This window comes from Rhizobium sp. 01T444 (genome assembly GCF_056398305.1).
Window position 1 is genome coordinate 1 of sequence record NZ_JBFTPD010000008.1, and the last position, 57,671, is coordinate 57,671.

At 60.2% G+C, this 57,671-nt stretch carries 52 protein-coding genes and 1 riboswitch (1 of these 53 running past the window's edge); of the genes, 23 read left to right on the forward strand and 29 right to left on the reverse strand.

The window, feature by feature from the left end:
• Positions 1-30 precede the first annotated feature (30 nt).
• Positions 31-1,260 carry an ABC transporter substrate-binding protein gene (locus AC1DTN_RS13635; RefSeq protein ID WP_477921412.1) on the reverse strand — a complete coding sequence of 410 codons (1,230 nt, stop codon included), beginning with the start codon at positions 1,258-1,260 and terminating at the stop codon, positions 31-33.
• Positions 1,261-1,315: 55 nt separating this feature from the next.
• Positions 1,316-2,269 carry a sugar phosphate isomerase/epimerase family protein gene (locus tag AC1DTN_RS13640; protein WP_442207587.1) on the reverse strand — a complete coding sequence of 318 codons (954 nt, stop codon included), beginning with the start codon at positions 2,267-2,269 and terminating at the stop codon, positions 1,316-1,318.
• A gap of 233 nt (positions 2,270-2,502) precedes the next feature.
• Here AC1DTN_RS13640 and AC1DTN_RS13645 point away from each other — a divergent pair, with 233 nt between their 5' ends.
• Positions 2,503-3,582 (forward strand): LacI family DNA-binding transcriptional regulator, encoded by a 1,080-nt coding sequence (locus AC1DTN_RS13645; protein WP_477921413.1) that lies wholly within the window; start codon positions 2,503-2,505, stop codon positions 3,580-3,582.
• Positions 3,583-3,842: 260 nt separating this feature from the next.
• Here the strand turns inward: AC1DTN_RS13645 and AC1DTN_RS13650 are convergent, their stop codons facing one another.
• The 6 genes from AC1DTN_RS13650 to AC1DTN_RS13675 are packed head-to-tail and all read right to left on the reverse strand — an operon-like array spanning position 3,843 to position 8,621.
• Positions 3,843-4,124 carry a hypothetical protein gene (locus tag AC1DTN_RS13650; protein ID WP_162748064.1) on the reverse strand — a complete coding sequence of 94 codons (282 nt, stop codon included), beginning with the start codon at positions 4,122-4,124 and terminating at the stop codon, positions 3,843-3,845.
• Between the two features lie 45 nt (positions 4,125-4,169).
• Complete coding sequence (locus tag AC1DTN_RS13655; protein ID WP_113324013.1) at positions 4,170-4,907, reverse strand: TfuA-like protein; 738 nt, start codon at positions 4,905-4,907, stop codon at positions 4,170-4,172.
• The gene (locus AC1DTN_RS13660) at positions 4,904-6,061 is read right to left on the reverse strand and encodes a YcaO-like family protein (RefSeq protein WP_477921505.1); all 1,158 of its coding nucleotides are present in this window, start codon (positions 6,059-6,061) and stop codon (positions 4,904-4,906) included. The genes AC1DTN_RS13655 and AC1DTN_RS13660 overlap by 4 nt, the downstream gene beginning before the upstream one ends.
• Before the next feature lie 48 nt (positions 6,062-6,109).
• The gene (locus AC1DTN_RS13665) at positions 6,110-6,328 is read right to left on the reverse strand and encodes a hypothetical protein (RefSeq protein WP_113324011.1); all 219 of its coding nucleotides are present in this window, start codon (positions 6,326-6,328) and stop codon (positions 6,110-6,112) included.
• A gap of 11 nt (positions 6,329-6,339) precedes the next feature.
• On the reverse strand, positions 6,340-8,181 hold the full coding sequence (locus AC1DTN_RS13670) for a peptide antibiotic resistance protein (RefSeq protein WP_477921415.1): 1,842 nt from the start codon (positions 8,179-8,181) through the stop codon (positions 6,340-6,342).
• A gap of 8 nt (positions 8,182-8,189) precedes the next feature.
• Complete coding sequence (locus AC1DTN_RS13675) at positions 8,190-8,621, reverse strand: helix-turn-helix domain-containing protein (protein ID WP_113324009.1); 432 nt, start codon at positions 8,619-8,621, stop codon at positions 8,190-8,192.
• A 397-nt stretch (positions 8,622-9,018) separates the two neighbouring features.
• On the opposite strand from AC1DTN_RS13675, the gene AC1DTN_RS13680 reads away from it, so the two are divergent.
• The 8 genes from AC1DTN_RS13680 to AC1DTN_RS13715 all read left to right on the forward strand — a co-directional run bounded on the left by AC1DTN_RS13680 (position 9,019) and on the right by AC1DTN_RS13715 (position 15,791).
• A complete protein-coding gene (locus tag AC1DTN_RS13680; RefSeq protein WP_113324008.1) occupies positions 9,019-9,705 on the forward strand; it encodes a dimethylsulfonioproprionate lyase family protein in 687 nt (228 codons plus the stop codon).
• Positions 9,706-9,879: 174 nt separating this feature from the next.
• Positions 9,880-11,163 (forward strand): cystathionine gamma-synthase family protein, encoded by a 1,284-nt coding sequence (locus AC1DTN_RS13685; RefSeq protein WP_113324007.1) that lies wholly within the window; start codon positions 9,880-9,882, stop codon positions 11,161-11,163.
• A 169-nt stretch (positions 11,164-11,332) separates the two neighbouring features.
• Positions 11,333-11,623, forward strand: a complete 291-nt coding sequence (locus AC1DTN_RS13690; protein ID WP_113324006.1) for a DUF2934 domain-containing protein — start codon at positions 11,333-11,335, stop codon at positions 11,621-11,623.
• Between the two features lie 380 nt (positions 11,624-12,003).
• On the forward strand, positions 12,004-12,438 hold the full coding sequence (gene flgD / locus AC1DTN_RS13695) for a flagellar hook assembly protein FlgD (protein ID WP_477921417.1): 435 nt from the start codon (positions 12,004-12,006) through the stop codon (positions 12,436-12,438).
• 316 nt (positions 12,439-12,754) lie between these two features.
• Positions 12,755-13,336 carry a TetR/AcrR family transcriptional regulator gene (locus AC1DTN_RS13700; protein WP_113324004.1) on the forward strand — a complete coding sequence of 194 codons (582 nt, stop codon included), beginning with the start codon at positions 12,755-12,757 and terminating at the stop codon, positions 13,334-13,336.
• A 121-nt stretch (positions 13,337-13,457) separates the two neighbouring features.
• On the forward strand, positions 13,458-14,060 hold the full coding sequence (locus tag AC1DTN_RS13705) for a hypothetical protein (RefSeq protein WP_477921507.1): 603 nt from the start codon (positions 13,458-13,460) through the stop codon (positions 14,058-14,060).
• A gap of 100 nt (positions 14,061-14,160) precedes the next feature.
• Positions 14,161-15,015: a cytochrome b/b6 domain-containing protein gene (locus tag AC1DTN_RS13710; protein ID WP_477921419.1), complete on the forward strand. Its 855-nt coding sequence runs from the start codon at positions 14,161-14,163 to the stop codon at positions 15,013-15,015.
• Complete coding sequence (locus tag AC1DTN_RS13715; RefSeq protein WP_477921421.1) at positions 15,012-15,791, forward strand: molybdopterin-binding protein; 780 nt, start codon at positions 15,012-15,014, stop codon at positions 15,789-15,791. The genes AC1DTN_RS13710 and AC1DTN_RS13715 overlap by 4 nt, the downstream gene beginning before the upstream one ends.
• Before the next feature lie 127 nt (positions 15,792-15,918).
• Here the strand turns inward: AC1DTN_RS13715 and AC1DTN_RS13720 are convergent, their stop codons facing one another.
• On the reverse strand, positions 15,919-16,947 hold the full coding sequence (locus tag AC1DTN_RS13720) for a zinc transporter ZntB (RefSeq protein ID WP_113324000.1): 1,029 nt from the start codon (positions 16,945-16,947) through the stop codon (positions 15,919-15,921).
• Between the two features lie 211 nt (positions 16,948-17,158).
• Positions 17,159-18,034, reverse strand: coding sequence for an AraC family ligand binding domain-containing protein (locus AC1DTN_RS13725; RefSeq protein ID WP_113324025.1), 876 nt, complete (start codon positions 18,032-18,034; stop codon positions 17,159-17,161).
• Between the two features lie 214 nt (positions 18,035-18,248).
• Here AC1DTN_RS13725 and melA (AC1DTN_RS13730) point away from each other — a divergent pair, with 214 nt between their 5' ends.
• The 6 genes from melA (AC1DTN_RS13730) (at position 18,249) to melA (AC1DTN_RS13755) (ending at position 27,355) form a co-directional block, all read left to right on the forward strand.
• Positions 18,249-19,715 carry an alpha-galactosidase gene (gene melA, locus AC1DTN_RS13730; RefSeq protein WP_477921422.1) on the forward strand — a complete coding sequence of 489 codons (1,467 nt, stop codon included), beginning with the start codon at positions 18,249-18,251 and terminating at the stop codon, positions 19,713-19,715.
• A gap of 125 nt (positions 19,716-19,840) precedes the next feature.
• Positions 19,841-21,928 carry an ABC transporter substrate-binding protein gene (locus tag AC1DTN_RS13735; protein WP_439017432.1) on the forward strand — a complete coding sequence of 696 codons (2,088 nt, stop codon included), beginning with the start codon at positions 19,841-19,843 and terminating at the stop codon, positions 21,926-21,928.
• A 222-nt stretch (positions 21,929-22,150) separates the two neighbouring features.
• Positions 22,151-23,158: an ABC transporter permease gene (locus tag AC1DTN_RS13740; RefSeq protein ID WP_439017433.1), complete on the forward strand. Its 1,008-nt coding sequence runs from the start codon at positions 22,151-22,153 to the stop codon at positions 23,156-23,158.
• Between the two features lies 1 nt (position 23,159).
• Positions 23,160-24,290 carry an ABC transporter permease gene (locus AC1DTN_RS13745; protein ID WP_113323996.1) on the forward strand — a complete coding sequence of 377 codons (1,131 nt, stop codon included), beginning with the start codon at positions 23,160-23,162 and terminating at the stop codon, positions 24,288-24,290.
• Positions 24,291-24,300: 10 nt separating this feature from the next.
• On the forward strand, positions 24,301-25,968 hold the full coding sequence (locus tag AC1DTN_RS13750) for an ABC transporter ATP-binding protein (protein ID WP_477921424.1): 1,668 nt from the start codon (positions 24,301-24,303) through the stop codon (positions 25,966-25,968).
• A 22-nt stretch (positions 25,969-25,990) separates the two neighbouring features.
• Positions 25,991-27,355, forward strand: coding sequence for an alpha-glucosidase/alpha-galactosidase (gene melA, locus AC1DTN_RS13755; protein ID WP_310382250.1), 1,365 nt, complete (start codon positions 25,991-25,993; stop codon positions 27,353-27,355).
• Between the two features lie 53 nt (positions 27,356-27,408).
• On the opposite strand, the gene AC1DTN_RS13760 is transcribed toward melA (AC1DTN_RS13755), so the two are convergent.
• The 5 genes from AC1DTN_RS13760 to AC1DTN_RS13780 all read right to left on the reverse strand — a co-directional run bounded on the left by AC1DTN_RS13760 (position 27,409) and on the right by AC1DTN_RS13780 (position 32,642).
• Positions 27,409-27,903 carry an RES family NAD+ phosphorylase gene (locus AC1DTN_RS13760; protein WP_477921425.1) on the reverse strand — a complete coding sequence of 165 codons (495 nt, stop codon included), beginning with the start codon at positions 27,901-27,903 and terminating at the stop codon, positions 27,409-27,411.
• Positions 27,904-27,912: 9 nt separating this feature from the next.
• Positions 27,913-28,263: an MbcA/ParS/Xre antitoxin family protein gene (locus tag AC1DTN_RS13765; RefSeq protein WP_477921426.1), complete on the reverse strand. Its 351-nt coding sequence runs from the start codon at positions 28,261-28,263 to the stop codon at positions 27,913-27,915.
• A gap of 55 nt (positions 28,264-28,318) precedes the next feature.
• On the reverse strand, positions 28,319-29,953 hold the full coding sequence (locus tag AC1DTN_RS13770) for a GMC family oxidoreductase (RefSeq protein WP_477921427.1): 1,635 nt from the start codon (positions 29,951-29,953) through the stop codon (positions 28,319-28,321).
• Positions 29,954-30,060: 107 nt separating this feature from the next.
• The gene (locus tag AC1DTN_RS13775; protein WP_477921428.1) at positions 30,061-30,933 is read right to left on the reverse strand and encodes an amidohydrolase family protein; all 873 of its coding nucleotides are present in this window, start codon (positions 30,931-30,933) and stop codon (positions 30,061-30,063) included.
• Complete coding sequence (locus tag AC1DTN_RS13780) at positions 30,930-32,642, reverse strand: IlvD/Edd family dehydratase (protein ID WP_477921429.1); 1,713 nt, start codon at positions 32,640-32,642, stop codon at positions 30,930-30,932. Before AC1DTN_RS13780 ends, AC1DTN_RS13775 begins: the two co-directional genes overlap by 4 nt.
• A 220-nt stretch (positions 32,643-32,862) precedes the next feature.
• Here AC1DTN_RS13780 and AC1DTN_RS13785 point away from each other — a divergent pair, with 220 nt between their 5' ends.
• Positions 32,863-33,888 carry a Gfo/Idh/MocA family protein gene (locus AC1DTN_RS13785; protein ID WP_477921430.1) on the forward strand — a complete coding sequence of 342 codons (1,026 nt, stop codon included), beginning with the start codon at positions 32,863-32,865 and terminating at the stop codon, positions 33,886-33,888.
• Between the two features lie 27 nt (positions 33,889-33,915).
• The gene (locus AC1DTN_RS13790; protein WP_439017442.1) at positions 33,916-34,587 is read left to right on the forward strand and encodes a GntR family transcriptional regulator; all 672 of its coding nucleotides are present in this window, start codon (positions 33,916-33,918) and stop codon (positions 34,585-34,587) included.
• Between the two features lie 64 nt (positions 34,588-34,651).
• Here the strand turns inward: AC1DTN_RS13790 and AC1DTN_RS13795 are convergent, their stop codons facing one another.
• The gene (locus AC1DTN_RS13795; protein ID WP_439017443.1) at positions 34,652-36,280 is read right to left on the reverse strand and encodes a GH39 family glycosyl hydrolase; all 1,629 of its coding nucleotides are present in this window, start codon (positions 36,278-36,280) and stop codon (positions 34,652-34,654) included.
• A gap of 355 nt (positions 36,281-36,635) precedes the next feature.
• Here AC1DTN_RS13795 and AC1DTN_RS13800 point away from each other — a divergent pair, with 355 nt between their 5' ends.
• The 5 genes from AC1DTN_RS13800 to AC1DTN_RS13820 all read left to right on the forward strand — a co-directional run bounded on the left by AC1DTN_RS13800 (position 36,636) and on the right by AC1DTN_RS13820 (position 42,383).
• On the forward strand, positions 36,636-38,537 hold the full coding sequence (locus AC1DTN_RS13800) for an ABC transporter substrate-binding protein (protein ID WP_477921433.1): 1,902 nt from the start codon (positions 36,636-36,638) through the stop codon (positions 38,535-38,537).
• 64 nt (positions 38,538-38,601) lie between these two features.
• The gene (locus tag AC1DTN_RS13805; RefSeq protein ID WP_477921434.1) at positions 38,602-39,606 is read left to right on the forward strand and encodes an ABC transporter permease; all 1,005 of its coding nucleotides are present in this window, start codon (positions 38,602-38,604) and stop codon (positions 39,604-39,606) included.
• A 5-nt stretch (positions 39,607-39,611) separates the two neighbouring features.
• A complete protein-coding gene (locus AC1DTN_RS13810) occupies positions 39,612-40,469 on the forward strand; it encodes an ABC transporter permease (RefSeq protein WP_113323984.1) in 858 nt (285 codons plus the stop codon).
• A gap of 4 nt (positions 40,470-40,473) precedes the next feature.
• Positions 40,474-41,508, forward strand: coding sequence for an ABC transporter ATP-binding protein (locus AC1DTN_RS13815; protein WP_310382272.1), 1,035 nt, complete (start codon positions 40,474-40,476; stop codon positions 41,506-41,508).
• Positions 41,505-42,383: an ABC transporter ATP-binding protein gene (locus AC1DTN_RS13820; protein WP_477921437.1), complete on the forward strand. Its 879-nt coding sequence runs from the start codon at positions 41,505-41,507 to the stop codon at positions 42,381-42,383. The genes AC1DTN_RS13815 and AC1DTN_RS13820 overlap by 4 nt, the downstream gene beginning before the upstream one ends.
• A gap of 42 nt (positions 42,384-42,425) precedes the next feature.
• Here AC1DTN_RS13820 and AC1DTN_RS13825 read toward each other — a convergent pair whose 3' ends face one another.
• The 13 genes from AC1DTN_RS13825 to AC1DTN_RS13885 form a co-directional block, all read right to left on the reverse strand.
• A complete protein-coding gene (locus AC1DTN_RS13825) occupies positions 42,426-43,577 on the reverse strand; it encodes an alpha-hydroxy acid oxidase (protein ID WP_477921439.1) in 1,152 nt (383 codons plus the stop codon).
• Between the two features lie 212 nt (positions 43,578-43,789).
• Positions 43,790-44,470: a spermidine synthase gene (locus AC1DTN_RS13830; RefSeq protein ID WP_477921441.1), complete on the reverse strand. Its 681-nt coding sequence runs from the start codon at positions 44,468-44,470 to the stop codon at positions 43,790-43,792.
• Between the two features lie 69 nt (positions 44,471-44,539).
• Entirely contained in the window at positions 44,540-45,439 is a 900-nt protein-coding gene (locus AC1DTN_RS13835; protein WP_477921443.1) for an ABC transporter ATP-binding protein, read from the reverse strand.
• Complete coding sequence (locus tag AC1DTN_RS13840; RefSeq protein ID WP_477921444.1) at positions 45,436-46,239, reverse strand: ABC transporter ATP-binding protein; 804 nt, start codon at positions 46,237-46,239, stop codon at positions 45,436-45,438. The genes AC1DTN_RS13835 and AC1DTN_RS13840 overlap by 4 nt, the downstream gene beginning before the upstream one ends.
• The gene (locus tag AC1DTN_RS13845) at positions 46,236-47,114 is read right to left on the reverse strand and encodes an ABC transporter permease (protein WP_477818836.1); all 879 of its coding nucleotides are present in this window, start codon (positions 47,112-47,114) and stop codon (positions 46,236-46,238) included. Before AC1DTN_RS13845 ends, AC1DTN_RS13840 begins: the two co-directional genes overlap by 4 nt.
• Before the next feature lies 1 nt (position 47,115).
• Positions 47,116-48,093, reverse strand: coding sequence for an ABC transporter permease (locus tag AC1DTN_RS13850; protein ID WP_439017451.1), 978 nt, complete (start codon positions 48,091-48,093; stop codon positions 47,116-47,118).
• A gap of 59 nt (positions 48,094-48,152) precedes the next feature.
• Complete coding sequence (locus AC1DTN_RS13855; protein ID WP_477921446.1) at positions 48,153-49,799, reverse strand: ABC transporter substrate-binding protein; 1,647 nt, start codon at positions 49,797-49,799, stop codon at positions 48,153-48,155.
• Positions 49,800-49,843: 44 nt separating this feature from the next.
• Positions 49,844-50,866, reverse strand: a complete 1,023-nt coding sequence (locus AC1DTN_RS13860) for a glycoside hydrolase family 3 N-terminal domain-containing protein (protein ID WP_477921448.1) — start codon at positions 50,864-50,866, stop codon at positions 49,844-49,846.
• 26 nt (positions 50,867-50,892) lie between these two features.
• Positions 50,893-51,372: a GNAT family N-acetyltransferase gene (locus AC1DTN_RS13865; RefSeq protein WP_477921449.1), complete on the reverse strand. Its 480-nt coding sequence runs from the start codon at positions 51,370-51,372 to the stop codon at positions 50,893-50,895.
• 183 nt (positions 51,373-51,555) lie between these two features.
• A complete protein-coding gene (gene thiD / locus AC1DTN_RS13870) occupies positions 51,556-52,368 on the reverse strand; it encodes a bifunctional hydroxymethylpyrimidine kinase/phosphomethylpyrimidine kinase (RefSeq protein WP_477921450.1) in 813 nt (270 codons plus the stop codon).
• On the reverse strand, positions 52,365-53,000 hold the full coding sequence (gene thiE, locus AC1DTN_RS13875; RefSeq protein WP_477921451.1) for a thiamine phosphate synthase: 636 nt from the start codon (positions 52,998-53,000) through the stop codon (positions 52,365-52,367). The genes thiD and thiE overlap by 4 nt, the downstream gene beginning before the upstream one ends.
• Complete coding sequence (gene thiM, locus AC1DTN_RS13880; RefSeq protein ID WP_477921453.1) at positions 52,997-53,797, reverse strand: hydroxyethylthiazole kinase; 801 nt, start codon at positions 53,795-53,797, stop codon at positions 52,997-52,999. Before thiM ends, thiE begins: the two co-directional genes overlap by 4 nt.
• 51 nt (positions 53,798-53,848) lie before the next feature.
• Positions 53,849-53,947: riboswitch (TPP riboswitch) on the reverse strand.
• A 200-nt stretch (positions 53,948-54,147) separates the two neighbouring features.
• On the reverse strand, positions 54,148-55,671 hold the full coding sequence (locus AC1DTN_RS13885) for an aldehyde dehydrogenase (NADP(+)) (protein ID WP_477921454.1): 1,524 nt from the start codon (positions 55,669-55,671) through the stop codon (positions 54,148-54,150).
• Between the two features lie 224 nt (positions 55,672-55,895).
• Between AC1DTN_RS13885 and AC1DTN_RS13890 the strand changes: the two genes are divergently transcribed.
• A protein-coding gene (locus AC1DTN_RS13890; RefSeq protein WP_477921455.1) for a DUF4139 domain-containing protein crosses the window boundary here: on the forward strand, positions 55,896-57,671 show its 5' portion. The gene runs 108 nt beyond the window's last position; the window shows 1,776 of its 1,884 coding nt (coding positions 1-1,776); its start codon is at positions 55,896-55,898; its stop codon lies beyond the right edge, outside the window.

The following is a 57,671-nucleotide window of genomic DNA, read 5'->3' on the forward strand; positions in this document are numbered from 1 at the left end:
GTGCGGTGCAGGCGACAGGCTTGTTTGATTTTACTCGAAGATCGCGGCGAACTGCGCAGCCGATGCATCGACCTTGGCGGACGGATTGGCCCAGAATTCGCCGATGAAGTCTGTCAGAGCGCCCACCTGCTCCGGCGTCGTGGTGATGGCGTGTTCGGGAACGATCTTGCCCTCGGCCATGAAGGCCATGCCCTTCTGGGTGCAGGCGTCGAACTTGGACTTGTCGACATCGATGCGTGCGGGGATCGAGCCCTTGTTCAGCGAGAATTCGACTTGAACTGCGGGGTCCATGACGACCTCGGCAAGCAGCTTCTGCGCTGCGTCCTGGTTGGCGTCGTTGGTCTTCAGATAAGCGAAAGCGTCGGAGATATAGATCAGGCCTGGGGAAGCGGGAGAGATGGCGCAGCCGAAATCCTTGTCGGCGACTTTGCCGGCAGCCGTGAACTCGCCCTTGGCCCAATCACCCATGAACTGCACGCCGGCCTTGCCGGTGATGACCATGGCGGTCGCGTCGTTCCAGTTGCGGCCGGCAGAGCCTTCATCGACATAGGTCCGCATCTTGCCGAAGATTTCGAGAGCCTTCTTGACGCCGTCGGAGGTCAGGGCCGCCTGATCCTTTTCAGCATAGATCTTCATGAAGCCGTCCATGCCCACCTGGGACAGGAGCACCATGTTGAAGACCTTCACCTCCTGCCAGCCTTGGCCGCCCCAGGCGATCGGTGTCAGGCCTGCGGCCTTCAGCTTGTCCATGTCGGCGAAGAAGGTCTTCCAGTCCTTGGGCTCTTCGGTAATCCCGGCCTTGCTGAAGGCGTCCTTGGAATAGAACATCCAGCTTTCACCGTGGATACCGGTCGGCGTCAGATAAACTTTGCCGTCATAGGTGATGTAATCGTAGAGTGCCTTCGGAAGCGCATCCTTCCACTTGCCGGCAGCCGCCACTTCATCCATCGGGTTCATCAAGCCCTGATCGATGAATTCGGCCGGGTCCTTGCCGACGACGACCTGTTTTGCCGTCGGGGGATCACCGGCGACGAGGCGGTTCTGGAAGGCGGCATTGGCATTTTCGAAGCCGGCAATCGTGGAGCTCTCCCACACACCGCCGCGCTTTTCGAATTCCGTCTTGATGGCCTCGACGGCGCGGCCCTCGCCACCTGATGTCCAGGAGGTAAAGACCTCGGCCTTCAGCCTGTCGTCTGCATTCGCAAGGCCGGCAGCACCAAGCAGCATGGTACCGGCGAGCAGGAGCGTCATTTCCTTCATTGTTCCACCTCTTGAATAGGCCCTCTTTGCGGGGCCGTTTGGTTGCAAGCTACGGTTAGCGATAGATCGGCAGCAGCGCCTGCCGCACGAGGGTCAGACCGCTGGCAATGTCGCCAACGGGATCAGCTGCGGCGTCGAGTTCGAGAATTGCCCAGCCATTGAACTGGCGATCCCGCAAGAGGCGGATCCAGGCCGGCCAGTCGACGCGGCCAAGGCCGAAGCCGCAGAAAAAGGCACGGTGGCGCTCGTGGATGTCGGTGCCGATCGGCGTGTCTGCCGGCATTTTGCCGACCGCATCCTTCCAGTGGGCGATGATCATGCGCTCGTGATGGCGATCGACGAGCTGGATCGGGTCGGAACCCTCGAGAATGATATGCGCCGTGTCCGGGCACATGTGCACATAAGCCGGATCCGTCAGCAGCATCAGAAGATCGACGTCGCGGGCAGCGGCAAAGATCGAATGCGCTTCCGTATGCACGGCGAGCTTGACACCCTTCTTGCAAAGGATGGCTCCGAGCCGATTCAGGAAATCGGCGATGATCTTGGCCTGTTCGAAATCGCGGAAACGCACGGGCTCGTCGCCTGGCGTCTGACGCATCGGTGCGCCAATGACCATGATATCGCCGCCGCATGCCTTGATGAAATCGGCATATTGTTCGGCCCTGGCGATGATGGCTGCCTGCGCGGCGGCCTCGGTAAAGTCGCCCGATGCCTCCAGCTCCGCGAAGAAGCCGGATGCGAGCTGGAGCCCGCGGGCAGAAAGCTCGGCGCTGAAAGTCTCCACAGACCCGTAGGTCTTGATCGCATCCTGCCAGTTGAACGGAGAGAAGGTCAGCTCGACACCGGTCACGCCCGAGGCCTGGATGCTATCGAGGATCTTGTCCCAGAACTGCCGCGGCTGCGACTTCGCGTGTTCGATGATTGCGTCATAGCTGTCGACGCCCCAGAAGCCCGGGTGAAAGAAGGTGACCAGGTCCACACCAAAACGCAGATTGTCACTCGTGGCCATTATTCAGTCCCCTTCATCCAAGCATAGCTCATCCGTCGCGAAGAGTGTCTCACGCGTCGAATTTTATCCAGTGAATTCAATGTTTTGGCAATTGGCAATCGATTGCCATGCCTGGATATTAGTCAAGCCGATAAAATATGCAACGCTTTTCTTCGAGTTTTTGGCAATCGTTTGCTATAACGGGGTTCGTGAGCCGGACAGGGTTTGTCGCACTCGGCTAAGTGGATGGAATGATGAAGAAAATCGAAGATAGCCTATCCACAGAGGGATCATCCGCCCTGATGGCCGATGTCGCACGTCTGGCGGGCGTCGCAACTTCCACAGTCAGCCGCGCTTTGGCCAATCCGGGGCGGGTCAACGAAAAGACCAGAGCAAGGATTGCAGCCGCAGCCGAACAACTCGGCTATACGCCCAATGCCGCTGCCCGCAACCTGCGCGTCGGCAAGTCGAACGTCATCATGATCATCCTGCCGGGCTCGCTGCATTATGGCGCATCCCAGATCATTCCCCAGGTTCTGGAGGCCGTGAATCGCACGGTTATCCGCAACGGCTATAATCTGATGATCGCCAACCTCGATCGCGACGAAAGTTCCGAGCGGCATATCCTTGATCTCGCCTTCGGAGGGACGGTGAGGGGCGCGCTGATCCTGTCATCGCAGCTGCCGGTGGTCGCCAACAGATCGCTTGCCGAGGCGGGACTGCCGATCGTTTCGCTTCTGCTCGACATGAGCGACACTTCTGTTCCGAGCATCATCACCAATGACAGACAGGCTGTGAAAGAGGCTGGTCGGGAGCTCCTGGCGCTCGGGCACCGCCGTTTCTTCTACATCGCCGGTCCGACGGGCAACTATCACGACATCGAACGCTATGCCGGTCTCGTCGAAGCATTGCAGGAGGCGGGGCTTTCCGAACAGCATGTCACGCGCGCCGGTGGCCAATTCACCTTCCAGTTTGGCTTCGAAACGGGTCTGCAGGCTGCCGAGGACTTTGCAAAGCTCGACGAAAAGCCGACCGCTGTCGTGGCGACGAGCGACGACATGGCAATCTCCTTCATGAGCAGGGTTCAGAAGATGGGATGGCGCGTACCTGAGGACCTGTCGATCGTCTCGTTCGACGGATCTCCGGTGTGCGAATATTGTGCGCCCCCGCTCTCAACGATCGAGCAACCCATGGAGGCTCTCGGGGAGACCGCGACAGAATTCCTGATTGCCAGGATGGAAAAGTCGGATGAAAGGCGAGAACTGCGCGTCGTCATTCCGAGCCGGTTCATTCGCCGTGAAAGTATCGCGGTGAACTCGAAATTGACAACCTGACTTTATTTTTGACGCGAAGGCGCGTCCTGAGCACCGACCGCGATCGGGCTCTCTCGGAATTGTCTGGATGCAGCCTGAGGCTGACCGCATCGACAGGTGCGAAATCACCTGCCGGGCCCCAGTCCGTTTCTGCGAACATTGCTTCGGCGCCAACGAATCTTGGACGGGAGAGCGTTCAACGACCTTTAGTCAAAGCGGCTGTACCGGTGTCGGCGTGTTGTGGAATCGAACAACGGTTGAGACATTCGCCGCATGGCTGATCAATGCAGCTCGATATTCATGTCCGCGAGCAACGGCTCCAGACCGGGAAGATCGGCATCCGTCGCCCTGCGCAGCTCCCGCGTAACCGCCGTCAATGCCAGATCGAGAGACTGAGCGCCCAGTTCGATGTTCAAATCTTCCGCTAGCGCCTTTGCATAACTGATCATCCGAGCCAAAGCCATGAGCTCGTCAAGATCACCCATGTCTGCCGCCGCTGCGTGCTGAAGCTTTCCCAACCCTATGACCGACATATCAATTCTCCAGATTGCATAGATGACCATAGGGACAGTTCGGTACTAAAGTGCGTGAAAAACGCGTGAAACACTTTATAGGTGCAATTGGATCCGGGCTTTTGAGCGGGCTAGTTGTTCGGACCAGAGCGTGGTTTTCCTGAATTCCCAATGGCGATTTATCGGCACTCGCTGATCATCCGCATCGCGAACAACTTCGAGGAGAGCCAGGGCATCGAGCCGCTTCTGATCGATTGCGTGGGTCTTCACCATGTTCAGCCAATGCGGCTTTTGCGATGCCGGTATTGCCGCGCATGTGCGAACGATGAGAGCCCAGCTTCTCTTCTTGAAGAAGAGATTTGCCGCGGTTTGTTCGAGAGCCAGGCGAAAGGCTTTATCAAAGAGCTGCAGCCTTTCCATCTCGTCCAAAGTGCTTCTCACATTGACCATCGGCACGGTCAGCGGTCTGCCGCCCAGCTCCATTGGTTCGTGCAAAAGCGCGACATCGGCGTCATCGACGATGGTTCCGCTGACATACTCGTTGAAAATCCGGCCAACGCCGATCATTCCAAATGCTTGGCATTCGGCGGCGCGCAAGGCACCCATGCTGGCCGCGCCCAGAACCGTGACATTAAGGGAGAGAGCGAAGAGAATTTCCTTATGCCAAACCGGTGCGGTATTTTCAAAGCCGCCGTCCACCAAACCGATGACGTTTGCGCCATCTTCCACCGCCCTTAACACATCTCCCTGAACAGCGGGCGGCCTCAGAACGATATCCGTCGCGGCGTGGCTTGCTGCGTTAGGCAAGCTCGGGCCGATGAAGACGACCTTCACCAGCGCATCGCCCTTGCAAGGGCACGTTGGCCGAAACGATGGAGCCTGTTGCCCTCGGGGTTCTCGAGATCGGGTATGAATATCTTCACCACCGAAAATGGCAGGTTTGCAGGTGTCAGAGGAAGGGCAATCACCGAGCCGATTCCGCCGGCGCGAAGTCTCCTCAGCAGGTCATGCAGCAGGACGGATATGTTTCCAGCCGGTCTTGTGATGGTGGCCGCAGATACAGAAGCAGGGACGGCAAGAAAGGTGGTGCGGGTTTGTGCCGGAAGCGGCGTTGTGAACCATTCGGGCCAGACATCGTCGCGGGCGCCGCTGATATAAGTCAGTCTAGACTGAAGCGCTTCCGTTGCGGCGCGGATTGCCGCCCGCACGGCCCAGGGATGAGCGCCGCTGCCGCCGGTGACGTCGACGAACCGGAGCGGCACTTTGCCGTTGACCGCTGATGGGGCGACGAGTGCGGTATAGCAGGGGATACCGATATCGCTCGTGATATCGAAGAGTTTCAAGATGAGCCCGGCGGCCTCGATCCTGTCGATCAGGCCCGAGAGCGCGGCGTCGGCAAAACTCCTGGGATCGACGCAGCGTGCGCAGCGCTTGTCATCGCTCAAAATCTGCCAAAGCACATGGGCGTCGCGTTCGATGCGCTCCAGAATGCCATGGAATATTGCTTCTTCCATGGTGTTGCCCGAGGCAAGGCCATCCGACGACATCCAGAACCGGTTATGCCGCGTTCGGTCGAGGAGGGCGGCATCCTGCGGGACATGGATCGGCTGGTTATGAAGCAACTCGCTTGCCAGGCTCCAGACCAATTCCTCGTCTTCGCCCACGACCTGCTCGCCGCTTGCGATCAGGCAATCGAGCGGTTCGGCGCAATCGCCCCGGCGTCGCAGGTCTCGTGCCGACGAAACCGTAGTTATGGTGACGGGTTCGCCCGCCACCGCGCGTTCCAGGGCCTCCATCGCCGCCGAGACTTTGGCGTCGATATCCTCAAGTCCCTTGCCTTGGGCGATGACAATGGAGCGGGAGTTCGGTGTATAGGCGCACCAGACCGGAAGACCGACACAATCGAGATCAGTCTGTCGTGACAGGCGCGTGATGCCCATTGCCTCTAAATAAGGAGCGACCCGGGACAATGTGTCCCGCGGCGCAATTGTTCGGTCGGAATAGAGATCGGAATGACCGGTCAGCGTCGCTTGCCTTCAGCCATCCACATGGCCGGAGAAGACTGTCTGCGCCGACGAGACGGCGACGGCGAAATCGACATTCTTGATCAATGTACCGCCGGCCTCGCGCTGCTTGACGGCCGCTGCCAGATCGGTGCCTGCAGGCACCTGCAGCGGTGTCACGGTCCCTGCGCCAATATCCACAAGCCAAAGTCCCTTGTCGCCCGATACACCCAATACAACAACTTTTGCCATAATATTCTCCTTCAGGTTTTTGAAAATCCGGCCTTGAAAAGACCGTCTCGGTAAAGCTCTTTTTGCCACTGCTCCTTGAAGGGCACCAAGGCGAGCCATTTCTCAACCTCGAAAGCCGGATTGAGGAGTTCGGCGCGCTGCCGATAAAACTGTGCCCGTTTTTTATCGCCGATCATCGCGCAACTGGCGGCCGCGATGCGATAGGCCGGTGCCTTGTCTTTCATCCGATCGACATAGGCGAGCGCCTCTTCGTAGTGTTCAAGGAAGTAGCTCGCCCCGGCCGCGCACCAGAGGTAGGCGTCAGGCGCGATCGGATTGAGCGAGATCGCTCTCTTGATTTTCTCCAGCGCATCTTGCGGCCGCGATGCATGGACCAGCGTGTCCGCATGGCTATAGATCACATCGGCATAATGCGGGCTGAGGCTTTCGGCGAGGTCGAGTGCTGCAACGCTGTCATCGACAGCACCCTGGTAAAGTTTCGTTACGCCAAGTTCCCGATGCCCGGCTGCCGATTCTGAATCCCTCTCTATCGCCCGAAGTGCCTGATCTTCCGCAAGCTGCAGCAAGGCAGGATCGCCTTGCGTGGTCAATAGCCACTCGCTGGTAAATGTCCGCGACAGGCCTGTGAAAGCAGGGGCATAGTCTCGAGAAAAATGCAGTGCGCGCTTGAAGGATTTCCGCGCACGCCGGATATCGGGCAGGCTAAGCTTTGTGAGCAGACCGGCGCCAAGGAGATAGGAATGATAGGCCTGCGGATCCGCTTCGTTACGAAGGCGAATGCTTTCGTTCCGCTTCAATTGTCCTGAGACGGCGTCGGCAAGTTTCTGGGCGATCAGGCGCCTCTGTGTCGGCAGCGTTTCGACCGCCATGTCGAATCGGGCCGCCCACAAAATCTCGTCGGTCGGAAAATAGATGAGCTGTGCATAAAGCCCCTCTCCGGAAAGCCGTGTGTCCAGGAGGTAGGAAATCGAATGCCGTTGAACGATGGTAGCCTTGTCGGAGTCGCGGCGGATCTGCTCGGCTGTATGGGGTGCGACGACCGATATGTTGCGCAGTGCGCAGAGCTCGATCGTGACATCCTCGATAAGGGCGTCGGCAATAGCCGCCTCGCGCGTCAGGGTCGCCGCACCCGGGGGCAGGAGTACGAGCCGCGGCGCAGATGTCGCGGTTATGATTTGCGGCATGCCGGCGTCTTGCTGCTCGGCGATGCGACTGTGTGCTATTGCCACGGCTCTCGCCGCCTGCGGGCGGCGTTGCGAATGATCCTCTGCCGTGCCACGAAGGATCGATCGGATCTGCTCGTCACCGGGAAAGACTTCAAGAAGTTGAAGTCCCGAGCGGCGCAGAAGGCGACGTTCCTCGTCATCACGAATATGATCTGCAGCCCTGACGAAAATATCCCTTAAGGTGAGCAGGTGCAGCTGCCGTTCACGCTCGATCCATCCATCGATCGCCTTGGTCGATGCGCTGAGACCGGCAATGAAGCCACGTTGCACAAGATCGCTGACGGCCGCCAATTGCGCCACCGGCTGCTCTTCCTTGCGCAATATGTCGAGATCAACCGACAGGACGTTCTTGTTCAGGCTGACGAAAGGTGGCCCGAAATTCAGTATCTGTTCGTCGGGTCCTGTCGTCGTGTCGCGAATGCGTGAAATCAACTTCCGCAAATTGAGATCGGCAAGATGATCTCCGGTCTCGTTCCACAAGAACCGCGCGAGCTCTTGTCGGCTGCGCTGGTAATCCGGCGAGCAATACAGATAGGCGAGCATCACCAGAGCCTTGACCGGATAGCGGATGGGCGCACCCAGGCCGTCTGTCAGTCGCAATTCGCCAAAGGTCTGGAGATGGATCACGAAAGCCCTCAGGCGCCGGTTTCTGGATGAATGACGTCGACATCAGGGTGGGTGTTCCTGGCCAGGCTCTTGGCAAGGGCGACGAGCTTCTGGCGGATAGCCGGGCTCTCGATCGCCATGAAGGCGCGATTGAGGGCTTGGGCGTCCTTCGACGCCAAAAACGCATTCAGATCGTCCCTGCCGTTGCTGACAAGGTTATAGGTGGTCGGCTCGGTGTCATTTTCGAAAAAGAACTGAACGGGTACGCCCAATGTCTCGGCGATCGTTTGCAGCCGGCTCGCACCAATGCGGTTTATGCCTTTTTCATACTTCTGGATCTGCTGGAAGGTGACGCCGATCCGTTCGGCAAGTCCGGCTTGCGATAGCCTGAGCAGCTTGCGGCGCGCCCGCACTCTGCTGCCGACATAGGCATCGATCGATGTGGGCGACTTGGCCTTCATGGCTGGAACCTCCGGTCACGGATGATCATTGCGAGGTTTGCGTCAAAATGCAACCGAAAGTAATATAATAATTTTCGTAATCAGGGCTGCGACGCTAGTAACATTTTGCCGAAATTTAGATTTTCTGTATCGCAATCATTCGATCGGTGATGCCGAATAAAGCATGAAAGTAAAGGCTCGGCCTGGAAAACCGCAAGGCCTGGGAAAAGCTCTCCCTGATCCGCTTTCCAACGAGGAGAGCCAAGGCGTTTTCCCATTGGATAAATGCGAAAGATAGGTGCCTGAAGTTCATTTGCAGATAAACTTCGCTTGCTATTGGGCTCTGGGGGCCGATTGATCAGAGACCTTGCCGGATCTGGATTGGGCACTGTAGGGAAGGTTCTGCACGGAGAAGGTAATGGGCAGAACAATCAAACGAGACGCAGATCTCCTCATCACCGATGAGAAAGAGCCGGTGAAACACAGGCTGCGCGAACGAGGCGCCGCCGAACGCCCGGTGAAGCTCGACAATTTCCTGAATTTGCTGGCCCGCGCGATGCTGCATCCATCTGCTTCGACGATGGCGAGCTTTGTCGCGGGTAAAGTCTTTCAAAAGCTTGAACGTACGGGAACGCTGCGCGACAAGCGGCCCCACGATACCGGAATCCCCTCCGGCCTTGAGGCGGCGCTTCAAAACGCAATCGCCGCTCGAGACATTTACGCCGAGGTCGCGCAGAGCGTTTGGCGCCTCGCTGATGCGCTCGTATGGATCAGAGGCAGAAGTGGACCATTTGCCAGCCTGAATTTTGAGAGGGCCCATGCACACAGCGTGATTGTTGGCCCAGGCGGCTTGGAAGACCGGGCGGATATCCGGGTCGGCCTCACTTACATGGAGCCCTATAGCCGTTTTCCGGATCACGTGCAGCGGTTTTCACGGGCTTTCCTGCTGCTTTCTCCCTGCGAACTTTCAATAGCCGGAGAGAGCTGGTTTTCGACCGGAATAGGTGGCGTCTTTGCTGCTGAAGCGGGACAGTCATTCGCCATGCGTTGCACCACCACTCCGCTTCTTGCGGTCTGGTGTCACGTTGAAGAGATAGGAAGGTGAATAGCAAAACGCTGACGCATCCGAACCTCCCCGCCTCGCGCGCCAGGCCGTTCAATTCAGCAAATTTACCTAGCCATCTGCCAATGGGTGTTTCTCTGTCGCAGCAGCGCTCCAGATAATAACAAGGCGAAGGCACATTGATGCCGGGAAGCCGCTAATTGAGGGAGACGTTCCATGACTGCACCGCATCCTCCAAGAACCCATATCGGCAATCATCCCCTGCATCCGGAAACCCAGATGCTGAACTATGGCTATGATCCGGAACTCTCCGAAGGCGCGGTCAAGCCGCCCGTCTTCCTGACGTCCACGTTCGTTTTCAACTCCGCCGAAGACGGTCGCGATTTCTTCGATTACGTCTCTGGTCGGAAAGAGCCGCCGGAAGGCAAGGGGGCCGGCCTCGTCTATTCGCGCTTCAATCATCCAAACAGCGAGATCATCGAAGATCGTCTGGCGGTCTACGAGCGGGCCGAGAGCGGGGCGGTGTTTTCATCGGGCATGTCCGCCATCGCCACGGTCCTGCTTGCCTTCGTCCGTCCGGGAGATGCCATCCTCCACTCACAGCCGCTTTATGGCGGGACGGAAACATTGCTTGCGAAAACCTTCCTCAATTTTGGCGTTTCTGCCGTGGGCTTTGCCGATGGCGTCAGCGAAGTCTCGGTAAAGGCAGCCGCCGAGGAGGCAATGGCCAAGGGCCGCGTCTCGGTCGTCCTCGTCGAGACGCCCGCAAACCCGACCAATAGCCTTGTCGACGTCGCGATGATCCGGCGGATTGCCGATGTGATCGGTCAGAAGCAGGGCCATACACCTGTCGTCGCCTGCGATAACACGCTGCTCGGCCCGGTCTTCCAGCGCCCGATCGAGCATGGCGCAGACATTTCCCTCTATTCGCTGACCAAATATGTCGGCGGACATTCGGATCTGATCGCCGGGGCAGCGCTCGGCAGCAGGGCGCTCATCAAGCAGGTGAAGGCGCTTCGCGGCGCAATCGGCACGCAGCTCGATCCGCATTCATGCTGGATGCTCGGGCGTTCGCTCGAAACGCTGCAGATCCGCATGGAGCGGGCCAACAGCAATGCGAAGGCGGTGGCGGATTTCCTGAAGCAGCATCCCAAGGTCGAGACGATCCACTACCTTCCATACAGCGATCCCGATTCTGCCGTTGGCAGGACATTCGCGGCCCAGTGCAGCGGCGCCGGTTCGACATTCTCCTTCGATATCCAAGGCGGTCAGCCAGCCTCGTTCCGGTTTCTGAACGCGTTGAAAATCTTCAAGCTCGCCGTCAGCCTTGGTGGAACGGAATCGCTGGCATCGCATCCGGCAACCATGACGCATTCCGGCGTGCCGGCGGAGGTGCGCCAGCGTATCGGTGTCCTTGATGCAACGATCAGGCTGTCGATCGGTATCGAACATCCAGATGACCTCATTGCCGATCTCACCCTGGCGCTCGATGCAGCGTAGGCCTTGTCGCCAACTCGCAATCATATGAGGGCCGCATCAGCACCGTGCTCGAAAGACGTGCTGACAACAGTTCCGCTCGATGGTGTCGGGAAATGCGCGCGCAGCCATTGCCGTCCGGGCGCGGCGCGCCATCTGATTGTTCCTGGCAACAGTTTCACAGGAGAGACAGATGGCATCGAACGAGGGCCGCATCAGACAACGCGCTTACGAGATCTGGGAACAGGAAGGCCGACCACACGGCGAGGACCTGAAGCATTGGCTGCAGGCGTTTCAGGAAATCGCCGCGAGCACCGAGACGGGCGGTCAGTCCAAGAAGCCTCGCTCCAGAAAGGCCGCGACGACTGACGCTCCTGCGAAACCGAAAGGCGCAACGAAGGCTAAGGGCGGGGCCCAGAGTGTTCCGACGACAACCCCGCCGCCAAAGCCGACCAAGACCTCGGGGAACGTCACGAGACACTGAGCCGATCTGGCTGATGTCATGCGCCGATCTGGAGCGCGTACAACGCGTTTGTACGGATCACTTCCGACAACGGGACTTGTCGGAAGTCACGAACTCAGGCCCCGAAATGCGGTTGCCGATCACCGTGGATAAGTGAATTCGCCCGGAAACCTGGGCTCTTCCACAGGTGGCTGTCCGCCATCCGACAATGGCAGGGGCGCGGAGGGTCCGGCCAAGGTAATCGGTATTGACAGAAAACCTACTAGAAGGTAGGCAATGTGCGCTTCACTAATCCTGGCGCGTCATGCGGAAGACGTAATTTATAATCTACCGACTAGTAGGTAAGGGTGCTGGAGTTTGCAAGGCGCCTTTCAACTTATCCCAAACAACCGAGATCGACTATGACGATAAATTCTCTCACAGGCCTCGGCGCCTCCATGGCGGGTAGCGCGGCTACCGCGCAGCAGAAGGCGATGGTGAACTACGACGACTTCCTGCAACTTCTCATCGCGCAACTGAAGAACCAGGATCCGACCGACCCCGTGGATGCCAGTCAACAACTGGCGCAGCTCGCCAGCTTCTCGCAGGTCGAACAGACGATCCAGACGAATCAGAAGCTGGATTCTCTGCTGGCGGGCTCCAACCTTGCCCAGGCCGGCGGCTACATCGGCAGCTACATCGAAAGCGCAGACGGTACGGTCAAAGGGACGATTGCTTCCGTCAAAATCTACAGCGACGGAATCATAGCCACGACGACGGAGGGCGGGAAGATTCTCGTCCAGCCGGGTGTCAGCCTCTCTCAGCCGAGCGGTGGTAGCGCTGCGGCCACCGAATGACCCTGACCGTCATCGAGGTTCGTTGCATCCCGGTAAAGATATGTCGGGCAAGCCCTTGAGGGAGTACCCGATAGATCTGCGCGGTTAATGGTTGAACAGTAGCCTCCTGTGAGAACATGGGGCCTCTTCTCATCGGGCGCCTCCTCCTCGTGCAGATAGCCAAGGTTACGGGAGATCACCGGCCAGCCATGCTTGTTGCCGTGATCGATGCGCCGCTGTTTCTATTCGTTTTCACGGCGACCATCACACCCGGTCCCAACAATTAGGATGGAATGCACGGTTGACGGTCTGCCTACTAGAAGGTAGACAAAGGCGTATGAGCAATTTTCCGAATACTTATGACGAGATCCTGAACAGTGCGGAAAAACTGATCGTATCAGGCGGCTATAACGGCTTCAGCTATGCCGACATCGCTGCCGTTGTTGGCATCCGCAAGGCCAGCATCCATCATCATTTTCCAAGCAAGGTCGATCTGGTGCGTGCTCTTGTTGCTCGCTACCGCGCAAACGCCGAGACTGGCTTGGCCGAGGTCGAAAACAAGTTTAGCGATCCGCTCGAGCTGCTGAAGACCTATGCCGGTTTTTGGGCTCAATGCATCGAGGATGCAAGCCGTCCCTTTTGTGTCTGCGCGCTTCTTGCAAGCGAGCTGCCGGCCCTTCCTTTGGAGGTCGCGGTCGAAGTGCGTGCCTATTTCCAACATCTCTCAGGATGGCTGACATCGGTCATCGAGCGTGGTGATCAGCAAGGAGCCTTGGCGATCTCTTGCCCGGCGCGGGTAGAGGCAGAGGCTTTCATGGCCACCGTTCATGGCGCAATGCTGTCGGCCCGAGCCTATGGAACGCCTGCTGTCTTTGAGCTGATTCTTGAGCCAAGTCTTCAGCGGCTGCGGCCGCGGTGATCTAATTCCCAGCGACGGGGCGGCGCGTCGATGGAAAAAATGCGTGGTAAAACAGCGCCGTCAAAACTCCCAACTAGTAGGTAAGGAACCTCAAATGTTGCGCAGACTTCTTCCAGTCATCATGGTAGCCGGCTTGGCTGGCCTTCCAGTAACGCTTGTTTCGCCGGCGTCCGCTCATGCCGAAGAAAAAAAGGCCGTACTCAACATCCGGGGCAGTGTTGTCAACCTCGCCGGTTCTACCTTGAAGGTGAAGACGCGCGAGGGGGAAACCGTTGACGTCGCTCTTGCCGACGACTGGCAGGTCGCCAGTGTCGCCAACGCGAAGGTCTCCGATATTAAGCCCGGAGACTATGTGGGCATCGCCTCCCTGCCGAAGGAGCAGGGTGGGGACGGCGCTCTTGAAGTTCTGATCTTTCCGCCTGCGCTCAAGGGAGCCGGCGAGGGAAGCTTCGGCTGGGACCTCAAGCCGAACAGCAGCATGACCAATGCCACCGTCGCCGATGCGGTCAAGGACGTCGACGGGCGCACCGTTACCGTGTCCTACCACGGCAAGGAAAAGAAAATCTCCATTCCGGACGGTACGCCGGTCGTGACCATCGCCCCGGCAACCAAGGAGGACCTGGTCGCTGGAGTGGTCGTGTTCATCCCGACCGAGAAGGCTTCGAGCGGGACAGTCGCGCATCGCGTTATCGTTGGCAAGAATGGCGTGGTGCCTCCTATGTGAGCCACGTCGCCGCCGGTCAGCTTCCGCCCATTGGCCGACCGGCGGCATCCCGCTGTTCATTGCAACAAGCAACAATCCAGCTGACCGGAGGGCCGCATCCATGAGCGACAGTTCCGATAACGACAAGATGCAATATTCCCGGACCCTGATGATCCATCGTCATTCCCTGGTCACGCGGCTGGCGCATTGGCTGAACGTGATCTGCCTGAGTGTCCTGCTCTTGAGCGGATTGCAGATTTTCAACGCTCATCCCGAACTTTACTGGGGCCACTATGGTGCAGACGGAGATCCATCTGTCCTGACGATCGGCTCGAGCGGACAGGGCGAGGATATGCGCGGTTTCGTCCGGATCGCTGGTGTCGAAGTGCCGACGACCGGTGTTCTTGGCGTCTCGACCTTTGAGGGAGATCCAACGCCGCGGGCGTCTCCGGCCTGGGCGACGATCCCGTCGTTTCAGGATCTCGCAACCGGCCGCCGCTGGCACTTCTTCTTTGCCTGGCTATTTCTCGTCAACGGCATTTTCTACCTCGGCTTCAGCGTCCTGACCGGCCATTTTCGACGTGACCTGGCCCCGACGCGCAGGGACCTTTCCCCGCGTCATCTGTGGCACGAAATCCTCGACCACGCGCGTCTGCGTTTCCCGGAAGGGGAACAAGCAAGGCACTATAACGTGCTCCAAAAGCTCACCTACCTCGCTGTGATCGTCATCCTACTGCCGACGATGTTGCTGACCGGCCTGACAATGTCCCCCGGCTTCGATGCCATCGTGCCGAGCCTGGTGGATGTATTCGGTGGGCGCCAGTCGGCGCGCACGATCCACTTCATGACCGCAACGCTTCTCGTACTCTTCGTGCTCGTGCATGTGGCGATGGTCGTGCTGTCGGGAACCTGGAACAACATGCGCTCGATGATCACGGGTCGCTATGCCATCAGAGAGAAAGGTCCACATTCATGACGCGTAGCTTCCTGACCCGCAGGCGTTTTCTGATCGGCAGCACGCTCGGCGCCTCTGCCCTCACGCTCGCCGGCTGCGACATACTGGAACAGAATACGGCTGTGGGCAGCGTTATCCGCTCGGCCGAAAATCTGACGATGAAGGCACAAAGACTGCTGCAGGGACGCGATGCTCTCGCCCGCGAGTTTGCCGAGACGGACATTTCTCCGTCTTTCAGGGTAAACGGCACGAGCGCACCGGATGGCGAGGACTACGCCGAACTCGCCGAAGGCAAATTCGCGAACTGGCGGTTGAAGATCGACGGCCTCGTCGATCGGCCCCAGGAATTCTCCCTTATCGACCTTAAGAGGCTTCCGGCTCGCACTCAGATCACCCGTCACGACTGCGTCGAGGGGTGGAGCGCGATCGGGAAATGGACGGGCGTACCGCTTGGAGCTGTCTTGAGCTCGGTGGGGCTCAGGCCGAACGCGCGATTTGCGGTCTTTCACTGCGCCGACGAGTTGGAGAAGACGCTCGATGGAAGTGGCCGCTACTATGAGAGCATCGACCTCATCGACGCGTTCCATCCGCAGACCATCCTTGCCTATCAGATGAACGGGAAGGATCTGACCGTCGGACACGGCGCGCCGCTGCGTCTGCGGGTCGAACGGCAACTCGGCTACAAGCAGGCCAAATACATCATGCGCATTGAGATCGTCGAAAGCTTCGCCAGCCTATGGGGCGGTCATGGCGGCTTCTGGGAAGACCGCGGCTACGAGTGGTACGCGGGGATCTGAGCGATCCGAATTCAGCCTGGACACAAGGAGAGCCGACAAAGAGCATATGAGCCCTTGTCCTTGTACGATGATCGTCTTGTGTTGAAGCCGTCCGGAAGGGCGACGTTGGACCTTTGCCTTCAGCCACTCAAAGCCAGTTGATCCGCTTGAGGACCATCAGCGTTGCGACGGAAGTGATCGCGACGAAGGCAACGATGATGATGAAAGCCCAGGTATCGTTGACGCCAGGGATACCGCCAACATTCATGCCGAAAAGACCGGCCACCACGCTCGGCGGCAGCAGCAGAGCGGCAAGTGCGGCAAGGCGATTGGAATTGCGGGCAATCCTCTCGCTGATGACCGTCGACAGGTCGTCATGAAGAATGCCGGTACGGTCGCGGATGGCGTCGAGATATTCGATGAAGCGCATCAGCTTGTCGATGACCTCGCGGAAGCGAAGTTTGTCACGCTCCTTCAGCCACGGGGCGTCGTCATGCTCGATACGGTTCAAGGCGTCGCGCTGAGGTGCGAGGTAGCGGCGAAGCTGCACGGAGCGGCGGCGAAGCTGCTTTAGCCGCTCGCGCACTTCGCTGGCTTCGCCGTGAAAGATCAACTCGTCCAGATCGTCGACCTCTTCGTCCATGGCATCAAGAACAGGCTCAAGGTCGCGGACCAGCTTTTCGCTGACGAGAGCAAGCAGTTCCCCCGTCTGTTTTGGGCCTTTGCCTTTGTCGAGGGCAAGGCGAATATCACGCAAAGCGGTTATATAATGGCCGCTGTCGCGCAGGGTCACCAGCCTGCGCTGGTCGGCCCATACATGAAGGGGAACGAGATCGATTTCGGCAGGCCTGGCTTTTGCTTCTTCCGGCGGCGTGGCGCAGACGCCGCGAAGAATAATCAGCAGCCCGTCATCGATGCTTTCAACGCGCGGGCGCGTCTCCTCCTCCAGCAAGGCTTCGGCGACGAGCGGATCGAAGCCGCCTCTCGTTGTCACCCATTCAGCAGCGGCCGGATGATCACGCTCGAAATGCAACCATACGACGCCGTCATCCGGCGTCCACCGACGCACCGCTTCCATATCAAGGGTGCGACAGCCGCCGTTGCCGTCAAGAAGCACGGCGAAACGCAAACCGGGTTCGGCGCCGTAACTTGCAACGCTCACGACCTGCTCGTGCATGAGTAACCTCCAGCTGCCAAAGCCCACCTCCCGTAAGCGCAGAGCAACAGCTTAGCGAGTTGCTGCGGGGCGGCAAGACGCTCAGTGTCCTGAGAACAAAGCTGCGGCGTTATAAAATCTTGGGATGGTCAGATCGGTGCAATCTCGTACTTGGCCGGTCATGGTGACCACCGGGTCTGTCGCCGGATACATTCTATCTTCAACCGATCTCTTACCGGCCGCGGCTGATGCTCGCATACATGCCGGTCGTGCGAAATTCGGTCGGCGTGATGCCGTAGACGCGCCGGAAGACCTTGGCGAAATAGTTTGCATCCTCGAAGCCGCACATGATCGAGACTTCCTTGACCGGCAGGAAGTCCGCCTTGGTCAACAATTTCGCGGCGCGCTGCAGGCGCTGCTGCAGGACATATTCGGCGGGCGGCACACCTTCACTTTCGGCAAAGCTGCGCGAGAAGTGGGCGCGGCTGAGGCCAACGATCGCCGCAAGCTCACTGACGGGCAGCGGTTTTTCCAGATTGGCGTTGATATGGTCGGTCACCGGTTGCATGGCGCTTTGTTCGGCCATGGAGGCCGAGGCGCCGAAGATGTCATCATAGAGCGCCATGGCGGCTTCATAGGCGACCGCCGAGGCTGAACCTGGCGTGTTTGCACCTTTGACGAGGCGCAGGCTACAGTCCGCCAGATGATCGATCGTCGATTGCTGCAGCTTCAGGACGGGACCTGCCAGGGCCAGCACCATCTTGTGGATGCGCAGCGTTTCTTCGCCGTTCATCGAGATCCAGAAATATTCCCAGCGCTCGCCCTTTTCCAGCCAGTAGCGGTGATTGTGCGGCACGAGCACCATCATCGTGTCGCCGCTCTGGAGCTTGTAATTGCGATTCTGATAGCGCAGGCGGCCGGTGCCGCTGATCGTATGCTGCAGCACCGTGAAGGGCGTCTGGCCGCGCTTTCTGCCATCCCAATCATAGGTCTCGTTTTCACGCACCTCATAACCGGCGCTTGTCGGCATGGCATGCAGACGTTGGCGTCCGCGCGGCAGCGAAACGGTTCTCATCGACTGGCCGTTGGCGATCAAATCCTGCAGCACAAAATTACCCTCGAAAGCATAATCCTTCTCTGGCCGCTCCTGCGAATATGCGCATAATCCCTTTCCACAAGAGGAAGAGATCGCGGTCGAAAGAACGGCCGGGAGGAATACAGGCACCATTTTCCAGTATTTTCAGACGGTGTGCACAAGTATGCCGCCTGGCCCTCCTTAGCTGTCTTTCTACCTAGCATTTGATCGGATCGAGGTGAAGGATATGAGTTTCAAAATCGCTATTATCGGAGCAGGCAGCGTCGGCTTCACCAAGAAGCTGTTCACCGATATTCTCTGCGTGCCGGAATTCAAGGACATTGAATTCGCGCTGACCGACCTCAGCGAACATAACCTGCAGATGATCAAGGCAATTCTCGACAAGATCGTCGAGGCAAACAAGCTGCCGACGAAGGTGACGGCGACGACAGATCGTCGCAAGGCGCTGGAAGGCGCGCGTTATGTCATCAGCTGCGTACGTGTCGGCGGGCTCGAAGCCTATGCCGATGATATCAGAATTCCCCTGAAATATGGCATCGACCAGTGTGTCGGCGATACGATCTGCGCCGGCGGCATTCTCTATGGCCAGCGCAACATCCCCGTCATTCTCGACTTCTGCAAGGATATCCGTGAGGTCGCTGCACCGGGTGCGAAGTTCCTGAACTATGCCAACCCGATGGCGATGAATACCTGGGCGGCTATCGAATATGGCAAGGTCGATACGGTCGGTCTCTGCCACGGGGTCCAGCATGGCGCCGAACAGATTGCCGAAGTGCTCGGCGCCAAGTCACAGAGCGAACTCGACTATATCTGCTCGGGCATCAACCATCAGACCTGGTTCGTCGATCTGCGTCTCAACGGCCGCAGGATCGGCAAGGACGAGCTGATCGCCGCCTTCGAGGCGCATCCCGTCTATTCGCAACAGGAGAAGCTGCGCATCGACGTGCTGAAGCGTTTCGGCGTCTATTCGACCGAGAGCAACGGCCATCTCTCCGAATACCTGCCCTGGTACCGCAAGCGGCCGGAGGAAATTACCCGCTGGATCGACATGTCCGACTGGATCCACGGCGAGACTGGCGGCTACCTGCGCCACTCGACCGAGACCCGCAACTGGTTTGAGACGGAATTCCCGCAATTCCTCGCTTCGGCCGAAAAGCCGATCGATCCGGACAAGCGCTCCAACGAGCACGCAAGCCACATTCTCGAGGCGCTGGAAACCGGTCGCGTCTATCGCGGTCACTTCAACGTCAAGAATACAGGCGTTATCACCAACCTGCCATCCGATGCCATCATCGAGTCGCCCGGCTTCGTCGATCGCTTTGGCATCAACATGGTCTCCGGCATCACCATTCCGGAAGCCTGTGCTGCGACCTGCATCTCGTCGATCAATGTCCAACGCATGTCGGTGCATGCAGCGATTTCCGGCGATATCGATCTCCTGAAGCTCGCCGTGCTGCACGATCCGCTGGTCGGTGCCGTCTCGACGCCGGAAGAGGTCTGGCAGATGGTCGACGAGATGGTCGTTGCCCAGGCCCGCTGGCTGCCGCAATATGCGCATGCCGTGCCAGCCGCCAAGGAGCGGCTGGTCAATTCCAAGGTCAAGACGAGAGAGTGGGAAGGGGCCGCGCGCCGCAATGTCCGCTCAATCGAGGAGCTTCGCGTTGAAAAGGCGGCGCTGAAGCAAGCCGTCTAAAATCAGGATGAGGGAGGCTGCGGCGGCTCTTCGGGAGGAAGGTCGCCCGCACACAAGCTTCCTTCATCGTCGTTTGAGGAGAAGCGGAGACGCGTACAAGCGCTCCGGAACAAGAGGGAGAGACGATGACGAATTTCCGTAAGATCGGCATCCTGGCAGGACTGGCGCTTGGCGTTTCAGTCGCGGCCCTGAATGCCTATGCGTCCGAGCCGACAGTGCCGCCGGCACCGCCGGCTTTCCCGGCGGAAGGCAAGATCAAATATGTGTCCCGCGACTCCATCCTGGAGTTCAAGGCGCTGCCGGAATATCACGAGCCGGACTGGGTCACGAAGAATTTCGTCGACAGCGGCAAGCTGCCAGCGGTCAAGGATCGCCTGCCCAAGGAGCCGCTGGTCTTCAAGACCGAAAACATGCCTGACGGTATCGGCGGCTATGGCGACGTGATGCGCCATGTCATCGGCGGCCGGCCGGAAGGCTGGAACTATGGCGCCGGCCAGACGCAGGGCTGGGGCGGCATCGATATCGGCCTTTCCGAATGCCTGACACGCACGGCGCCGCTCTTCCAGGTGGAAGCCAAGGATACCGAGCCGTTGCCGAACCTCGCCAAGGGCTGGGAATGGTCGCAGGACGGTCACAAGCTGACCATGCATCTGATCGAAGGCGCCAAGTGGTCCGACGGCGCGCCCTTCAATGCCGATGACCTCATGTTCTATTGGGAAGACGAAGTCATCGACCCGAACGTTTCGCCACTCGGCGGCGGTGCATCGCCGGAAGCCTTCGGTGAGGGAACGACGCTCACGAAGATCGACGACTACACAGTCGAATGGACCTTCAAGGAAGCCTTCCCGAAGCAGTACCTCTATACGATGGCCTATCCGAACTTCTGCCCGGGTCCGTCGCATATTCTGAAGCCCCAGCACCCGAAATATTCGAAGAACACCTACGATCAGTTCAAGAACGCCTTCCCGCCGGAATATATGAACATGCCGGTCATGGGCGCCTGGGTGCCGGTCGAATATCGGCCGGATGACATTATCGTCATGCGCCGCAACCCCTACTACTGGAAGGTCGACGAGAAGGGCAATCAGCTGCCTTATCTCAACGAGTTGCACTACAAGCTCTCGACCTGGGCCGACCGTGACGTGCAGGCCGTTGCCGGTTCTGCCGACTTCTCGAACCTCGAGCAGCCGGAAAACTTCGTGGCCTCGTTGAAGCGTGCCGCCGAAAAGACCGCTCCGGCGCGTCTCGCCTTCGGCCCGCGCCTTATCGGCTATAATCTTCGCATGAACCTTTCGGCCAATGGCTGGGGTGATCCTGATGCCCGCAGTCAGGCGATCCGCGAACTCGACCGCAACGAGGACTTCCGCAAGGCCGTGACCATGGCGATTGACCGCAAGGCGATCGGCGACTCCCTCGTCAAGGGACCGTTCACGGCGATCTATGCAGGCGGCCTTTCCTCCGGCACGAGCTTCTATGATCGCAACTCGACCGTCTACTATCCCTTCGATCTAAAGGGCGCCAAGTCGCTGCTCGCCAAGGTCGGCCTGAAGGATACGGATGGCGATGGCTTCGTGAACTTCCCGGCCGGAACAGCTGATGGCAAGAACGTCGAGATCGTGCTTCTCGTCAACAATGACTATACCACCGACAAGAGCCTTGCCGAAGGCGTCGTCGGCCAGATGGAGAAGCTCGGGATTAAGATCATCATCAATGCTCTTGCTGGTCCCAAGCGCGATAGCGCGCATTATGCCGGCCAGTTCGACTGGCTGATCCAGCGCAACACGACCGAGCTCGCCTCCGTCGTGCAGAACACCGAACAGCTTGCCGCTGTCGGCCCACGCACCAGCTGGCACCACCGTGCCGGCAAGGATAATCAGCTCGACCTACTGCCTTATGAAAAGGAGCTCGCCGACATCGTCAACAAGTTCCGCACGAGCCAGGACAATGACGAACGCGTGGCACTCATGAAGCAGTACCAGAAGACGGCCACCGAACACGTGGATACCGTCGGACTGACGGAATATCCGGGTGCGCTGATCATCAACAAGCGTTTCTCGAATATTCCCGAGGGTACGCCGATCATGATGTTCAACTGGGCCGAGGATTCCGTCATCCGCGAGCGTCTGTGGGTGGCCGCCGACAAGCAGGGCAAGTACGAACTCTTCCCTCAACAGCTTCCCGGCAAGCCTGGAGACAAGGGTCCAATAAACTAAGAGCAATTCCCAGCAAAAGTGCGCAGCGGTTTTGCCCCTGGGATTGCGTAAAAACAAAGAGATCGAGCATCTCCATGGCTCGAAGAAAAATGGAGATGTTCGAGGAGCTCCCTCCCGAACGACAAGGGCTTCCGGTCGCGCGTGCTGCGCGCGGCCGGTCAGAATCAACAAGCCGGCCGCGCTGAGACGAGCGACTGGCGGCAAGGAGAAGCGAACCGTCTGATGCTACGATTCCTGCTCATGCGTATCGCCTCGGCGATCCCCGTCCTCTTCATCCTCAGCGTGGTGACCTTTGCCATTATCCAGGCGCCGCCCGGAGACTACGCTGACTACATCCGTTCGCAGTTGATCAATCAGGGCGGAGCTTCCTTCGCCCAGGCGGATGCCCAGGCTCAGGCCTACCGCATCGAACATGGCCTCGATAAGCCGATGGTCGTCCAGTACGTCAACTGGATCACGGGAATCGTGACCAAAGGCGATTTCGGCTACAGCATGTTCTACAACAAGCCGGTTGCTGACGTGGTCGGCGAGCGCCTGCCCCGCACGCTGGCCCTGGCGCTGGTCTGCCACATTTTTGCGTCCATCCTCGGCATCACCTTCGGCATCTGGGCGGCGACCCGCCAATATAGCTGGATCGACAGCCTGCTGTCGGGCGTTGCCTTTCTCGGCATGACGGTGCCGCGCTTCCTGATGGCGCTGATCATCGTCTATCTGCTGGTCTTCCAGTTCAACGTCACGGAAATCGGCAGCTTCTTCTCGCCGCAATATGGCGGGGCGCCTTGGTCCTGGGGCAAATTCATGGATCTCGTCAGCCATGTCTGGCCGGTCGTCGCGATCGCCACTTTCGGCGGGCTCGCCTACAACATGCGCGTCATGCGCGGCAATCTGCTCGATACGCTGAATGCTCAATATGTTGAGACAGCGCGCGCCAAGGGGCTTTCGGGCGGCGCCGTCGTCATGCGTCACGCCGTTCCAAACGCGTTGCATCCGCTCGTCATGTATCAGGGCGTCGTGCTTCCCTACATGCTGACCGGCGAGATCGAAACCGCGATCATCTTCGCCTTGCCGACTGTCGGGCCGGCAATCGTCGGCTCGATGGCGATCGGCGACGTCTATGTCACAGCGACTTTCATGCTGGTGCTGTCGGCCACGCTGATCGTCGGCAACATCATCGCCGACATGCTGCTTGCCATGCTCGATCCGCGGGTCCGTCAATATGGAGGAGCCTGATATGTTTGCCTTCGACTCTTCCCCGCCGCCACCGCATGAAGAAGCGGTCAAGAATACCCACCATGGCAATGAGAGCTATATGGCGCTGGTCTGGCGCCGGCTGCGGCGCTCCTGGACCGGCATGATCGGTCTGATCCTCGTTGGCCTCTTAATCATCATGGCTGTCTTTGCCGATTTCTTTGCGCCGATGGACCCGAAGGCGACCGATGTCGGCTTTGCGCCGCCGCAGCTCATCAGCATCCATGACAAGGAAGGCAGTCTCGTCTGGCCGCGCGTCTATGCGCTGGCGGATTCCGAAGAGCTCGATCCGGTTACCTTCCAGCCGGTCGTCGGCGTGGATTACGACAATCCGCGTCTGCTCGGCTTCTTCGTCAAGGGTTCGGACTACAATCTGCTCGGTCTCATCCCGGCCAATCGCCATTTCTTCGGCACGGTGGATGGCCAGCCGGTGCATTTCCTCGGCACCGACAAGTTCGGTCGTGACGTGCTGTCGCGCGCCATCATCGGCTCGCGCATCTCGCTGATGATCGCCCTGACAGTAGTCTTCATCGTCACTGTCGTCGGCACGACGGTCGGCATGGTCTCGGGCTATTACGGCGGCGCCTTCGATGTCTGGGTGCAGCGTTTCGTCGAGCTGGTACTCGCTTTCCCGCAACTGCCGCTTTACCTGGCGCTGACATCGCTGATCCCGATCACCGCGCCGACCAACGTCTTCCTCGCCTTCGTGATCTTCGTCATGTCGGCGCTCGGCTGGGCGCAGATGTCGCGCGAGGTGCGCGGCAAGACGCTGGCGCTGGCGCGTATCGAATATGTGCGGGCGGCAATGGCGGTCGGCGCGACCGACCGGCGCATCATCTTCCAGCATATTTTCCCGAATGTGATGAGCCACGTGATCGTCGCCGTCACCATCCATATTCCAAGCGTCGTGCTGCTCGAATCCTTCCTCGGCTTCCTCGGCTTCGCCGTAAAGCCGCCGCTGATTTCCTGGGGTTTGATGCTGCAGGATACGGCCAATTATTCGGTCATCGGAACCTATCCCTGGATTCTCGCTCCTGTCGCTTTCGTGCTGATCACCGTCTTTGCCTTCAATGCGCTGGGCGACGGTCTGCGTGATGCGGTCGATCCCTATTGAGGTGATGAAGATGGCCCTTGCTCTCGTTAGTTCCTTCGCCCCGCCCGTCCGTCACGATCATGATGGCCGCAAGGAGAGCCCGATCATCGACGCGCGCAATATCGGCGTGAATTTCAAGGTCGAGCATGGCACCGTCGAAGCCGTGAAGGACATTTCCTTCCAGCTATACCGCGGCGAAACGATTGCCATCGTCGGGGAGTCTGGCTCTGGCAAGTCGGTGACGGCACGTACCGTCATGGGGCTGCTGTCCAAGCGTGCGGTCATCTCGCCGCGCTCGAGCGTCGAGTATGATGGCGCCAATATCCTGAAAGTTTCGGAGAAGGCCCGCCGCAGGCTGCGCGGCGACCGGATCTCGATGATCTTCCAGGAGCCAATGAGTTCGCTGAACCCGATCTATACGATCGGCAGCCAGATCGTCGAAGCGATCCGCGTCCACCGCAAGATGAGCCGCAGACAGGCCGACGCTAAGGCGCTGGAGCTTTTGAAGCAGGTGCAGATCCCCGATCCCGAAGCGCGCCTGCGGCAATATCCGCATCAGCTCTCTGGCGGTCAGCGCCAGCGCGTGATGATCGCCATGGCGCTTGCCAATGATCCCGATGTGCTGATCGCCGACGAGCCGACGACGGCGCTCGACGTGACCGTCCAGGCGCAGATCCTCAATCTCATCCGCAATCTGCAGACGGAATTGCGGATGGCAGTGATCCTGATTACCCACGACCTGACGGTCGTGCGCAAGTTCTCCGACTATGTCTACGTGATGCAGCATGGCGAGATGCGCGAGCACAATATAACCGAGCAGCTCTTCGCCAATCCGCAACATCCCTATACGAAGCATCTTTTGGGATCAGAGCCGCGTGGCCAGGCCAACCCGCTGCCGGAGGGATCGGATATCATTCTCGACGCCCGCGGCGTGCGCGTCTCCTTCATGCTGCGCCATGGCGGCTTCTTCAGACCGGAGCTGCGCGAACTGGTCGCCGTCGACAGTCTCAATCTGACGCTGCGGCGACACGAGACGCTGGGCCTCGTCGGTGAATCCGGTTCGGGCAAGACGACCTTCGGTCAGGCTATTCTCAGGCTCAGTGACACGGACAATGGCGAGATCTATTTCGACCGCCAGCCGATCCACGGCAAGTCACGGGCGGAAATGCGGCCCTTGCGCTCGCGCATGCAGGTCGTCTTCCAGGACCCGTTCTCGTCGCTCAATCCGCGCATGACGATCGGTCAGATCATCGAGGAAGGGCTGGTCGTCAACAAGCTCGGCGCCACCAAGGGCGAACGTCTGGACAGGGTTCGCGAAGCTCTGGTCTCCGCCGGCATGCCGGGCAACATCCTCTCGCGTTTCCCGCATGAATTTTCCGGTGGGCAGCGTCAGCGCATCGCTATTGCGCGGGCGATCGCACTGGAGCCGGAATTCATCCTGCTCGACGAGCCGACCTCGGCGCTCGACCTCTCCGTCCAGGCGCAGATCATAGAGCTCCTGCGCAAGCTGCAGGATGAGCGCGGTCTGAGCTACCTTTTCATTTCGCATGACCTGAAGGTCGTGCGTGCCCTCTGCCACCGTGTCATCGTCATGCAGCACGGCAAGATCATGGAAGAGGGACCCGTCAACGAAGTCCTTTCCAATCCCAAGACACCCTACACCGAACGGCTTGTCAAAGCCGCTTTCGAGGTAGCCTGATTTCAGAATGCCGGAGGTTCATATGGCAAATCCCAGAATAGCGTTCATCGGAGCTGGCTCCACCGTTTTCATGAAGAACATCGTCGGCGACATCCTGCAGCGTCCGGCGCTGTCGGGGGCTACGATCGCGCTCATGGACATCAACCCGCAGCGGTTGGAAGAAAGCGCCATCGTCGTCAACAAGCTGATTTCGACACTTGGTGTGAAGGCGAAGGCCGAGACCTACGGCGATCAGCGCAAGGCTCTGTCGGGCGCCGATTTCGTGGTCGTCGCCTTCCAGATTGGCGGTTACGAACCCTGCACGGTGACGGACTTCGAGGTGCCGAAGAAATACGGCTTGCGCCAGACGATTGCCGACACGCTCGGCGTCGGCGGCATCATGCGTGGCCTGCGGACCGTGCCGCATCTCTGGAAGATCTGCGAAGATATTCGTGCGGTCTGCCCCAACGCCATCATGCTGCAATATGTAAACCCGATGGCGATCAACACCTGGGCGATCGCCGAGAAATATCCTGACATCAAGCAGGTTGGCCTTTGCCATTCCGTGCAGGGCACGGCAATGGAGCTCGCCCATGATCTCGACATCCCCTATGACGAAATCCGCTACCGCTCGGCCGGCATCAACCACATGGCCTTCTACCTGAAGTTCGAGCATCGTCAGCCGGATGGTTCCTACAAGAACCTCTATCCGGATCTCGTACGCGCCTATCGCGAGGGACGTGCGCCGAAGCCCGGCTGGAACCCGCGCTGCCCCAACAAGGTGCGTTACGAGATGCTGACGCGTCTCGGCTATTTCGTCACCGAAAGCTCGGAGCATTTCGCCGAATACACACCTTACTTCATCAAGGAAGGTCGCGAGGACCTCATCGAGAAATTCGGCATTCCGCTCGATGAATATCCGAAGCGCTGCATCGAGCAGATCGCCCGCTGGAAGGGCCAGGCTGAAACCTATCGCTCGGCCGACAAGATCGAGGTCAATGAATCGAAGGAATATGCCTCCTCGATCATCAATTCGGTCTGGACCGGCGAACCCTCGGTTATCTACGGCAACGTCCGCAATAATGGCTGCATCACCTCGCTGCCGGCCAATTGCGCTGCCGAAGTCCCCTGCCTGGTCGATGCCTCCGGCATCCAGCCAACCTATATCGGCGACCTGCCGCCGCAGCTGACCGCGCTGATCCGCACCAATATCAATGTCCAGGAACTGACGGTTCAGGCACTGATGACGGAAAATCCGGAACATATCTATCATGCTGCGATGATGGATCCGCATACGGCTGCCGAGCTCGACCTCGATCAGATCTGGTCGCTGGTGGATGAGTTGCTCGCCACCCATGGCGACTGGCTGCCGGAATGGGCGCGGCCGAGCAAGGTGCGCGCGGCCTGAGGCACACGAATAGGATCAGCGCTGGCCGATACGCCGGCGCTGATCCTGATGGTTCAGGATAACCTGCCTTCGTCGTCGATTAGGGCTAGACGGAAGGGGAGCGTGTCGCTCCATCGCCAAAGCACGAGATTGAGATCGTCGCGTCTGGCCGCGGGCGCAAAACTTCTGACCAAGAGGCCATGATAGCCATCGGACACGAGCCGACGTGCGAAGGTCTGTGTCCTTGCTTCCCCTTTTTCCTTCATTTCGTCGCGCCAGCTTGCTGCGGCAATCGTTTCGGCATCCATGCCGAGCACCTGAAGAGCGGCCTCGTCCCTTGTGTCAAAGACGCGCTCGATATCGGCCTCGTAGGAGACGAGGGTGGTCGGCTGCAGGCTGCCGACCTGATTGGCTTCTCTGAGCGCCGTCAGCACGGATAGCGACGTATAAAGTGCCGGCATTCCCTTTGAATTGAATCGTCCGCCATAGAGTTCGGCGCCCCGACCGGAAAGCGGCTGGCGTGCATAGATCGGGTTCAGCGCCCGATAGAGCTTTCCTTCGTAGCGCATTATCGGGGATCAGGCGTGGACGCCGGCATCGATCGCATCGATATAATCGAGAACGTCCTCCGCCCGTCCGTTGCGAACCAGCTGCATGGCAGTCTGGCCTGAAAAGCCCGATAAGGGCTCGGAACGATACCAGGCATAGGCCATCAGCGCCGAGCCGAAGCGGGGTTCGACCTTGTTGACGACTTCGATCATTTCGCGCAGGCGCTTCTGCGTCTTGTCGGAGCGGAGGCGGTCCTTGCGCTGGATCGCATCCTTGCCGAGACCGGCGGTGCGGGCAATCTCCTCGCTCGTCGTGCGGAAGGCATCGGCGATCTTGCGCGGTGCAAACAGCCCGTCATCTGCATATTGTGCGAGGCCCATGATCCATCTCCATGCCGTTTATACTGACGTTATATAGCGTCAAAATAAGCGGCGTTCAATGGCTGACGTTCTGCCGGTAATCGTTACCGATCATCTCAGCCGCCTTGGAGCCGATTGCCATGGCTGGCGCGTTGGTGTTGCCCGATGGAATGAAGGGAATGATCGAGCAATCGATCACCCGCAACCCGTCGAGCCCGCGAACCTTCAGCGAGCCATCGACGACTGCCATCGGATCGTTATCCGGCCCCATGCGCAGGCTCCCGGAAGGATGGTAGTTCGTCTTCACCGTCTGGCCGGCGAATTTCGTCAGCGCTTCCTCGTCTTGCAGCGTTTTGCCCGGCAGGATTTCCATCGCGATCTTGGAACGGAAGGGTTCCGTTTCCAGAAGCCGTCGCGCCGTCTTCAGGGATGCGAGCGTCAGGCGCAGATCATCGGGATCGCCGAAGAAATTGCAGTCGACGAGCGGTTGGTCGGCGGGGTCGGCCGAGCGTAGCTTCACGCTGCCGCGCGCCTTCGGCCGCAGCAGGCAGGAGGTAAAGGTCACGCCCCAGGTCGGTTTGGCCGAGGAGACGTCGCGGTCGAGATAGACGATCGGCGCGCAATAGAGCTGGATCGTTGGCCGCTCGCCGCCGTCCGGATCGTAGAAGAGGCAGGACTCGATCCCTGTGGTCGTCACCGGCCCGGAATCGAAGAGCAGATATTGCAACCCGTTGCGGATCATCGGCCAGCCTTTGTCTTCGCCGAAGTAGCCCGACTTGCCCTTCGTGGTGGCGATGACGGGAACTTCGTGATGATCCTGCAGATTGGCGCCGACGCCGGGCAGATCGGCGATGACAGCGATGCCGTGTTCGCGCAGATGATCGGCAGGGCCGATGCCTGACAGCATTAGCAGCTTGGCGCTATTATAGGTTCCCGTGGCAACCAGCACCTCGCGTTCAGCCATGGCTTCGCGCGTCTCGCCACCCCGCGTATAGGCGACGCCGACCGCGCGGCCATTCCTGACGATGAGGCGGTCGACGCGCGCTTCGGTGATGATGTCGAGACGGCTGTCTCCCAAGAGCGGGTCGAGGAAAGCCTTCTTGGCATCCGACCGTTCCGTGCGGCGACCCCATTTGGCAAAGGTGTGCTGCATGATGCCGACGCCGTTCTGTCTGGCACCGTTGAAATCAGGATTATAGGGGTGGCCGAGCCCCTGTGCGGCGAGGATGAAATCCTCGGTCGTATCTGAGATATGGCGCGGTTCGGAAACACGCAGATTGCCGGAAATGCCGTGGAATTCATTGTTGAAGCGGCTATTGGCTTCAATGCCTTTGAAATGCGGCAGCATGTCCGCGTAGGACCATTCGGTTCCGTTGCCGAGATAGGCGGCCCAGCTGTCGTAATCTTCCTTTTGGCCGCGCATATAGACCATGGCATTGACCGCACTGCCACCGCCGAGCGCTCGTGCAACCGGTACGATAGGGCCGCGGCCGCCGAGCTGCGCTTGCGGCACGGTATGATGCATTTCGAGGAAATCGTTGCGCGCGAGATATTTCATGTAGCCGGCTGGAAAGGACATCAGCCTTGCGGTCTCGCGCGGTCCGCGCTCGATGATGAGGACCGAAAATCCAAAATCCCGCACCAGCCGCATGGCGGCGACCGAGGCCGCGGATCCGCCGCCGGCGATGATGAAGTCGTAGGTCTTGTTCACATTTCCTCCGAACCGGGATGATGGTATTGGCCGACTCGCAATCGACTGGCAAAGCGAGCGACAACAATGACATAGATGCCACTGGCGATCGTCAAGGCGCGTTGCGCTCAACGCCCAAAGAATAGCGTTTCGGCATTCTCGATGAAGATTTTGCGGGCAAGTTCGGGGTTGCCGATTGCGTCCTGCATCCCGTCGATCAGGTCGGCGTCATCGGGCATGTCGCTCCAGAGCTCGGTATGGGGCCAGTCGCTGCCCCAAAGCAGCTTTTCCGGATGGCTGGTGGCAAATGCGCCCACCACCTCGGCAAAACCTGCATAGCCCCGCTCGCGCGTCAGCCTGTAGGGAGCCGTGAGCTTGACGTAGCCGCCGGGATTATCGGCGAGCCTCTGGAGAGCAGGAAGATGTTGGCGCCATGCGCCGTCGGCGAGCGGTATGAAGCCCAGATGATCGATGACGAAGCGGACGCCCAGATGCGGCAGCCGCCCGGCAAGGTTATCGATCTGGTCCGGGCTGATCTGAAGCTGCAGCGACCAGCCGAAATCGCGGATGCTAACCGCGAGCGTTTCGGCCGCAGTAAGCGGTAGGCCGCCCTTGTTGCGCGTGTTGATACGCACGCCGCGTACCCCAAGCCGGTCGAGCCGGGCAATCTCCGTAGGGCCTGTCTCGGGATCGATGACGACGATGCCCCGCAACCGGTCCGGAAAGGCGGCCAATGCCTCGACCAGAACCTGGTTGTCGAGGCCATAGACGCTCGGCTGCACGGTGATGCCCCTGCCGATGCCCAGCCGGTCGGCAAAGGCGATCCAGTCGGCAGTCGTTGCGATATCTGGCGTGTAGCTACGCGGCGTATTCAGCGGCGCGTCCGACCGGAAGACGTGGAAATGTGTATCGATCGTGCCCTGCGGCAGCGGCGTTGCTGGAGCACGGGTCAGCGGCAGGCGCGGCAGGCAAAGTGGCGCTTGACTGTCCACCAGGCTCATTTCTGTTCCAGATCCTCATGCTGGAGGAAATCGAAATCGGCGCCTTCATCGGCCTGCAGCACGCGCGTGTGATAAAGCTTGGCATAGCCGCGCGCCGGTTCGGCAGCCGATATTTCTCCAAGCTCTGCCATGCGTCGGTCGAATTCCGCTTGGTCAATGGCGAGGTCTATGCGTCTCTCCTTGACGTCGAGGCGGATGCGGTCGCCGGTTCTCACGATCGCCAGCGGCCCGCCGGCCGCAGCCTCCGGGGCAATATGCAGCACGATCGTGCCGAAGGCGGTGCCGCTCATGCGGGCATCGGAGATGCGCACCATGTCCTTGACGCCTTGGCGCGCGAGCTTGCGCGGGATCGGCAGATAGCCGGCTTCCGGCATGCCCGGCGCGCCTTTCGGGCCGGCATTGCGCAGCACGAGAATATCGTCGGCGCTGACATCGAGGTCGTCGCTATCGATCCGCAGGGTCATGTCCTCGACGGAATCGAAGACCACTGCTCGGCCCTCATGCTGCAGCAGATCCTTCGATGCCGCCGATTGCTTGATGACCGCGCCGCGAGGCGCCAGATTGCCGTGGAGCACGGCAATCGTGCCGATAGGCTTCAACGGTTTATCGACCGTGCGGATGATCGTCTGGCCGGGCTCGTCGGGAGCCGCATCGATTACCTCGCCGATCGTCCTGCCATAGATCGTCTGCTGGCTGTCGTCGATCTCGTGGCGCACCGCCTTCAAGAGCGTCTGCACACCGCCGGCCTCGTGGAACTGCTCCATATAATGCTGGCCGGACGGCTGTAGGTCGACGAGAAGTGGGATGATCTTGCCGAGCCTGTCGAGCTCGGCCATGTCGAGACGAATGCCAAGGCGCCCCGTGATGGCGGCAAGGTGAACGACGGCATTGGTCGAGCCGCCCATAGCTTGCAAGGCGACAAGGCCGTTGCGGATGGCCGAAGGCGTCAGAATATCGCGCACCGTCGGCGCATCCGGGTTGGCTGCCAGTCCGGCGGCAACGCGGCCGGTCTCTTCGGCAAGCCGCACGCGCTCGGATTCGGCGGCGGGCGCCGATCCTGCTCGCGGCAGGCAGAGGCCCATCACTTCGGTCAGGTTGGCCATGGTGCTTGCCGTTCCCATCACCGTGCAGGTGCCGATCGAGCTAGCGAGCTTGTTGTTGACGTCGGTAATTTCCGCCTCGTCGATTTCCCCGGCACGGAAACGCCCCCAGAAACGGCGGCAATCGGTACAGGCGCCGAGCCTCTCACCCTTATGGTGGCCAACGGCCATCGGCCCGGTCGGCAGGAAGATTGCCGGGATATCGCTGCTGGCAGCGGCCATGATCTGCGCCGGCAGGGTCTTGTCGCAGCCGCCAATCAGGATCACGGCATCCATCGGCTGGGCGCGGATCATCTCCTCGGTTTCCATCGCCATCAGGTTGCGAAGATACATCGAGGTCGGCGAGGCGAAGCTCTCGTGGATGGAAATGGTCGGGAAGACCATCGGCATTGCGCCGGCCAGCATGACACCGCGTTTGGCAGCTTCGATGAGTTGCGGCACGTTTCCATGGCAGGGGTTGAAATCGCTGTAGGTATTGGCAATCCCCACGATCGGGCGATCGAGAGCATCGTCCGAATAGCCCATGGCCTTGATGAAGGCCTTTCTGAGGAAAAGGGAGAAACCCTGATCGCCGTAACTCGTCAGCTTGCGACGAAGACCACTCGACATTGTTCCTCCCTCGTCCCTTAAATTGAGTTCAAGCCTAGTGGGATATGCATGATTGTCAATAAAGAAGATGCGTCGATACGCATACTCATCGCCGCGGTCATCAAATTTGACCGAGAAACATCAAGATAATTCGCGATAATTTCAATTTTAATCTCGCGTTGCGCATTGGCATTCGGCGGGATAGCCTCTAAATTATCGATAAAATGAGATGGAGCAAGGCATGGCCGAGATCAGGCGAAAGCGGGTAGGGCTCATTGGCGCCGGCTGGGTCAGCGAGTACCACCTGCCGGCATGGATGAAGCAGTCGGCCCGTGCGGAGGTCGTTGGGATTGCCGACCCCTCGGTGGTGGCCCGCACGGCCAGGAGCAAGAGTTTCGGCATCCCCCGTACTTATGAGAGCGCGCAGGTCATGCTGACCGAAGAAGTGCTCGACGCCGTCGATATCTGCGCCCCGCGCGAGATGCATGTGGAACTCGTGCAGTTGGCGGCGGCCAAGGGCGTCGATATTCTCTGCCAGAAGCCGCTCGCGCCCGATTACGACCAGGCAGTCGCTCTCGTTGCCGGTCTGCCGCCGTCGATCCGCTTGATGGTGCACGAGAACTGGCGGTTTCGCGCCTATTACCGGCGGCTAAAGGCTTGGCTGGAGGAGGGGATTGCCGGCAATATCAGGCAGGTCCAGTTCGAATTCTTCTCAAGCGGCATGATCGCCGATGCTGACGGCAACAGGCCAGCGCTCATCCGCCAGCCGTTTTTCCGCAGGCAGCAGCGTCTGCTGGTCATGGAGGTGATGATCCATCATCTGGATACGCTGCGCTACCTGTTCGGCGAGATGGAGGTGGTTGCCGCACGGCTTGAGCGCAGCAATGACGACATTGTCGCCGAAGATGTTGCCTTCGTCATTCTGCGCCGTCTGGACGACGGGGTGATCGTCACTGTAAACGCCAATCTGGCGGTGCATGGCGCGCCGCCGACGCCGCGCGATCATCTACGGATTTTTGGCACGCAGGCGACGCTGGAATTGTATGGAAGCCGTCTTTCGGCAACGGGCCATGCCGAGCGCGAGGAGGAATTCGATGCGGATGCCGTCTACCAGGGCGCCTATGATGCGACGATCGCGCATTTCCTTGACGGTCTGGAGGGCCGAGCAGTGATGGAGACCGTGCCTGACGATAATCTGAAGACGCTGGCGCTGGTCGAAGACATCTATCGGCTGAGCCGGTTCGACGCTGAAGACAAACCGCGATAAGATGGCCTGCCCCCGGAGGACCTATTGATGCAGACGCTCAACGAAAGCCGTGAAGACGAGACCGAACACGACGATCTGAGCATTGCGCGCGCGCTCGAAGAAGACATCATCTTCGGACGGCTGGCGCCTGGTACTCGTCTGACCGAGGATACGCTTCTTGCGCGCTTCCATGTGACGCGACACTTCGCGCGCCAGGCGATCGTCCAGCTGGAGACGATGGGTATCGTCGTGCGCGAACGCAATAAGGGCGCAACTGTCCGCTCGCTGACATCAAGACAGGTGCAGGAGATCTATGACGTGCGCGAGCTTCTGCAGAGGCAGGCGGCACTCTGGATTCCGTTGCCGGCGCCCGACGAGCTGATCGCCGAACTGACGGCCCTGCACGAAGAGCATGGCCGGCACGTCGAATCCGGCTACCTTCGCGGCGTGCACGAGACAAACGACAAGTTCCATCTGACGCTTTTCAGCGCCTGCGGCAATTCCCATCTCGTCCAGTCGATCGAGCTCTACATGCGTCTCAGCCTGCCGGTGCGCGCCAATTCCATGTCGAGCAAGGAATCGCTGCAGACCTCGCACGAACATCACCGGCTGATGATCGAGATGCTGAAGGGCAGGGACAATTGGGTCCTGGCGCAGCTCTGCGTCGACCATCTGCAGCCGAGCAAGAGGCGCTACCTCGCCTATGTGAGCGAACACTAGAGCTATTCTTCAGAGGGTCAGGGAGCGCAACTTGGAGGGTTGCGCCCCCTCTTTTCCTGCCGTCTCACCAGTCCAGGCGAAGGAGAGAAACGCCCTGACGCGGCAGGGAGAAGCGGAGATCGATCTTGCCGTCCGTGACGGAAACCGATGCCTTGTCGTCGATCTCAGCCAGCTTGCCGGAGGCTTCGAGCGTGGCGTAATCGGCGCCCTCGATATGCTGCGGCTTGCCCATTTCCTTCCAGATGCGGAAGGAGTTGGAATGCTGCTCGTCCATGCGGAAGTGCTTGAGTGCGGCCGGCCGGCTGCCCCAGCCATCGATGGAAAGGCTGACCTCTGCAGCGGGGCCTGCCTCGTCATCGTCATGATAGTGCCAGACGAGAACGGAGACGCCCCTGTCGTCGCGGGTCGCCACGACATTGACGTCGGGCTTGTCGCGAACGCCGTGGCTCATGATGTCTTCGATATCGCGGCGATAGTCGCTCTCCGATTCGAGCCACTGGCCGCCGAGCTTGCCGAGCATGCGGAAGCCGTTCAGCACGGCCTTGTCGACGCCGTTGGTGGCGAGATCCCGGAAGCCGTCGAAATAGGGCTGGTCGTCGAAGAGGAAGGCCCAGGTGACGGCCCCTTCGATCTCGATATTGGCGCGGCGCGACAGTTCATAGGTGCGGATCATGCTTTCGACGACATAGACGCCGTAGAGCGGGCCGTTGCGATAGCCGTTCTGCGGATGGACGCGCGCCGAGCAGGCAGCGCAGCCTTCCGGGTCGGATTCGCCGATGACGACGGGCAGGTGCCGAAGCTCGGGGAATTCGTTGATGATGGCAAGATTGGTCTCGATGTCGCGTAGCTGCTTGTGCAGGCCCATGCGTACATGCCCGTCGAAGATGACCGGATTTCCCTTGGCATGGAAGGCGATGAAGTCGAGCGGTGGTTTGTTCTCGACGACATGGCGCAGGAAGGCGCGCAGAAAGGTCTGCGCTTTTTCATTGGCGAATGCGCCGCAGGTGTGCGGGCCTCCGACACGGGCCTTAGGCAAGGCCCGCTTCACGGCACGCGCGCTCGCATCATACATGGCGCAGAATTCCGGGATCGTGCCGGTCCAGTAGTGGCCGTCGGGCTCGTTCCACACTTCCCAGGGCCAGGACGAGACCACGTCTTCGCCGTAGCGATCGGCGAGGTGCCGCGCCCAGGCTTCGATCAGGTCTCCCCATTTCTTCAGGTCCTTCGGCGGCGCTGTCCAGCCGGTGGTGATAGTCGCATACCGGTCTGCCGGCTCCCAATGATGCTTGTAGGGGCCATCGAAATCGGAAAGCGCTTCCGGTGTGAAGCCGATCTGGATCAGCGGGATGTTGCCAGCCTCGACATAGGCATCGAAGATCTGGTCGATGATCGTCCAGTCGTAGACGGGATTGCCGTTTGCATCCTCACTATAGGCATTGGTCGAGCCCCATTTCAGGGCCGGCTTGCCGTCGCCGCTCGTCAAGAGATTATGTGCGCGAATGCGCGGAGCGACGGGGCTGAGTTCGGTCAGCTCTTTCAGGAGCTTCTTGCCGTGCGGGGAGTAAGTGTAGTTCGGCTCGTCATAACCGAACCAGTTCCACAGTGGTCTGTATGGCCCGGTCGGCCGGCCGGCGTGAACGTTGATGGTCACGTCATAGGAACTCGTCATCGTCTTTTCCTCTTGAACGGTCATGCCTCAGCCTCCTCCCGAAGGCCAACCGACCAATATGGTGATGAAGTGCGGCCGTCTTGGGAGGGCGCCGCGCTCGCTGCCAAAAGCTATGCGAAATGACCATTTTGTCAATAATATAAAAAATCACACTTGCATGGCGATTGGAAAATGCCCGAATTTCCGATAGTTTTTGGCATTCTAAAAATTACCTGTTGCCGTTTGGCGAAAAATTGTCGATAAATGCAGAGGCGAAGCTCAGCGTCTGGAGGAGTCATGCGGGCCATCAGGTCCCTATGCAGACGCTTTTGCCGGAACGCGATCGATAACGGATTACGGGAAGCGCCCGCGCCTGCGGGTCAAGGAGGAGGAGCGTCCGATGAAGTTCCCTAGATTTGCAGTCATTGCCTTATTGTCTCTCGCCGCTCTGCCTGCTTACGCGCAGGATTTCATTGCCGGCATCCCGCGCAATGAAACGTTGATCATCCAGGGCACGCCGCAGCAGAATGCGGATTGGTTCAACGTCTGGGCGCCCGGCGGTGGCGGCGCAGCCAATGTCAACGGCCTGCAGCAGCTGACGACCGACACGTTCTGGTTCATCAATCCGGAGGGCGGTCCGGATGCCTGGCAGAACGCGCTGGCAACCGAGCCGCCTGCCTACAATGCCGATTTCACCCAAATGACGGTAAAGCTGCGCAAGGGCATCTATTGGAGTGACGGCGTCGAATTCACCAGTGATGACGTGGCCTATACGGTCCGGACGCAGATCGACCATCCCGGCATGTCCTGGAGCGCGCCCTTCACTGTCAATGTCGCCAGCGTGGAGAATCCCGATCCGCAGACGGTCGTCTTCCATCTGAAGAAACCCAATTCGCGTTTCCACACGCTGTTTACCGTGCGCTGGAACGCTGCCTGGATCATGCCGAAGCATGTCTTCGAAAAGGCCGGCGATCCCCTGGCATTCAAAAACAATCCGCCGGTATCGCTCGGTGCCTATGTATTGCAGAGCTATGACAAGGGCGGCAACTGGACCATCTGGAAACTGCGTGACGACTGGCAGCGCACTTCGATTGGCATGGCCGCCAAGGAGCCGCCGCAGGTCAAATATGTCGTCTACCGTGCTGCCGGTAACCCGGAGGCCCGTGTCATCGAACAGCGCAATCACAATCTCGATGTCATCAACGACATGGCGCCCGAGGGCATGTTTGCCATGATGCGTGACAGCAAGAGTGTCGCCTCATGGCTGAAAGGCTTCCCCTTCGCCCATCCCGATCCGACCCTGCCGTCGGTACTGCTCAACACCAAGAAGCCGCCTTTCGACAACAAGGATGTCCGCTGGGCGCTGGCATTGATGATCGATATCCGCGCCGTGGCACTCGGTTCCTATCGCGGTGCTGCCAATCTTGCAGCCCTTGCCACGCCGCCGACCGGCTCAGCACCGGACGATTATTACGCGCCGATGCAGGACTGGCTCACCAATTTCGAGCTCGATACCGGCAGCCGCAAGATCAAGCCCTATGACCCCAATATCTCGGCCCAGATCGCCACGATGGTCCGCGGTCAGTGGGGCGACCAGATCCCGACCGATCCGAAACAGCTGCAGCGCACCTTCGGCTTCGGCTGGTGGAAGCAGGACGTCCAGGCCGCAACCGAGCTCCTACAGAAGGCCGGTTTCAAGAAGAGCGGCAATCAATGGCTGAAACCTGACGGCACGCCGTTTGTGATCCGCCTGCAAGTGGAAGGCGATGCCATTCCGACGCTGGCACGTGCCGGCACGGTCATCGCCCAGCAATGGAGCCAGAACGGCATTGCCACCAAGGTCGACGTTGCCGGACCGACCAACGGTCAGCGTCTCAGCACCGGCGATTTCGAAGCGGCGATCTACTGGAGCATCGAAACCTGGGGCGGTCATCCGGACCTGTCCTTCTTCCTGGACAGCTACCATTCGGAGTTCATCAAGCCACTCGGCCAGATTCAGCCGCCGCGCAACCTGCAGCGCTGGCAGGATCCGCGCCTCGATCAGCTGATCGCGAAAAACCGGTCCATCGCTTTCGATTCGCCTGATGTCACCAAGATCGGCCAGGACTTCCTGAAGCTCGCCGTCGAAGAGATGCCGATGATCCCGCTGATGGCTTACAACAAGTTTGCGCCGTTCGACACGACCTACTGGACCAACTATCCGAGTGCTGAAAACCCCTATTCCGCCTCGGGTCCGAACTGGTCGAACATCCGCTACATGGTGGTCGGCCTGAAGGCCAATCCGGCCGCTCCCAAGAACTGACCGCGTCGATATGGGGAGTGGCCGGGCAGCCGGCCGCCCCTTCTGCTATTGGAGGGTGGATGCCATGAATGGCTTTCTGATCTATACGGGCAAACGTTTCCTGCAGTTCCTTTTTGTCGTCGTCACCGGCATCACGCTTGCGTTCCTGATCGCGCATTTCTCGCCGGTCGATCCGGTGGAGCAAACGGTGTCGCTGCTGACGAGCTTCGGCTCGACCGACCCGCAGGCAGTCGAAATTCTGCGACAGTCGCTGCGGGAGCTCTATGGAACCGGCGGCCCGCTTCTCGATCAGTATTTCACCTTCTGGGGGCGCGTGCTGACCGGCGATTTCGGTCCCTCGCTGTCGTCCTTCCCGACACCCGTCATGACGGTCATCGGCCGCGCTTTGCCCTGGACCGTCGGCCTGCTGACGCTTGCAACCATCATTGCCTGGATCATCGGCAATCTGCTCGGCGCGCTTGCCGGCTATTTCCGCAACAGCCGGCTTCTCAAGCTCGCCGGCATCGTCATCATGGCGCTGCAGCCGATCCCGACCTACATTATCGGCCTCAGCCTCGTCATCCTCTTCGGTTTCATCTGGCCGATCCTGCCGATCAGTGACGGCGCGCAGGTCAACCTCGCGCCTGCTTTCAATTGGGCCTTCATCAGCTCGGTCATCGAACACGGCATCCTGCCGGCGCTGACGCTGGTGCTCGTCGGCATCGGCGGCTGGTTCATCTCCATGCGCTCGCTCGTCTCCAACATCGTCACCGACGACCATGTGGTCTATGCCGAACTCGGGGGCGTACGTTCACGCAGCATCTTTTCGCACTATGTGGCCCGCAATGCCATGCTGCCGCAGGTCACGGGGCTCGCGCTCAGCCTCGGCAATGTCTTCGGCGGCGCCGTCATCGTCGAATTCGTCTTCAACTACCCCGGCATCGGCAAGTTGTTGATTTCAGGGATCTATTCCGGTGACTACAGCCTGGTGCTCGGCGTGACGACGATTGCCATCATTGCCGTCGCCTCCGCCGTCTTCGTGATCGACATCATCTATCCGCTGATCGATCCGCGCGTGAAACTGGGATAATTGCGATGTTCAAGATCCTCAGAGACCTGCTCCGTTATAACAAGGAATTCCTGTTCGGGACGATCCTGATCCTGATCATTCTCGGCCTGATCGTGGCCTCCTTCTTCTCACCCTATGACGAGAATGCCATCTATGTCGTCGCCCCCGATATGCCGCCGTCTGCAGAATTCTGGTTCGGCACGACATCGCGCGGCCAGGAGGTGTTCTGGCAGATTGCAGCATCGCTTCGCAACACGCTCCTCTTCGGCATCATCGTTGCCGTCATCAGCCGCCTCATTGCGCTGGTCGTCGGCCTGGTCTCCGGCTATATCGGCGGACGCACCGACCAGATCATCATGGGCATCAACGATACACTCGGCGCATTGCCCAACATTCCGATCCTGCTTCTCCTGGTCTTCGTGCTGCGCGACCAGATGACATGGTCGATGCTGGCGATCGTCGCGGCCCTGCTCGGCTGGACACATGACAGCCGGCTGATCCGCTCAGTGGCGCTCTCGCTCCGCCACCGCGAGTTCACCCGACATGCGGTCTTCGCGGGCATGCGCACGTCGCAGATCCTTATCCGCGAGCATCTTCCTTATGTGATGCCGATCGTCTTCTTCACGACGATGAACAATCTCATCTGGGCGATCGGCCTGGAAGTGACGCTGTCCGTGCTTGGCTTCTCCGACATCAACCGACCGACGATCGGCGGCATGATCTATTGGGCCAATGCCCATTCCGCCATGGTCGCCGGCATCTGGTGGTGGGTAGCCTTCCCGATGCTCTTCGTGGTGATCCTCTTCCTCGGCCTCTTCATGCTCGCCATGTCGGTCAACGAATATATCGATCCCCGCTCGCGGCTGGCCCGGATGGGAGCCTGAGACGATGCAGAACCTATTGAGGAAAGCGCCCTTGACCCTCGTCGAAAACTCCCGGGACGCGCTGACGATCGACGGGCTGAAATGCTACTACGTCAACGACTATTTCGGCGTCCGGCGCGAGATTCGCGCCGTCGATGACATCAGCCTGACGGTACGCAAGAACGAGATCTACGGCATCGCCGGAGAATCCTCGAGCGGCAAGACCTCGTTGATCAAGACGCTTGCCGGGGCCATCCGTCCGCCGATGCGGGTCGTCGGCGGCACCGTCAATTTCAACTTCGATGGAAAGCTGATCGACGTCTACGGCGAACCGCAGAAAATGCGGTCTGCGCGCTGGCGCCACCTGTCCTATATCATGCAAGGCTCGATGAACGTGCTGAACCCGGTCCGGCGCGTGAAGCACGCTTTCAACGATTTCGCCTTCCGGCACATGAACCTTGATCCGGCTACCTTTCGTGAGCGGATCGAGGCGCATCTCGCCCGCCTGCATCTCGATCCGCATGTGCTCGAAGCCTTTCCGCATCAACTCTCAGGCGGCATGCGCCAGCGACTGACCATTGCGCTCGCGACCGTCTGCGAACCGGAATTCATCATCGCCGATGAGCCGACGACAGCGCTCGACGTTCTGGTGCAGCAGGATGTTCTGGCATTGATCAAGGAGGTGCAGACGCGCATGCAAGCCTCGGTCATCTTCGTAACCCACGATATGTCCGTCCATGCCGCAATCACCGATCGCCTCGCGATCATGTATGCCGGGCGGCTGGCCGAAGAGGGGCCGACGCAGGCGATTTTCGACAATCCGCAACATCCCTATACGGTTCACCTGATCGGCAGTCTGCCGCGGATCGGCGATACGAAAACCAGAAAAAGCCTACCAGGCAAACCGCCGGCGCTCTCGAACCCGCCTTCGGGATGCCGCTTCCACCCGCGCTGTCCGATTGCAATCGACAGATGCTCGAAGGAGGTGCCCGTCATGCAGCCAAGCGCGACCGGCGGGCGTGTCGCATGTTTCAGGGCTGGGGAGTACAAAATCCAATGAGCGGCGAACACCTTCTTCAACTTGAAGACGTCACCAAGCTCTTTCCGATCGGCGGCTTCTTCTCGCGTGCGAAGATGACGGCAGTCAACGAGGTCAGCTTCGCGCTCGAGGCTGACAGGCCCGAGATCTTCACGATTGTCGGCGAATCCGGCTCCGGCAAATCCACGCTTGCCAAGATGATCCTTGGCAATGAGAAGGCTGATCGCGGCACCATCCGCTTCGACGGTGCGGATATCGGCGATATTCGCAGCCGAAACGCCCGTGAAGCCTTCATGACCAGGGTCCAGCCGGTTTTCCAGAATCCGTTCGAAGCCTTCAATCCGCTGACACGCATCGACGAATATCTGTATGCCACCGCTCATCGCTTCAAGGGTGCGAAGAGCCGCGCCGACAGGGAGGCGCTGGCCGATACGGCGCTGCAGCGAGTCGGCCTCTCCATTGCGGAGGTTCGTGGACGGTATTCGCATGAATTGTCGGGCGGCCAGCTCCAGCGTATTGCGGTGGCACGCGCGCTCATTCCCGAACCGAAACTCATCGTCGCCGACGAGCCGGTCTCGATGGTGGATGCATCGCTGCGAATGTCGATCGTCAACCTCTTCCGCGAATTGCGTGATACGCTGAAGGTGTCGATCATCTATATCACCCATGATCTGGCGACCGCCTACTATATCGCCGACCGTGTCATCATCATGCGCAAGGGCGTGGTGGTCGAAAGCGGCGATGCACGCACCGTGCTCGACAATCCGCAGCACGAATATTCGATCGCCTTGAAGAATGCCGTGCTGCCGCCTGATCCTCGTGAGGCGTCGACGATCATTCGCCAGCGTCAGCAGGATGCCGGCGCATTTGCGCGCCGGGAGATCGTCAGCGCCTGATAAGGTCACGCCCCGAGATGGCGCGCGGCCATGTTCTCGGTGTCAGGATGCGCGGAAACGCAGATTGCCGGCCGAGAGCTCGCTGACCGAGGCGCAACCCATCAGCTTCATGCCGCGCTCGATTTCGGTTCGCATCTGCAGGAGCGCCCGTTCGACGCCTGCCTGGCCAGCTGCCGCAAGCGGGAACAGATAGTAGCGCCCGACGCCGACGGCCTTGGCGCCAAGCGACAGTGCCTTCAGCACATGGGTGCCGCGCTGGATGCCGCCATCGACCATCACATCGATCCGGTCTCCGACGGCCTCGACGATTTCCGCGAGCTGGTCGAAGCCGCTGCGCGAACCGTCGAGCTGACGCCCACCGTGATTGGAAAGTACGATGCCAGTGCAGCCGATATCGATCGCGCGTTTGGCATCCTCGACCGTCATGATGCCCTTCAGGCAGAAATGTCCGCCCCAGATTTTCACCATGTCGGCGACGTCGTCCCAGTTCATGGCGGGATCGAGCATTTCGGTGAAATAGCGGCTGATCGACATGGTGCCGCTGCCCATGTCGACATGGCTGTCGAGCTGGGGCAGGCGGAATTTCTCATGCGTGAAATAATTGATGGCCCATGCCGGTTTGACGGCAAACTGCGCCATGCCTGACAGATTGAGCTTGAAGGGGATGGCAAAGCCGGTGCGCTTGTCGCGCTCACGGTTGCCACCGGTGATGCTGTCGACGGTCAGCATCATCACCTGCACGCCGGCCTGCTTGGCTCTCGCCATCATTTCTCTGTTGAGGCCGCGATCCCTGTGGAAATAGAACTGATAGACCTGCGGTCCGCTGCTGATCTTACGCGCCTCTTCCAAGCTGATCGTGCCGAGCGACGACACGCCGAACATCGTGCCGAATTTGCCGGCGGCATGGGCGACCGCCCGTTCACCCTCGTGATGAAAGAGCCGCTGCAGGGCCGTCGGCGAGCAATAGACCGGCATGGCAAGTTTCTGGCCCATGACGGTAACCGACATGTCGACCTCGCTGACGCCGCGCAGCACGCTCGGCAGAAGATCGCAGCTCTCGAAAGCAGATGTATTGCGCCTGTAGGTCACCTCATCGTCCGCCGCGCCATCGATATAGTTGAAGATCGGCCCCGGAAGGCGTTGCTTGGCGAGACGGCGGAAGTCATGGAAATTATGGCAGTCTGAAAGGCGCATACTCGTATCCAATCGAGGGCTGGCACGTCATGCCTCCAGCCGATGAGCGGCCGCGAGACCTCCTCGTCTTCGCGATCCATGACCTATGGGATACGATTATTATCGCACCAATCTCAAGCTCTCTTGAGTGCGCTTCCGTCGCCTTGTGAGAGAAAGGCGCAATTTATTGCCCGACGGCCACGCGAGATGACATGCGTTGCGGAGACGCCGGATCAGCGGGTGGGCTTCATCGCCAGCCAGATGACATGACGTGCACCGCCGCGCTTGCCGTTGGCGCGCGTATTGATCGTATCGACCGCAAAGCCGCTATCCTTCAGCCGGCGCGTGAAGGATGGATCAGGCCCTGAGGACCAGACGGCGAGCACGCCGCCGGGGCGGAGCGCCTCGCGGGAGGATTTCAATCCGGCAAAATCATACAGCCGGTCGTTAGATTTGCGGGTCAGCCCGTCAGGGCCGTTGTCGACGTCGAGCAGGATAGCGTCATAGCCGGCCTTTCCGGCACTGATTGCCTCGCCGACATCGCCCTGATGGATCGAGACACGCGGATCGTCGAGGCAGCCCTTGAAGACCTCCGCCATTGGACCTCGCGCCCAGGCGACGACCGCCGGCACCAATTCAGCGACGACGACACCGGCATCCTCGGGCACAACTGCCAGTGCTGCCCGCAGCGTAAAGCCCATGCCGAGGCCACCGATCAGGATTTTCGGCTTAGGATGCGATTTGATCCGCTCGAATGACAGCGTGGCGAGCGCTTCTTCCGAGCCGCTGAGGCGGCTGTTCATCAGCTCGTTTGTGCCGAGCATGATGGAAAATTCCGATCCGCGCTGCTTCAGCCGCAATTGCCCGCCTTCGCCGGGAATGGTCGCGGAATCGAGCTGGATCCAGGGAAGCATGGCGGTTTCGTCTCGCTGAAAGGGACCGTCCCCTAGCATAGGGCGACGGTTGAAGCCAGCAAGCCCTGCTCAGACCATGCGCACGAAATGGTCCGGCTCGTGTTCCACCACCTGGTCCTGCGGCGCGGCGGAACGGCGGCGGATATCCTCGACCTCCTGCGGCTGCAGGTGCGTGCGGGGATCGTCGAAGCGCACGTCCGGATCCGGCACGGCCGAGAGTAACAGCCGGGTGTAAGGATGCAGCGGATTGTCGATCACCTTGGCCGTATTGCCCCATTCGACGATCTGGCCGGAATACATGACGGCAATATCCTCCGCCACATAACGGGCGGTGGCGATATCGTGGGTGATGTAGAGCAGGCCGAGATTCATCTCCTTCTTCATCTCGTTCAGGAGATTGAGAACGCCGAGGCGCACTGAGACATCGAGCATCGAAGTCGGCTCGTCGGCGACGATCACGTCCGGCTGGGCTGCGAGCGCACGGGCGATATTGACGCGCTGGCGTTGGCCGCCCGAAAGTTCGTGCGGATATTTCGGCGCGACAATATCGGGATCGAGCTTCACGCGCTGAAGCAGTTCGCGCACGGTGGCGTCGATCTGCTTTCCGCGAATATCCGGACGGTGCAGCTTTAGCGGCCGCTGCAGATGATGGGCGATCGTGTGCGCCGGATTCAGCGACGCGAAGGGATCCTGGAAGATCATTTGCACCGAACGGCGGTAGCGGGCGATCTCGTCCGCCTTGGCGCCTTCGACGGGGCGGCCCTCGTAGAGGATCTGTCCCGTGGTCGGTGAATATTCGCGCATCGCCATGCGGGCGCAGGTGGTCTTGCCGCTGCCGGATTCGCCGACCAGCGCCAGTGCGCGGCCGGCATGCAGCGAAAAGGAGATGGCGCGGGCGGCATGAACCGTGGAAGCGCCGTGACCGAAGGTCTTGGTGACCTTGTCGAGCGCGAGGATGGCATCGCTCATAGCAGCACGCCTCCGTGAAGCGAGGGGAAGGAGGCCCAGAGTTTTTTGGTGTATTCGTGCTGCGGGGTCTTGTAGATCGCCTCTGCATCGTTCTGCTCGACGAGCTTGCCCTGCAGCATGATGCCGATCCGGTCGCAGAACTGCACCATCAGGCCGAGATCGTGGGTGATGAAGAGCACGGAGAAGCCGAATTGTTTCCTGAGTTCGTTGATGCGCTGCAGGATTTCCCGCTGCACCACGACGTCGAGCGCCGTCGTCGGTTCGTCCATGACGACAAGCTGTGGATCGAGCGCCATGCAGATGGCGATGACGATGCGCTGGCGCATGCCGCCGGAAAACTGATGCGGATAGTTGCGCATGCGATCCGGCGCGATATCCACCAGACGCAGCATCTCGGCGGTGCGCTCGCGCGCCTCGGCCTTGGTCATGCCCTTATGGGTGCGCAGCACGTCATAGAACTGGTCCTCGATGCGCAGCACCGGGTTCAGCGAGTTCATGGCGCTCTGGAAGACCATGGCGACTTCGCGCCAACGGAAGGCGGCAAGCGCCTTCGGGTCAAGGTCCAGCACATCGCGGCCGGCAAGCAGGATCTGGCTCTCCTTGCGGATCAGCGCCGGCGGCTTGTGCAGGCGGCTGATGGCAAAGGCGATCGTGCTCTTGCCGCAGCCGGATTCGCCGGCCAGGCCGAAGACCTCGCCCGGTGCCACGTCGAAGCTGACATTGTCGACGGCGCGAAAGTCCTTCTCCTCGCCGATATAGTCGATGGTGAGGTTCTTCACGGAAAGCAACGGTTGCGTCACAGGCGACCCTCCCCGGAGCGGATGAGCAGGGACCAGCGCTTCAGATGATTGCCAGTGCGCAGGCGCGGATTGGCAATTTCGTCGACGGCGAAATTCAGCAGCGACATGCCGATGCCGAGGAAGGCGAGCGCGAAGCAGGGTGTCAGGATATCCCACCAGGCGCCGACCGAAAGCGCGGAGGCCTTCTGCGCATTATAAAGCATGGTGCCCCAGGAGACGACGCGCGGATCGCCAAGGCCGAGGAATTCCAGCGTCGCTTCGGTGATGATAGCGAAGATGACGCTGCCGATGAAATTGATGCCGACGATGGAAATCACATTGGGGAAGATCTCGAATGTCATGATGCGCCATTGCGGCTCGCCCATCATCTCCGCCGATTTGACATAGTCCTTCTGCTTGACGGAGAGCGTTTCGGCGCGGGTCACGCGCGCACCCCAGGCCCAGGACGTTCCGCCAAGGATAAGCGCAATGACGATCGGGCTCGCCTGGCCGATGAAAGCTGCGAGAACGAGCAGCAGCGGCAGGTTCGGCACGACGAGCACCATGTTGGTAAAGAAGCTGATGACCTCGTCCGTCTTGCCGCCGCGATAGCCGGAGATGATGCCAAGGGCAGTACCGACGGCGGTGATCAACAGGCCGGCGCCGAAGCCGACGGCAAGCGAGGTGCGCGCGCCATAGATCAAGCGGGCAAAAACGTCCTGGCCGATGCGCGTCGTGCCGAGAATATGTTCGGCTGATGGAGGCTGATGCGGACGGCCCGTACGGGCGGCGGGATCATAATGCGTCAGCAAGGGGGCTGCGATCGCGACGATGATGATGAAGGCAATGATGGCGAGGCCGATCAGCGCCTTGCGATTGCGGAGCAGGCTCTTCATCTCACGCTCCCTTCAGTCGCGGATCGAGCAGCACATAGCTGACATCGACGATGAAATTGGCGATCAGCATGGTCGCGGTCATGATGAGAAGCTGGCCCTGGATGACGGGATAATCGCGGGCAAGGATCGCCTGATAGAGGATGTTGCCGAGGCCGGGATAGTTATAGACGACCTCCGTCACCAGCGAGCCGCCGAGAATGGTGCCGATGGCAATCGCTAGGCTCGAAACGGTCGGCAGCAACGCATTGCGAGCTGCATACCAAAGCATGACATGCCGGTCGGAAAGACCCTTGGCGCGGGCCATGACAATATAGTCCTCGCCGAGCAGGTTGATCATGTTGTTGCGCATGGTGACGGTAAAGCCGCCGACCAGCACGGTGCAGAGCGTGATCATCGGCAGGATGCCGTGATAGGCGACGCTGCCGATATATTGGAAGCTGAAGGCCGGATCGAGCGAGGGATCGGCCGCATAGCCGTTCGGGAACCAGCCGAGGGTGAAACCGAAGAAAAACAGCACGATCAGCGAAGTGACGACGGCCGGTACCGACGTCGCGAAGATCGCGCCGATCGAGACGATGACGTCGAATTTGCTGCCGCGACGCCAGGCTGCGACGATGCCGAGGAAGGTGCCGATTGCGAAGCTGATGATCGTCGCCGTGCCCATCAGACCGACGGTCCACACCAATGCGTGGCCGAGCACAGACGTGACCGGCAGCGGGAAATATTTGATCGAACGGCCGAGATCGCCGGTAAAGATACTGCCGAGATAGGTCAGGTACTGCTGCCAGAGCGGCCCGTCGACGAAGCCGAAGGTGAGCTTCAGCGCCTGCAGGCTTTCCGGCGGCAGTTCGGCACCCGCACTCGAAAACATGATGCGCACGGGATCGCCCGGCATCAGCCTGGGCAGGAAGAAATTGATCGTCGCTGCCGCGATGAAGGCCGCCAGGTAAAAGGCGAGGCGGCGAAGCAGAAAGGCCATGGGGACTCCGTCAAAACAGGAGCGGCGCTTGGCGCGCCGCTCCTGCCGTTTCTAGTGGCTTACTTGACCGGCTCAAGCGCCAGCAGGTTCAAAAGACGTGCCGGGTTGGTACGCGAGATGGACGGATTGACGAAGGGGTTTTCCTTGGTCGACCAGCCGGTGAAGCGCTTGGTGTTGTACTGATACCAGTTCGGATTGTTGAAGACCGGGATGACAGGCATGTTTTCGGCAACGATGCGCTGTGCCTTGTTCATCGCTTCCTTCTGCTTGTCGAGGTTGGCCGTGTGGGTGAACTGGGTCACCAGATCTTCCACTTCCGGGCTGAACCAGCGCTGCGCGGTGAAGCGGGTCTTGCCCTTGTCCGAGGCGCTGAAGGCGCGCTTGTAGGGGTAGTAGGGCGAGGCCGAGGCCGGCAGGCTGTTGATCGCCGCATCGAACTTGCCGTCGATGAGGTCGGAGGTCCAGACGGCTTCTTCCGGCGTCTCGATCTTGGCGTCGATGCCGACGGCCTGCATGCCTTCGATGGCGATGTTGACAGTGTCGATCCAGTCCGTCCAGGCATTCGGAACAATGATCGAGAAGGAGATCTTCGAGCCGTCAGGATTGTCGCGCAGGCCGTCGCCGTCCTTGTCGACATAGCCTGCTGCATCAAGCAGCGCCTTGGCGGCATCGGCGTCATAGGCGCCGAACTTGCCGAAGTCGGCCTTGACGGACGGGTCCGCCCAGCTCTTGTAGAGCTCGCCCATCAGGCCCGGGTCTTCGTTCAGCGTTGGATAGCCGTAGCCGGCGACATCGATCATCGTCTTGCGGTCAAGCGCCATAGAGACCGCCTGGCGGAACTTCACGTCGTTGAAGGCCTTCTTGTTGGCCTCGTTCGAAGTCTCGAGATTGAACAGGAAGGCAACCATGCTGCTCGGCGAATACCAGTAGTGATAATGAGCCGGATCCTTGGAGACATAGACATTATCGATATCGGGAATGAAGGAAACGCCCCAGTCGAGCGTACCGTCGGCGGTCGCCGTCAGGATCTGGTTGTTGTCGGCGAGCTGCGGGAAGCGCATGCAATCGACCTTCAGGTGCTCGGCATCCCAGTAGTTCGGGTTGCGGCACTGGTCGTAGGTCTGGCCGGTGAAGCGCGGCACTTCCGTCAACGGGCCGCTGCCGACAGGGCTTTCGTTGGCATAGGTGACCGGATCGGCAACGTCCTTCCAGACATGCTCGGGCACGATTGGCAGCTGCGACAGCTGCTCGGCAGCGAGCGAGCTCGGGTTGGCAAGCGTGAAGCGTACCGTCTGGGCGTCTACGGCCTGCACGTCGGTGATGAAGGTCCAGATGCTGACGAAGTCGAGCGCCGGGAATTTCTTCAGATAGTCATAGGTGAACTTGACGTCGGCAGAGGTCAGCGGCTTGCCGTCCGACCACTTGAGGTTCGGGCGCAGCTTGAAGTCGATGCTCTTCAGGTCGTCGGAGAGCTTGAAGCTTTCGGCCAGGCGATAGACCGGCTTGTTGCTGTCGAAGCGGTTGAAGATGACCAGCGGCTCATAGATGAAATCGAGTGTCGATTGGCGCGACGAGGTCTGGTTGAACGGGTTGAAGTTGCGCACCCAGGTCGTGGCGGGCTCGATGTTGGCCGTCAGGATGGTCTGGGCCATGGCCGAGCCTGACATCATGGTCAGGGCCGCGGCCGCCAGGATATATTTCTTCATGTCAAATTCCCCTTTTCTTATGCGGTGAAAAATCGTCGCGCCGGTCAGGAGACCAGCGCGCTTGCAAACATGGCTTCGACTTCCGCCTGGGCGGCGCGATAGTCGATCTTGAGAGTGCCGAGGCGGACCTTGCCGGCGGCAATACGCTTCTGTGTGGCGTCGGTCAGCGGGCGTGCGGCCCTGGCGGCGGCTTCGCTTTCCTTGACGTCGCCGTGGCTGTGAAGGGCGATGTCGAAACCGGCCTCGAGCACCTGGGCGACGCGTTCCGGCAGGGTGCCCCGCAGCGACTCCATGAAGATGCAGTCGGAGATCAGCACGCCGTCATAGCCCATGTCGTTGCGGATCACGTCATGCATGATTGGCGAGATGGAGGCTGGAAGCTCTGCATCATAGGCGGAGTAGACGACATGGGCGACCATCGCCCAGGGCGTGTCCTTGAGTGCCACGAAGGGCTTGAAGTCGGTGGCAGTGAGCGTCTCGCGCGAGGCGTCGACGACCGGGCGCTCCTTGTGGGAATCGAGCGTGGCGCGACCGTGGCCCGGAATATGCTTCATGACCGGCATGTTGCCGGTTTCGAGAAGCCCATCGACCACTTCGCGGCCCAGTGCGGCGATGAAATCCGGATCCGGGCCAAAGGAGCGGGCGCCGATCACAGCGCTCGTCGTCTCGAAAACGAGATCGAGAACAGGCGAGCAGCCGCTCGAAAGACCAAGTTCGCTCATCATTGCGCCCATGGCCTGGGTGGAAAGGTGCAGCGCCTTCTTGCCGAGGTCGAGATCGTGGCGGGCAAGCTCGGCGAACTGGCCGAAGCTGCGGAAGAGCGGCCAGGGGCCGGCATCCATATGCTGCACACGACCGCCTTCCTGGTCGGTGAAGACGGGAGCATCGTCGCGGCCGACGGCCTCGCGGAAACGATCGATCAGGATCTTTGCCTGTTCCGGATTGCGCAGGTTGCGGCGACCGACGAAGAGGCCGAGCGGATTGGTCTCGCGGAAGAGGGCGAATTCGTCGTCCGAAAGTGTGGGATTGGGAAGGCCGACGAAGAGAGCGAGCGGGGTCGAGGACACTATTTCAAAACTCCGGTATCAGATGGTCATTTCGGCTGGCTTCGCAGCATGCCTTCGTAGATGCCCTTGTCGGGGGCGGGAATTTCGACCGCGCCGGCGGTCTTGACGTAGAAATCGACGGGGCCGGCATCGCCGATGAAGGCATAGGCGTGGCCAAGCGTCTTCAGGTTTTGCAGGCAGGCGGAAAAGAGGGCGAGGCCGATGCCTTTGCCACGCGCCGCGGGATCGACGCCGGTCGGGCCGAAAAAGCCACGTGCTGTCGTGTCATAGCAGGCAAAGCCAGCGAGCTTGCCGTTTGCGACGGCGATCAGACAGGCAACGGGCTGGCGGGAGAAGGCGACGGTGACTTCACTTGCCCAGTTTTCGCTGAAGTGCTCGCGCACCCAGCCGGCCACGACGTGAAGTTCCGGCGGCAGAGCCGGACGGATTGTGATGCCGACGGAGCCGGCTTTCTCTTTCAGTTCCGCGAGCTTCGTGGAATATAAGCTCACAAGCAGGTCTGACACCCGAATTCCTCCAGTTATTCCTCTATTACGGAATGTATCCCCTTTTAATGACATAGCTTTGGATATATGGGCGGCCATGTCAACAGGCTTTTTACGAGGCAGGCTTGGTTCAACTGAGGGTAGGTAAAACAAAACGGCCCGGTTTGACCGGGCCGTTGGGCAATCCTTAAATTGTGATCCGGCTCAGATCCCGGCGTCTTTCCACAGGGCATGGAAATGATGGACAGGTCCGTGGCCGGAACCGACCGCCAATTCGCCTGCCGCAGCGACCGCTTGCGCAAGATAGGTTTTCGCGGTCGCGACGGCCACTTGTGGCAACGCGCCCTTTGCGAGCTCGGCGGCAAGCGCGCTGGAAAGGGTGCAGCCTGTGCCATGTGTGTTTTTGGTCGGTACGCGTTTCGCCTCGAACCAGTGAAGGCCAGAGGCGGTCGACAGCACGTCGGGGCTTTGGTCGCTATCCAGATGGCCGCCCTTGACCAGCACCGCGGTGGGGCCGAACACACGTAGGCGCTCAGCCTGTGACGCCATCTGCTCGCGGCTTTCAGCAACCTCTTCGTGCAGCAGGGCGGCCGCCTCCGGCAGATTGGGGGTCAACAGCGTGGCGAGCGGCAGCAGGTGCCGCGTCAGCGCATCGACGGCCTGCGGGTCGAGGAGCGCTGCTCCACCCTTGGCGATCATGACCGGATCGACGACGATAGGGATGTCGCGATGAGGTGCCAGCGCCTCGGCAACAGCTTCGGCAATGCCGGCATTGGCGATCATGCCGATCTTGACCGCGTCGACGCGCACATCGGCAAAGACCGCCTTGATCTGCTGGGCGACGAAGTGCGGCGGCACGAGATGCACGCCGGTCACCCCTTGGGTATTCTGCGCCGTCAATGCTGTCAGCGCCGCCATGCCATAGACGCCGCGCGCCGAGAAAGCTTTGAGATCGGCCTGAATGCCGGCGCCGCCAGAGGGATCGGAGCCGGCGATGGACAAGACGTTGCGGATCATCGGCGAACCTTTTGGATTTCCTCGGCGATGCGGATCGTCGCTGCTCGCGGATCCGGCGTACCGCAGATTGCTGAGACGACAGCAAGCCCATCGGCACCTGCCGCGAAGACGGAAGCGACATGCTTGCTCTTTAGTCCGCCAATCGCAACCGTTGGAACGGGCGCGGCTTTCACCAGCTTCGCCAGCCCATCGAAACCGATCGGCTGCTTATGATCGGTCTTGGTTGGAGTGGCAAAGACCGGTCCGATGCCGGCATAGTCGACAATAGCGGGGTCGATGGCTGCTGCCAGCGCTTCGGTCTCGACCGACAGACCGAGGATCATGCCCGGGCCGATCATCGCACGGGCGGCGGCGGGTCCCGCATCGCCCTGGCCGATATGCAGACCGTCGGCGCCGATCGCAACGGCGGCCTCGACGTCATCGTTGATAACAAGCAAAGCGCCGGTACCCTTTAGGATATCTTTGAGCGCCAGCCCGGTCTCAATCATCCTTGCCGTTCCGCCATGCTTGTCGCGCAGCTGCACCATCGTTGCACCACCGGCGACGGCAAGCCGCGCAGTCTCGACCATGCCGATTCCGGCGCAGAGATCGGGGTCGAGAACGAGGTAGAGGGAAAGATCGAAGCGTTTCATGCGGCGCTGATCCTGACCTTTGCATCGAGTGTCGCGCCGTCGAGCGCGGCAAGCTGATCGAGGAAGCGCCAGGAGAAAGAGCCGGGACCATCCGCATTTTTCGCGGCCTCCTCGCCGGCAACAGCGAAAGTAGCAAGTGCAGCAACAGCGGCTGCGAAAGGGTCTGCGGGAATGGTGGCGGCGAAGGCGCCTGTCAGGCAGGTCAGCGAGCAGCCGAGCGCGGTCACCTCCGGCATCAGCGGCGAGCCGCCTTCGACGCGCAAGGCCTGCGCGCCGTCAGTCACGAAATCCACGACGCCGGTGACCGCGACGACCGCGCCATGCCGTTCGGCAAGCAGCCGAGCGGATGCCTCGGCCTGTTCAACCGGGTCACAGCTGTCGACGCCCTGACCACGGCTCTCGCCGCCGGCAAGTGCGATGATTTCGGAAGCATTGCCGCGGATGATCGTCGGGCGAAGCGCCAGGAGATCAGCAGCAGCCTTGCGCCGGAAGGATGTTGCGTAATGAGCGACCGGATCGAGGACCCAGGGCTTGCCGCCCGCATTGGCGGCCGTTGCCGCGGCATGCATGCCGTCGATCCATTGGGTGGAGAGCGTGCCGATATTGACGGTCAAAGCCCCCGCAATCGCGGCGAATTCTCCCGCTTCCTCGGCGGCATGAACCATGGCGGGCGATGCCCCGGCCGCAAGCACCACATTGGCGGCGATGTTCATGGCCACGTAGTTGGTGATGCACTGTACGAGCGGCGGTTTCGCGCGCATCGCCGTCAACAGTGCTCCGGGTGTCTTGTTCTCCATAGTACCCCTTTCAGGCGGGGCAGGCGCGGGAACGATCGTGCGATGAAGCAGGCTTCGACCCGAGCGACTCCCTCCGCCGGCATTATCCGGTTCAGGTTCGAAGGGTGCTTCTCAGCCAGTTCTTGCGAACGGGCGCCCCTGTCTCTCAACGGCACTCTTTCTTGCAGAGAATGGCGCCGATGTCACTGGCAAAATGACGCTCTTGCGAACGAGGATCCGCACCTGACGCCGCCGCGCCAGCTGTTATCAGTCAAGCCGGTGTCTGTTTGCAGCCGGTGCGGGAGCTTGCCAATCTCTTCGGCGGTCCCCTTAGAGACGCCGCCGTCTGAAGTCTGGCAAGCTCCGATGTATCAACGCAGAGAAGCCGGAAGCAGGTTACTGGTGAAATCCTGGTACGAAACGGGCCGCAGGAACCTGTAGATAGCGAGCGTCCCGACGGAGGTCGATCTGCCGTCGGCAGTTGCCGGATAGGGGCCGCCATGCACCATGGCAGGCGATACTTCCACGCCGGTTCCGAAGCCGTTCACGAGCAGTCTTCCGGCCAGCATTTCCAGCTTGGGAACAAGGCGCTTTGCGTCCGGCTCGTCTTCGCTCGCAATGTGCAGGGCAACGGTCAGCTGGCCTTCGAGGCCATCGAGGACGCGCTCGAGTTCTGCAAGATCGCGGCAGCGAACGATGAGGCCGGCTGCACCGAAGACCTCATCCTGAAGCTCGTGATGCGCAAGGAATGCCGAAGCTGTCGTCTCGAAGAGAGCGGCCGTGCCTTCGAATTCACTGCCCGGCTTGCCATTGGCAACGAGGCGGACTTCGGGATGCTTTTCCAGCCGGGCGACGCCATCGCAGAATGCCTTGGCGATGGAGCCCGTGAGCATCGTCTGTGCGCCGACATCAGGCAGAAGCTCCCGTGTCTTCGCAATGAAAGTGTCCAGACCTTCGCTATCGACGGCGAGAATGAGGCCGGGATTGGTGCAGAACTGTCCTGCACCCAGGACCAGCGAGCCCACGAAGGCCGTTGCAATCTCCGCCGCGCGGCTTTTCAGGGCATTGGGGAAGAAGATGACCGGATTGATGCTGCTCATTTCCGCATAGACCGGGATCGGCTGCTTGCGCTCGGACGAAATCTTCATCAGCGCAGTACCGCCGCGGCGGGAACCCGTGAAGCCGACCGCCCGGATTCTGGCATCGGCGACAAGCTTCTGCCCGACCTCGAAGCCGGTATCGAAGAGAAGCGCGAAGGTGCCGGCATGCAGGCCGGCCTTGGCGACGGCGCGCTGAACGGCGCGGCCGACCAGTTCCGATGTGCCAGGATGAGCGGAGTGGGCCTTGACGACGACGGGGCATCCTGCTGCCAGCGCAGATGCCGTGTCGCCGCCGGCGACCGAGAAGGCGAGCGGAAAGTTCGATGCGCCGAAAACGGCGACGGGGCCGAGCGGAACATTGCGAAGACGCAGATCAGGCTTCGGAACCGGCTTGCGGGAGGGGTCCGCGCCGTCGAAACGAAGTTCCTGGAACCGGCCTTCGCGAACCTCCTTCGCAAACAGCCGAAGCTGTCCCATCGTGCGTGCGCGCTCGCCCTCGAGACGTCCGCGCGGAAGTCCGGTTTCCGCCATCGCCCGCACGATCAGCTCGTCGCCGATAGACTCGATCTCACTGGCAATCGTTTCAAGAAAGGCAGCGCGCGTTTCCAGATCGGTTTCCCGGTAGGAGGCGAACGCTTCCCATGCAAGCCTGGTTGCCTCTTCGACGTCTTCGCCGGAGGCGCCACCGAAAGAGACGGGCAGTGCCGTCCCTGTGGCTGCCTCGACGCCGTAGAGCTCGCCACGCGTGCCGCGCTTTTCCGATCCCGCGACGAGCAGGCTTCCATTAATAGTCATGACGGATTTCCTTTCAAACAAACTCGAGCGACGTATATAGGCGTTCGCCTTCTCATTTTCACGACATCTTTGCCCGATATCGCATCGAAGATGGACATCTCCTGCAGAGATTTGGTCGCCTCGCCGAACGGGTAGACGACGGCGCACGCAAAAGCAATTTCATGTCGAAATGCCGCCCCTTTTTTACGCTCATTCTCGGGCGGGTTAAATATCGAGGGGGCCACATGAAATACGCATCCGGTGTCTGTGCGGCGTTTACCGCAGTACTGCTCTCCACAACCGCATCTGCGCAAACCGGAACGATCAAGTCGATCCGGCTGTCCTCCGGCGGTGTGGCCGAATATGTGCGCAGTCTTAATGTCGGGGACGACGGCAACGCCGTCGTCGAGATGCCGACAGACCAGATGGATGACTTCCTGAAGAGCCTCGTCGTCTCGGGACCGGCCCCCGTGAAGGGGCTTTCGACCACCGGGCCGGGCATGATCGAGGAAACATTCAAGATGCTGCCGATCAAGCCGCAGGATCTGGATTCTGCCGCCGGTGTGCTGAGGGCTCTGAGAGGCGCGCCCGTCTCTTCGAACGGGGTGAAGGGGCGCATTGTCGGGGTGGAGCCGCCGACCGAAAAGCAGAGGGCGCGGCTGATCGTGCTGCTTGATAGCGGCGCCTTCGACGTTGCCGAGATCGGTGGCGCCATGACCTATAAACTCGACGATCCCAAAGACGCCGAGATGGTGAGCCGGGCTGCGGAACTGCTATCGAGCGATGGGGTGCAGGGGACGCGCACTGTCACCATCGCGCTCGATGGCAAGGCGTCTGCAGCCGTGGATATTTCCTATGTCGTCGCAGCCCCTCTCTGGAAGCCGTCCTACAGGATCATTGTCGATGCCAAAGGCAAAGCGAGGCTGCAGGCATGGGCGGTGCTGGAAAATGCCTCCGGTGAAGACTGGCAAGGCGTCTCGGTATCCCTGACGTCAGGCAGGCCGGTGACGCTGCGCCAGAGACTATACGCAAGAACATGGCCGCAGCGCGAGGAGGTGCCGGCCGCAGCCGCCTATCTTGATGTAGCCGGTGCCCGGCGCGGCATGATTGGCGGCGCGTTGCTGAACCAGGAGGCCACTGAGGCTCCCGCTCCCGTTATGGCCGCTCCGGCCGCTACTGTTACTGCCACTGCCGACGAGGGCGACGTGGTCGCAAACTTCGATCTTCCAGGCACCTACGACCTGAGGAACGGCGAGACGATTTCCGTGCCGATCCTTGATCGCGAGATCAAGGCGGAGTTCGTCGCTCTCTATCGTGAAGGTGCGCAACATCCGGATGCGGCGCTGGTGCTGACGAATGACACGGGTATCTCGCTGCCGCCAGCGGTCGCAGCGGTCTATGACGAAAAAGGGCGCTATGTCGGTGACGCACGCATCGGCAACATGAAGCCGGGCGGGATGGAAACGGCAAAGTTTGCGGCCGACCAGAAAATCGACCAGGAAATGGCAACCACGACCTCAAGCGCCTTTCGAACGGTTGTGGTCAAGGACGGCTATCTCGACGCGACGCTCGAACGTCGCTTGCGAAAGACCTTCACCGCCTGGGGCGCCGATGCCGACAGAAAGTTCGTCGCGGAAGATCCTGCTATGGCAGGGTGGGAGCTTGTCCCGTCCGAAGGCGTGGAGGAAACGCCGCAAGGCGCGCGGGCGACCGTTGTCGTGCCCGTCGGAAAGAAGGTTTCGACCACTATCGAATGGCGGATGGTTGAAAACGAAACCCAGGCGATCGCCGATATCGATGACACCGTGATCCTGCAATGGCTCGATGAAAGTCCCTCACCTGATATCGCTGAGAAGCTTCAAGGGCTCGTGACGGCGAGAACGGCGCAGAAGGAGGCTGAGAGAGACCTGTCGACGGTCATGCAGGCCATAGAGGACGCAACCTCGGAATCCTCACGGATTTCAGGCATGCTCGCCTCTGTCGGGGATACACCGCTCAAACAGCAATTTCTTCAGGACCTG

Coding starts and splice junctions, on each gene's coding strand:
- flgD (WP_477921417.1), top strand. CDS start 12,004: ATGACGATAAATTCTCTCACAGGCCTCGGCGCCTCCATGGCGGGTAGC.
- AC1DTN_RS13825 (WP_477921439.1), bottom strand. CDS start 43,577: ATGCGCCTTTCAGACTGCCATAATTTCCATGACTTCCGCCGTCTCGCC.
- AC1DTN_RS13640 (WP_442207587.1), bottom strand. CDS start 2,269: ATGGCCACGAGTGACAATCTGCGTTTTGGTGTGGACCTGGTCACCTTC.
- AC1DTN_RS13795 (WP_439017443.1), bottom strand. CDS start 36,280: ATGACCGTTCAAGAGGAAAAGACGATGACGAGTTCCTATGACGTGACC.
- melA (WP_310382250.1), top strand. CDS start 25,991: ATGGCAAATCCCAGAATAGCGTTCATCGGAGCTGGCTCCACCGTTTTC.
- AC1DTN_RS13715 (WP_477921421.1), top strand. CDS start 15,012: ATGACGCGTAGCTTCCTGACCCGCAGGCGTTTTCTGATCGGCAGCACG.
- melA (WP_477921422.1), top strand. CDS start 18,249: ATGAGTTTCAAAATCGCTATTATCGGAGCAGGCAGCGTCGGCTTCACC.
- AC1DTN_RS13835 (WP_477921443.1), bottom strand. CDS start 45,439: ATGAGCGATGCCATCCTCGCGCTCGACAAGGTCACCAAGACCTTCGGT.
- AC1DTN_RS13665 (WP_113324011.1), bottom strand. CDS start 6,328: ATGGCAAAAGTTGTTGTATTGGGTGTATCGGGCGACAAGGGACTTTGG.
- AC1DTN_RS13850 (WP_439017451.1), bottom strand. CDS start 48,093: ATGGCCTTTCTGCTTCGCCGCCTCGCCTTTTACCTGGCGGCCTTCATC.
- AC1DTN_RS13805 (WP_477921434.1), top strand. CDS start 38,602: ATGAATGGCTTTCTGATCTATACGGGCAAACGTTTCCTGCAGTTCCTT.
- AC1DTN_RS13700 (WP_113324004.1), top strand. CDS start 12,755: ATGAGCAATTTTCCGAATACTTATGACGAGATCCTGAACAGTGCGGAA.
- AC1DTN_RS13800 (WP_477921433.1), top strand. CDS start 36,636: ATGAAGTTCCCTAGATTTGCAGTCATTGCCTTATTGTCTCTCGCCGCT.
- AC1DTN_RS13645 (WP_477921413.1), top strand. CDS start 2,503: ATGAAGAAAATCGAAGATAGCCTATCCACAGAGGGATCATCCGCCCTG.
- AC1DTN_RS13745 (WP_113323996.1), top strand. CDS start 23,160: ATGTTTGCCTTCGACTCTTCCCCGCCGCCACCGCATGAAGAAGCGGTC.
- AC1DTN_RS13780 (WP_477921429.1), bottom strand. CDS start 32,642: ATGTCGAGTGGTCTTCGTCGCAAGCTGACGAGTTACGGCGATCAGGGT.
- AC1DTN_RS13740 (WP_439017433.1), top strand. CDS start 22,151: ATGCTACGATTCCTGCTCATGCGTATCGCCTCGGCGATCCCCGTCCTC.
- AC1DTN_RS13815 (WP_310382272.1), top strand. CDS start 40,474: ATGCAGAACCTATTGAGGAAAGCGCCCTTGACCCTCGTCGAAAACTCC.
- AC1DTN_RS13720 (WP_113324000.1), bottom strand. CDS start 16,947: ATGCACGAGCAGGTCGTGAGCGTTGCAAGTTACGGCGCCGAACCCGGT.
- AC1DTN_RS13845 (WP_477818836.1), bottom strand. CDS start 47,114: ATGAAGAGCCTGCTCCGCAATCGCAAGGCGCTGATCGGCCTCGCCATC.
- AC1DTN_RS13635 (WP_477921412.1), bottom strand. CDS start 1,260: ATGAAGGAAATGACGCTCCTGCTCGCCGGTACCATGCTGCTTGGTGCT.
- AC1DTN_RS13760 (WP_477921425.1), bottom strand. CDS start 27,903: ATGCGCTACGAAGGAAAGCTCTATCGGGCGCTGAACCCGATCTATGCA.
- AC1DTN_RS13785 (WP_477921430.1), top strand. CDS start 32,863: ATGGCCGAGATCAGGCGAAAGCGGGTAGGGCTCATTGGCGCCGGCTGG.
- AC1DTN_RS13765 (WP_477921426.1), bottom strand. CDS start 28,263: ATGGGCCTCGCACAATATGCAGATGACGGGCTGTTTGCACCGCGCAAG.
- AC1DTN_RS13830 (WP_477921441.1), bottom strand. CDS start 44,470: ATGCTTCCCTGGATCCAGCTCGATTCCGCGACCATTCCCGGCGAAGGC.
- AC1DTN_RS13710 (WP_477921419.1), top strand. CDS start 14,161: ATGAGCGACAGTTCCGATAACGACAAGATGCAATATTCCCGGACCCTG.
- thiM (WP_477921453.1), bottom strand. CDS start 53,797: ATGGAGAACAAGACACCCGGAGCACTGTTGACGGCGATGCGCGCGAAA.
- AC1DTN_RS13690 (WP_113324006.1), top strand. CDS start 11,333: ATGGCATCGAACGAGGGCCGCATCAGACAACGCGCTTACGAGATCTGG.
- AC1DTN_RS13735 (WP_439017432.1), top strand. CDS start 19,841: ATGACGAATTTCCGTAAGATCGGCATCCTGGCAGGACTGGCGCTTGGC.
- AC1DTN_RS13775 (WP_477921428.1), bottom strand. CDS start 30,933: ATGAGCCTGGTGGACAGTCAAGCGCCACTTTGCCTGCCGCGCCTGCCG.
- AC1DTN_RS13885 (WP_477921454.1), bottom strand. CDS start 55,671: ATGACTATTAATGGAAGCCTGCTCGTCGCGGGATCGGAAAAGCGCGGC.
- AC1DTN_RS13750 (WP_477921424.1), top strand. CDS start 24,301: ATGGCCCTTGCTCTCGTTAGTTCCTTCGCCCCGCCCGTCCGTCACGAT.
- thiE (WP_477921451.1), bottom strand. CDS start 53,000: ATGAAACGCTTCGATCTTTCCCTCTACCTCGTTCTCGACCCCGATCTC.
- AC1DTN_RS13680 (WP_113324008.1), top strand. CDS start 9,019: ATGGGCAGAACAATCAAACGAGACGCAGATCTCCTCATCACCGATGAG.
- AC1DTN_RS13675 (WP_113324009.1), bottom strand. CDS start 8,621: ATGAAGGCCAAGTCGCCCACATCGATCGATGCCTATGTCGGCAGCAGA.
- AC1DTN_RS13820 (WP_477921437.1), top strand. CDS start 41,505: ATGAGCGGCGAACACCTTCTTCAACTTGAAGACGTCACCAAGCTCTTT.
- AC1DTN_RS13810 (WP_113323984.1), top strand. CDS start 39,612: ATGTTCAAGATCCTCAGAGACCTGCTCCGTTATAACAAGGAATTCCTG.
- AC1DTN_RS13790 (WP_439017442.1), top strand. CDS start 33,916: ATGCAGACGCTCAACGAAAGCCGTGAAGACGAGACCGAACACGACGAT.
- AC1DTN_RS13650 (WP_162748064.1), bottom strand. CDS start 4,124: ATGGTCATCTATGCAATCTGGAGAATTGATATGTCGGTCATAGGGTTG.
- AC1DTN_RS13855 (WP_477921446.1), bottom strand. CDS start 49,799: ATGAAGAAATATATCCTGGCGGCCGCGGCCCTGACCATGATGTCAGGC.
- AC1DTN_RS13705 (WP_477921507.1), top strand. CDS start 13,458: ATGGTAGCCGGCTTGGCTGGCCTTCCAGTAACGCTTGTTTCGCCGGCG.
- AC1DTN_RS13685 (WP_113324007.1), top strand. CDS start 9,880: ATGACTGCACCGCATCCTCCAAGAACCCATATCGGCAATCATCCCCTG.
- thiD (WP_477921450.1), bottom strand. CDS start 52,368: ATGATCCGCAACGTCTTGTCCATCGCCGGCTCCGATCCCTCTGGCGGC.